This window comes from Vibrio sp. JPW-9-11-11 (genome assembly GCF_013369335.1).
GTDB lineage: Bacteria > Pseudomonadota > Gammaproteobacteria > Enterobacterales > Vibrionaceae > Vibrio.
The window spans coordinates 519,045-576,347 of record NZ_SZQJ01000036.1; the positions used below are offsets into that span (position 1 = coordinate 519,045).

The 57,303-nt window shown below is 47.0% G+C and carries 55 protein-coding genes (2 of these 55 running past the window's edge); 26 read left to right on the forward strand and 29 right to left on the reverse strand.

The genetic code is table 11. The annotated features are described in order from the left end of the window. Window positions 1-175, reverse strand: partial view of a transglutaminase-like cysteine peptidase gene (locus FCU94_RS18160; protein ID WP_441351756.1) — the 5' portion only. Its footprint begins 479 nt before the window's first position; 175 of the gene's 654 nt are visible here — the first part of the coding sequence; it begins with the start codon at window positions 173-175; its stop codon lies off the left edge, out of view. 67 nt (window positions 176-242) lie between these two features. Next, window positions 243-1,634 carry an HlyD family type I secretion periplasmic adaptor subunit gene (locus tag FCU94_RS18165; protein ID WP_176289874.1) on the reverse strand — a complete coding sequence of 464 codons (1,392 nt, stop codon included), beginning with the start codon at window positions 1,632-1,634 and terminating at the stop codon, window positions 243-245. Window positions 1,635-1,846: 212 nt separating this feature from the next. Between FCU94_RS18165 and pdxH the strand changes: the two genes are divergently transcribed. Next, window positions 1,847-2,482 carry a pyridoxamine 5'-phosphate oxidase gene (gene pdxH / locus FCU94_RS18170; RefSeq protein ID WP_176289875.1) on the forward strand — a complete coding sequence of 212 codons (636 nt, stop codon included), beginning with the start codon at window positions 1,847-1,849 and terminating at the stop codon, window positions 2,480-2,482. 20 nt (window positions 2,483-2,502) lie between these two features. Here pdxH and FCU94_RS18175 read toward each other — a convergent pair whose 3' ends face one another. The 3 genes from FCU94_RS18175 to FCU94_RS18185 form a co-directional block, all read right to left on the reverse strand. Beyond that, entirely contained in the window at window positions 2,503-3,216 is a 714-nt protein-coding gene (locus FCU94_RS18175; protein ID WP_176289876.1) for a helix-turn-helix transcriptional regulator, read from the reverse strand. A 324-nt stretch (window positions 3,217-3,540) separates the two neighbouring features. Then, complete coding sequence (locus FCU94_RS18180; RefSeq protein WP_176289877.1) at window positions 3,541-5,367, reverse strand: SUMF1/EgtB/PvdO family nonheme iron enzyme; 1,827 nt, start codon at window positions 5,365-5,367, stop codon at window positions 3,541-3,543. Window positions 5,368-5,507: 140 nt separating this feature from the next. Continuing rightward, entirely contained in the window at window positions 5,508-6,605 is a 1,098-nt protein-coding gene (locus tag FCU94_RS18185) for a PEGA domain-containing protein (RefSeq protein WP_176289878.1), read from the reverse strand. Window positions 6,606-7,098: 493 nt separating this feature from the next. Here FCU94_RS18185 and FCU94_RS18190 point away from each other — a divergent pair, with 493 nt between their 5' ends. From FCU94_RS18190 to FCU94_RS18215, 6 genes are all read left to right on the forward strand, one after another. Next, complete coding sequence (locus FCU94_RS18190; RefSeq protein WP_176289879.1) at window positions 7,099-7,914, forward strand: AraC family transcriptional regulator; 816 nt, start codon at window positions 7,099-7,101, stop codon at window positions 7,912-7,914. Window positions 7,915-8,101: 187 nt separating this feature from the next. Further along, the gene (putA, locus tag FCU94_RS18195; protein ID WP_176289880.1) at window positions 8,102-11,242 is read left to right on the forward strand and encodes a bifunctional proline dehydrogenase/L-glutamate gamma-semialdehyde dehydrogenase PutA; all 3,141 of its coding nucleotides are present in this window, start codon (window positions 8,102-8,104) and stop codon (window positions 11,240-11,242) included. Window positions 11,243-11,244: 2 nt separating this feature from the next. Further along, window positions 11,245-11,943 (forward strand): 1-pyrroline-5-carboxylate dehydrogenase, encoded by a 699-nt coding sequence (locus FCU94_RS18200; protein WP_176289881.1) that lies wholly within the window; start codon window positions 11,245-11,247, stop codon window positions 11,941-11,943. Between the two features lie 71 nt (window positions 11,944-12,014). Then, window positions 12,015-13,502 carry a sodium/proline symporter PutP gene (gene putP / locus FCU94_RS18205; RefSeq protein ID WP_176289882.1) on the forward strand — a complete coding sequence of 496 codons (1,488 nt, stop codon included), beginning with the start codon at window positions 12,015-12,017 and terminating at the stop codon, window positions 13,500-13,502. Window positions 13,503-13,669: 167 nt separating this feature from the next. After that, a complete protein-coding gene (locus FCU94_RS18210; RefSeq protein WP_176289883.1) occupies window positions 13,670-13,903 on the forward strand; it encodes a hypothetical protein in 234 nt (77 codons plus the stop codon). 94 nt (window positions 13,904-13,997) lie between these two features. Then, entirely contained in the window at window positions 13,998-14,474 is a 477-nt protein-coding gene (locus tag FCU94_RS18215; protein ID WP_176289884.1) for an Lrp/AsnC family transcriptional regulator, read from the forward strand. Between the two features lie 50 nt (window positions 14,475-14,524). Here the strand turns inward: FCU94_RS18215 and FCU94_RS18220 are convergent, their stop codons facing one another. The 4 genes from FCU94_RS18220 to FCU94_RS18235 form a co-directional block, all read right to left on the reverse strand. Beyond that, window positions 14,525-15,229, reverse strand: a complete 705-nt coding sequence (locus tag FCU94_RS18220) for a DUF445 domain-containing protein (protein ID WP_176289885.1) — start codon at window positions 15,227-15,229, stop codon at window positions 14,525-14,527. An 81-nt stretch (window positions 15,230-15,310) separates the two neighbouring features. Next, window positions 15,311-15,745 carry an acyl-CoA thioesterase gene (locus FCU94_RS18225; RefSeq protein ID WP_176289886.1) on the reverse strand — a complete coding sequence of 145 codons (435 nt, stop codon included), beginning with the start codon at window positions 15,743-15,745 and terminating at the stop codon, window positions 15,311-15,313. A 138-nt stretch (window positions 15,746-15,883) separates the two neighbouring features. Next, window positions 15,884-17,314: a methyl-accepting chemotaxis protein gene (locus FCU94_RS18230; protein ID WP_176289887.1), complete on the reverse strand. Its 1,431-nt coding sequence runs from the start codon at window positions 17,312-17,314 to the stop codon at window positions 15,884-15,886. A gap of 277 nt (window positions 17,315-17,591) precedes the next feature. Continuing rightward, window positions 17,592-18,512, reverse strand: coding sequence for a DMT family transporter (locus FCU94_RS18235; protein WP_176289888.1), 921 nt, complete (start codon window positions 18,510-18,512; stop codon window positions 17,592-17,594). Window positions 18,513-18,712: 200 nt separating this feature from the next. Between FCU94_RS18235 and FCU94_RS18240 the strand changes: the two genes are divergently transcribed. Continuing rightward, window positions 18,713-19,069, forward strand: coding sequence for an acyl-CoA synthetase (locus tag FCU94_RS18240; protein WP_176289889.1), 357 nt, complete (start codon window positions 18,713-18,715; stop codon window positions 19,067-19,069). Window positions 19,070-19,125: 56 nt separating this feature from the next. On the opposite strand, the gene FCU94_RS18245 is transcribed toward FCU94_RS18240, so the two are convergent. Beyond that, the gene (locus tag FCU94_RS18245) at window positions 19,126-20,256 is read right to left on the reverse strand and encodes an HlyD family secretion protein (protein ID WP_176289890.1); all 1,131 of its coding nucleotides are present in this window, start codon (window positions 20,254-20,256) and stop codon (window positions 19,126-19,128) included. Next, window positions 20,256-20,642 carry a DUF3302 domain-containing protein gene (locus tag FCU94_RS18250; RefSeq protein WP_176289891.1) on the reverse strand — a complete coding sequence of 129 codons (387 nt, stop codon included), beginning with the start codon at window positions 20,640-20,642 and terminating at the stop codon, window positions 20,256-20,258. The genes FCU94_RS18245 and FCU94_RS18250 overlap by 1 nt, the downstream gene beginning before the upstream one ends. 139 nt (window positions 20,643-20,781) lie before the next feature. Here FCU94_RS18250 and FCU94_RS18255 point away from each other — a divergent pair, with 139 nt between their 5' ends. Further along, window positions 20,782-21,666, forward strand: a complete 885-nt coding sequence (locus FCU94_RS18255) for a DMT family transporter (protein ID WP_176289892.1) — start codon at window positions 20,782-20,784, stop codon at window positions 21,664-21,666. 10 nt (window positions 21,667-21,676) lie between these two features. On the opposite strand, the gene FCU94_RS18260 is transcribed toward FCU94_RS18255, so the two are convergent. The 4 genes from FCU94_RS18260 to deoD all read right to left on the reverse strand — a co-directional run bounded on the left by FCU94_RS18260 (window position 21,677) and on the right by deoD (window position 27,095). After that, the gene (locus tag FCU94_RS18260) at window positions 21,677-23,260 is read right to left on the reverse strand and encodes a GGDEF domain-containing protein (protein ID WP_176289893.1); all 1,584 of its coding nucleotides are present in this window, start codon (window positions 23,258-23,260) and stop codon (window positions 21,677-21,679) included. Further along, on the reverse strand, window positions 23,232-24,728 hold the full coding sequence (locus FCU94_RS18265; RefSeq protein ID WP_176289894.1) for a hypothetical protein: 1,497 nt from the start codon (window positions 24,726-24,728) through the stop codon (window positions 23,232-23,234). Before FCU94_RS18265 ends, FCU94_RS18260 begins: the two co-directional genes overlap by 29 nt. 126 nt (window positions 24,729-24,854) lie before the next feature. After that, window positions 24,855-26,324 carry an IS1 family transposase gene (locus FCU94_RS18270; protein ID WP_176289895.1) on the reverse strand — a complete coding sequence of 490 codons (1,470 nt, stop codon included), beginning with the start codon at window positions 26,322-26,324 and terminating at the stop codon, window positions 24,855-24,857. A 60-nt stretch (window positions 26,325-26,384) separates the two neighbouring features. Next, window positions 26,385-27,095 (reverse strand): purine-nucleoside phosphorylase, encoded by a 711-nt coding sequence (deoD, locus tag FCU94_RS18275; protein ID WP_176289896.1) that lies wholly within the window; start codon window positions 27,093-27,095, stop codon window positions 26,385-26,387. Between the two features lie 351 nt (window positions 27,096-27,446). Between deoD and FCU94_RS18280 the strand changes: the two genes are divergently transcribed. The 4 genes from FCU94_RS18280 to FCU94_RS18295 are packed head-to-tail and all read left to right on the forward strand — an operon-like array spanning window position 27,447 to window position 31,506. After that, window positions 27,447-28,397: a YbgA family protein gene (locus tag FCU94_RS18280; RefSeq protein WP_176289897.1), complete on the forward strand. Its 951-nt coding sequence runs from the start codon at window positions 27,447-27,449 to the stop codon at window positions 28,395-28,397. Beyond that, on the forward strand, window positions 28,387-29,187 hold the full coding sequence (locus FCU94_RS18285) for a MerR family transcriptional regulator (RefSeq protein WP_176289898.1): 801 nt from the start codon (window positions 28,387-28,389) through the stop codon (window positions 29,185-29,187). Before FCU94_RS18280 ends, FCU94_RS18285 begins: the two co-directional genes overlap by 11 nt. Next, window positions 29,184-30,611 carry a deoxyribodipyrimidine photo-lyase gene (gene phrB / locus FCU94_RS18290; RefSeq protein WP_176289899.1) on the forward strand — a complete coding sequence of 476 codons (1,428 nt, stop codon included), beginning with the start codon at window positions 29,184-29,186 and terminating at the stop codon, window positions 30,609-30,611. The genes FCU94_RS18285 and phrB overlap by 4 nt, the downstream gene beginning before the upstream one ends. Continuing rightward, window positions 30,601-31,506 (forward strand): L,D-transpeptidase family protein, encoded by a 906-nt coding sequence (locus FCU94_RS18295; protein WP_176289900.1) that lies wholly within the window; start codon window positions 30,601-30,603, stop codon window positions 31,504-31,506. Before phrB ends, FCU94_RS18295 begins: the two co-directional genes overlap by 11 nt. A gap of 48 nt (window positions 31,507-31,554) precedes the next feature. Here FCU94_RS18295 and FCU94_RS18300 read toward each other — a convergent pair whose 3' ends face one another. Continuing rightward, a complete protein-coding gene (locus FCU94_RS18300) occupies window positions 31,555-31,803 on the reverse strand; it encodes an Lpp/OprI family alanine-zipper lipoprotein (RefSeq protein WP_176289901.1) in 249 nt (82 codons plus the stop codon). 341 nt (window positions 31,804-32,144) lie between these two features. On the opposite strand from FCU94_RS18300, the gene FCU94_RS18305 reads away from it, so the two are divergent. Continuing rightward, on the forward strand, window positions 32,145-33,488 hold the full coding sequence (locus tag FCU94_RS18305) for a DEAD/DEAH box helicase (RefSeq protein ID WP_176289902.1): 1,344 nt from the start codon (window positions 32,145-32,147) through the stop codon (window positions 33,486-33,488). 51 nt (window positions 33,489-33,539) lie between these two features. Here the strand turns inward: FCU94_RS18305 and FCU94_RS18310 are convergent, their stop codons facing one another. Beyond that, window positions 33,540-35,183, reverse strand: coding sequence for a methyl-accepting chemotaxis protein (locus tag FCU94_RS18310; RefSeq protein ID WP_176289903.1), 1,644 nt, complete (start codon window positions 35,181-35,183; stop codon window positions 33,540-33,542). 357 nt (window positions 35,184-35,540) lie between these two features. Here FCU94_RS18310 and FCU94_RS18315 point away from each other — a divergent pair, with 357 nt between their 5' ends. The 4 genes from FCU94_RS18315 to pstB all read left to right on the forward strand — a co-directional run bounded on the left by FCU94_RS18315 (window position 35,541) and on the right by pstB (window position 39,095). Next, entirely contained in the window at window positions 35,541-36,362 is an 822-nt protein-coding gene (locus FCU94_RS18315; RefSeq protein WP_176289904.1) for a phosphate ABC transporter substrate-binding protein, read from the forward strand. A 104-nt stretch (window positions 36,363-36,466) separates the two neighbouring features. Next, a complete protein-coding gene (gene pstC / locus FCU94_RS18320) occupies window positions 36,467-37,396 on the forward strand; it encodes a phosphate ABC transporter permease subunit PstC (RefSeq protein ID WP_176289905.1) in 930 nt (309 codons plus the stop codon). A 5-nt stretch (window positions 37,397-37,401) separates the two neighbouring features. Beyond that, window positions 37,402-38,295, forward strand: a complete 894-nt coding sequence (gene pstA / locus FCU94_RS18325; protein ID WP_176290089.1) for a phosphate ABC transporter permease PstA — start codon at window positions 37,402-37,404, stop codon at window positions 38,293-38,295. Between the two features lie 50 nt (window positions 38,296-38,345). After that, window positions 38,346-39,095, forward strand: a complete 750-nt coding sequence (pstB, locus tag FCU94_RS18330; RefSeq protein WP_176289906.1) for a phosphate ABC transporter ATP-binding protein PstB — start codon at window positions 38,346-38,348, stop codon at window positions 39,093-39,095. A 76-nt stretch (window positions 39,096-39,171) separates the two neighbouring features. Here pstB and FCU94_RS18335 read toward each other — a convergent pair whose 3' ends face one another. The 3 genes from FCU94_RS18335 to FCU94_RS18345 are packed head-to-tail and all read right to left on the reverse strand — an operon-like array spanning window position 39,172 to window position 41,211. Then, complete coding sequence (locus tag FCU94_RS18335) at window positions 39,172-39,546, reverse strand: hypothetical protein (RefSeq protein ID WP_176289907.1); 375 nt, start codon at window positions 39,544-39,546, stop codon at window positions 39,172-39,174. Window positions 39,547-39,551: 5 nt separating this feature from the next. After that, window positions 39,552-40,523 carry a curlin gene (locus FCU94_RS18340; protein WP_176289908.1) on the reverse strand — a complete coding sequence of 324 codons (972 nt, stop codon included), beginning with the start codon at window positions 40,521-40,523 and terminating at the stop codon, window positions 39,552-39,554. A gap of 52 nt (window positions 40,524-40,575) precedes the next feature. Then, window positions 40,576-41,211 (reverse strand): curlin subunit CsgB, encoded by a 636-nt coding sequence (locus FCU94_RS18345; RefSeq protein WP_369597273.1) that lies wholly within the window; start codon window positions 41,209-41,211, stop codon window positions 40,576-40,578. Window positions 41,212-41,619: 408 nt separating this feature from the next. Here FCU94_RS18345 and FCU94_RS18350 point away from each other — a divergent pair, with 408 nt between their 5' ends. Genes FCU94_RS18350 through FCU94_RS18360 form a run of 3 tightly spaced genes read left to right on the forward strand, consistent with a single transcriptional unit; the run spans window position 41,620 to window position 43,350 of the window. Further along, entirely contained in the window at window positions 41,620-42,078 is a 459-nt protein-coding gene (locus FCU94_RS18350) for a curli production assembly/transport protein CsgE (RefSeq protein WP_176289909.1), read from the forward strand. A gap of 11 nt (window positions 42,079-42,089) precedes the next feature. After that, the gene (locus FCU94_RS18355) at window positions 42,090-42,500 is read left to right on the forward strand and encodes a curli assembly protein CsgF (RefSeq protein WP_176289910.1); all 411 of its coding nucleotides are present in this window, start codon (window positions 42,090-42,092) and stop codon (window positions 42,498-42,500) included. Window positions 42,501-42,513: 13 nt separating this feature from the next. Then, window positions 42,514-43,350, forward strand: coding sequence for a CsgG/HfaB family protein (locus tag FCU94_RS18360; protein ID WP_176289911.1), 837 nt, complete (start codon window positions 42,514-42,516; stop codon window positions 43,348-43,350). Here the strand turns inward: FCU94_RS18360 and FCU94_RS18365 are convergent. The 5 genes from FCU94_RS18365 to FCU94_RS18385 form a co-directional block, all read right to left on the reverse strand. Continuing rightward, entirely contained in the window at window positions 43,347-44,441 is a 1,095-nt protein-coding gene (locus FCU94_RS18365; RefSeq protein WP_369597274.1) for a GGDEF domain-containing protein, read from the reverse strand. The two genes, FCU94_RS18360 and FCU94_RS18365, sit on opposite strands and share 4 nt — an antisense overlap. Further along, window positions 44,434-44,886 carry a hypothetical protein gene (locus FCU94_RS18370; RefSeq protein WP_176290092.1) on the reverse strand — a complete coding sequence of 151 codons (453 nt, stop codon included), beginning with the start codon at window positions 44,884-44,886 and terminating at the stop codon, window positions 44,434-44,436. Before FCU94_RS18370 ends, FCU94_RS18365 begins: the two co-directional genes overlap by 8 nt. Before the next feature lie 181 nt (window positions 44,887-45,067). Further along, window positions 45,068-46,441: a YjiH family protein gene (locus FCU94_RS18375; RefSeq protein ID WP_176289912.1), complete on the reverse strand. Its 1,374-nt coding sequence runs from the start codon at window positions 46,439-46,441 to the stop codon at window positions 45,068-45,070. Between the two features lie 239 nt (window positions 46,442-46,680). Continuing rightward, on the reverse strand, window positions 46,681-47,346 hold the full coding sequence (locus FCU94_RS18380) for a YoaK family protein (protein WP_176289913.1): 666 nt from the start codon (window positions 47,344-47,346) through the stop codon (window positions 46,681-46,683). A gap of 85 nt (window positions 47,347-47,431) precedes the next feature. Beyond that, entirely contained in the window at window positions 47,432-47,839 is a 408-nt protein-coding gene (locus tag FCU94_RS18385; protein ID WP_176289914.1) for a GFA family protein, read from the reverse strand. Between the two features lie 68 nt (window positions 47,840-47,907). Between FCU94_RS18385 and FCU94_RS18390 the strand changes: the two genes are divergently transcribed. The 4 genes from FCU94_RS18390 to ompW all read left to right on the forward strand — a co-directional run bounded on the left by FCU94_RS18390 (window position 47,908) and on the right by ompW (window position 51,259). Beyond that, window positions 47,908-48,519, forward strand: coding sequence for a hypothetical protein (locus FCU94_RS18390; protein WP_176289915.1), 612 nt, complete (start codon window positions 47,908-47,910; stop codon window positions 48,517-48,519). A 102-nt stretch (window positions 48,520-48,621) separates the two neighbouring features. Further along, window positions 48,622-48,921, forward strand: coding sequence for an isoamylase early set domain-containing protein (locus FCU94_RS18395; RefSeq protein WP_176289916.1), 300 nt, complete (start codon window positions 48,622-48,624; stop codon window positions 48,919-48,921). A gap of 204 nt (window positions 48,922-49,125) precedes the next feature. Beyond that, window positions 49,126-50,376 carry a peptidoglycan DD-metalloendopeptidase family protein gene (locus FCU94_RS18400; protein ID WP_176290093.1) on the forward strand — a complete coding sequence of 417 codons (1,251 nt, stop codon included), beginning with the start codon at window positions 49,126-49,128 and terminating at the stop codon, window positions 50,374-50,376. 235 nt (window positions 50,377-50,611) lie between these two features. Beyond that, window positions 50,612-51,259 carry an outer membrane protein OmpW gene (ompW, locus tag FCU94_RS18405; RefSeq protein WP_176289917.1) on the forward strand — a complete coding sequence of 216 codons (648 nt, stop codon included), beginning with the start codon at window positions 50,612-50,614 and terminating at the stop codon, window positions 51,257-51,259. A gap of 57 nt (window positions 51,260-51,316) precedes the next feature. On the opposite strand, the gene ppsA is transcribed toward ompW, so the two are convergent. Beyond that, complete coding sequence (gene ppsA / locus FCU94_RS18410; protein ID WP_176290094.1) at window positions 51,317-53,704, reverse strand: phosphoenolpyruvate synthase; 2,388 nt, start codon at window positions 53,702-53,704, stop codon at window positions 51,317-51,319. Between the two features lie 154 nt (window positions 53,705-53,858). Here ppsA and ppsR point away from each other — a divergent pair, with 154 nt between their 5' ends. After that, complete coding sequence (gene ppsR / locus FCU94_RS18415; protein WP_176289918.1) at window positions 53,859-54,692, forward strand: posphoenolpyruvate synthetase regulatory kinase/phosphorylase PpsR; 834 nt, start codon at window positions 53,859-53,861, stop codon at window positions 54,690-54,692. Here the strand turns inward: ppsR and FCU94_RS18420 are convergent. The 3 genes from FCU94_RS18420 to FCU94_RS18430 form a co-directional block, all read right to left on the reverse strand. Further along, a complete protein-coding gene (locus FCU94_RS18420) occupies window positions 54,689-55,426 on the reverse strand; it encodes a substrate-binding periplasmic protein (RefSeq protein ID WP_176289919.1) in 738 nt (245 codons plus the stop codon). The genes ppsR and FCU94_RS18420 overlap by 4 nt on opposite strands. 61 nt (window positions 55,427-55,487) lie before the next feature. After that, window positions 55,488-56,270, reverse strand: coding sequence for a heme ABC transporter ATP-binding protein (locus tag FCU94_RS18425; protein ID WP_176289920.1), 783 nt, complete (start codon window positions 56,268-56,270; stop codon window positions 55,488-55,490). Then, on the reverse strand, window positions 56,270-57,303 hold the 3' portion of the coding sequence (locus FCU94_RS18430; protein WP_176289921.1) for a FecCD family ABC transporter permease. The gene runs 4 nt beyond the window's last position; the window shows 1,034 of its 1,038 coding nt (coding positions 5-1,038); its start codon lies beyond the right edge, outside the window — the gene reads right to left on this strand; the stop codon is at window positions 56,270-56,272. The genes FCU94_RS18425 and FCU94_RS18430 overlap by 1 nt, the downstream gene beginning before the upstream one ends.

The window sequence follows — 57,303 nt, forward strand, 5'->3', positions numbered from 1 at the left end:
GCTTATCTCGTTCAGATAGCGAAGCGTATTGAGACATTTCTCGACGCCAGGTTTCGACGCGTAGAGCCGCTCGAGAGCCATAGGTTGTTCTCACCGCGTCAACCCATCGCTGCTCTTGAGTGTTAAGAGCAAACGAGGTCGTTGTGGCGAGTAGCAGCAACGTGAAGGCAATCAGCCACTTGGCTAGCGTAGTGACCTTCAAATGTGCGTCCTTGACTGGTGAACGATATGTCTGACCATGGCTACTCCTTCAAGGCATTGTTCTGGGCGCTCAAAATTGGCTTGAGCAGGTATTCTAAAATAGTGCGTTTGCCAGTAATGATGTCAACCGACGCGGTCATGCCAGGAATAATGGGCAAAGAGTTATCTTTGTCCAAACTGGTTTCTTTGGTTCGAATACGAACCAGATAAAAACTATTGCCTTCCTCGTCGGTTGTCGTGTCGGCACTGATATGTTCTAAAGTGCCTTCGAGCCCCCCATATTTGGTGAAGTCATAAGCACTGAACTTAACAATGGTGTGCAGCTCTGGGCGCAAGAAGGCAATATCTTGGGGAGCGATCTTCGCCTCCACCAACAGAGTATCTTCACTTGGGACGATCTCAACGATGTCCATGCCGGGTTGAATGACTCCTCCAACGGTATTGACATTGAGCGTTTTCACCGTGCCTGTCACCGGAGAGGTAACTACGGTTCGGTTCACTCGGTCTTCAAGGCCCACGGTTGACTCGGTCAGCGAGGAGAGCTTGTCCTGTGCTTGATTGAGTTTTTCTTGTTGTTCTGAGCGAAACTTCTGCGCGGCATCAATACGACTGAGCATGGCTTCGCGAATAGCAGACTGCAGCACTGGCACTTTCAGCTCGCTAGACGTCAACTCGCGACGAGTATCGTTCACTTGACGCTGTAGTTTGAGCAACTCGATGCGTGGTACGACCCCCTCTTCGGCCAATGGACGAGTGATTTCGAGCTCTTTATTGGCAAAACGGTAGCTCTCACGTAAGTTTCTTACCCGCGCTTGTATTTCGACGAGATCTTGCTGCTTTTGCTTCACTTGTTGGTCGAGTACCGAGAGTTGGTTACGCAGGTTGTCTAGGTCTTGGCGGTATTCAGCACGTTGACGAGCGACCAAGTTGGGTTGCGACTCGACTAATACAGGGGGGAAGGCGAGCTTATTCGGGTTGATTTGTACTGAGTTTTGCCAGTTGGCATCTTCAAAGTCTTCTTCAACCATCACACTCGTAATGGACGCCGACAGTTGCAGTACGCTCGCGGTCAAGTTAGCGACTTGTTGTTCACGCTCTCGATAATCTGAGCGAAAGCGGGTGTCGTCAATCAGCAATAATTGCTGACCTTTTTCTACTTTTTGTCCTTCACGTACCAATATTTCTTTGACTAATCCACCTTCTAGGTTTTGCACCACTTGAATTTGAGAGGAAGGCACGACCTTACCTTGGCCGACGGTAACTTTGTCTATTTCAGCCCAAGAAGCCCATAAACCGGCAAGGATAAAAAAGATCACCATGACCCACAGCATCACTCGGGCGCTGTTTGGTGTATTCAATAGTAACGCAGCGGTTTTGTCATCGACATAATCCAACTCGTCAGGAGTAAGCTTGTTGTAACTGCTCTTACTCATGGGTGATCCTTGTTCAATAATGGTATTTGATTGATTTTATTACTCATGGCGGCAAAAGTTAAGGATTTGCTATGGGTTTTATCTCTCCGATGATGATTGGCGCTATTTCAATAGGTGGTTTTTATAAAGTGTAGCTATTGTCAGCCGCTTGGGCTTGAGTTCTCTGTATTTAGAGCGCACAATCGATGAAAAAATTTCGTCGAGGATAAGAGATGGAACTTGAAGATATTCGCCGCGAGTATTGTAAAGGCGGACTGCGCCGAAAAGATTTGCTTGCAGACCCTGTCGCACAATTTGATTTATGGCTGCAACAAGTCATCGACGCCAAGCTCACTGACCCGACCGCTATGACTGTAGCGACCGTCGATCAAACGGGGCAGCCTTTTCAAAGAATTGTGTTACTCAAGGATGTTGACCAGCGCGGTTTTGTCTTTTATACCAACTTGGGTAGCCGGAAAGCCCAGCACATAGAGCACAACGCTAAAGTCAGCCTACACTTTCCATGGCACCCCTTAGAGCGCCAAGTGCATATCACGGGAGTTGCAGAAAAATTAAGCGCGGCAGAAAATATCAAGTATTTTTCTTCTCGCCCGAAAGCGAGCCAATTGGCAGCCATCGCAAGCAAACAGAGTAGCCGAATCTCGGCTCGTGGTGTATTAGAAGGCAAGTTCCTTGAGTTGAAGCAGAAGTTTGCTGCGGGAGAAATTCCAGTTCCTAGCTTTTGGGGTGGTTATAGAATCAAGCCGGAAAGTATTGAGTTCTGGCAGGGAGGTGAGCACCGATTGCACGATCGTTTCCTATTTTCCAAGCATGACCAAGCTTGGCAAATTGACCGCTTAGCCCCGTGACCGAATCGACAATACGCCGCTTATGCGGCGTATTCACTATTGAGTGCCACTGAAATTTGAGTTTTCAGTAGCGTCTTGGGTATATGTGACCCAAACCCTTGTTCTAAAGCCATTTCAATCAGTTGCGCTTTTGAGTGCGCACCGAATTTCCTTCTTAACCTCACGACGTAGCTCTCCAATGTTTTGACTGAGATATTCATGATATTGGCGATGTAATGTGGCTTTTTTCCGTATAAGAGTAAAAACAGTGCTTCAGACTCTCGCTCGGTTAATTGGTGAGTGAGTGTGCTGCGTGCCGGGGTATCTGCAGCGATGGTCTGCTCTGAGGACAAACCGGTTGCTCGGCAGATCCAGTGTCCCACTTCCAAGATCGCCGTATCAGACAGCTCTTGGCCATAAAAAATCGTACCTTGTACTTGCCCATCGTCGTTGAACCACGGCGTTTTGGTAAAAATATGTGCGCGCCATGTCCCATCTGGGTAGGGGTGAATATCAAGTACCTTGAGCTGGATCTGGTGCTCAATCACATAGCGATCTTGTTTGACAAAATCCGCTGCACAACGTGTGGTCGGGCTGGGCATTTGATGGTCGGTGAGGCCGATACAGTCGTCAGGTTGGGCAAATCCAATCAGTTGGGCGTAGGCCTGGTTGGCATAGACAAAGGTAGAGTTGAGATCTTTGCATCCCCAATATCCGGGTAGCTGACTAAATAGGGATAAATACTGTGGCTTCACTTGCGCATAGGTAGGCTATTAAACGAGGCGAGTATCATAGCATAGTCGCAATCAATTGTGTGCGTGATTGGAGGGAGATAATGTCTAGTCCGTCGACTTAATTGTATGATTTTAAATAAAAAATGCCAGGCATCCTTGGATGACTGGCAAACACAAGAACCATAAGTTCTTGTCGACGTGTAGAAGAGGTTCTATGTACTCAGTACAAACCACTGAGATATAGACATATCAATAGATATCAAGCTTAAGTGGCTAAGCTCAAGCTCATTGGTAATATTATCTTGTTGAATTAAATAAAAAAGGGGGGAAATCCCCCCTGTGCGGTTAGTGTATGTCTCGTACGATTCGGAAACCTGCGTAATTAGCGGCTTCAGAAGGCGACAAGAACAACTGTTTGTCTGCCGCTGCCATCTCAGGAGAAAAGTTCCACGCGCCTCCCTTTAAGATGCCACGCGGGCTGCTGGTCCATTGCCAAACGTTGCCAATACTGTCGTAGAGACCGAGACGGTTGGGTGGAAATGCGCTGACAGGCGCTGTACTGGTATTCGACCATGGAGTGCCACTCCAACCGGTATTTGCCTCACCAGGTTTAAAACGGTTGCCCCACCAGTATTTCTCTTGGCTACCAGCACGTGCAGCCACTTCCCATTCATCTTCAGTGGGTAAGCGATAGGAGGCGCCAGTTTGCTGGCGTAGCCAATTAGTGTAGGCTTTTGCATCGTTTTGACTGACACACACCACTGGCGAGTTAGGGTACTGTTTAAAGCCTGGATCGCGCCAACTGCTATTGGCGATAGGTGTGACTTCGCCCTCTACCAAGGCGGTACAAGTATTCTTTAGCTCAGCGTCTGTCTGGTATCCTGTTTGTTCGACAAAGCGAGAAAACTGGCTGACGGTGACGGGGGTCGCTCCGATTGCGAAAGCATGATCAAGGTAAACTTGTCTCGAACCTTGTTCTCCAACGAAGAACTTACCAGCTAATAAAGTGATCACTTCGGGTGCTGAGCCTTTATTGGCCATGCCATCAGCGAACTTGGTACCTTCACGTAGAGGGTTTGCTTTTTCAGTCAGCACTGCGCGCAAGGAGGTATCAGATTTAACTGAAACTTGTTGGCTGAATGATTGATATCCCTCTTTCTTAATCAAAACATTATGCGTGCCGGTAGGGAGCATCACTTCGACAGGGGTGCTGCCGTAGGACACGCCATCAATAAATACACTGTCGTTATATTGGTTGGAGCGGAGCGACAAGGTCACCCAAGCAATTTCTTGGTCTACAGGAAGCGGTTTGCTGCTGTCTACGCCGGGCGCAAAACAGTATTGATTATCGACCTCAAGCAACTGACACGCGACGGTCTCTTTGGGACGAGCTTCCAACTCGACATCCATGATGGTTCGATAACGAACGCCATCATAGAATCCGGCTTGTTTCGTCGTGTGGCGCAGGACATGAATATTGAGTGAGGTATCGTTGATATTGCGTTTTACCAGTGTGCTTTCGCTGGTTTGATTGGCGATTTCACCACGGAACTGCTTGACCGCTTTTTGTAGTGCCAGCTCGCGCGTTTGTTGATCACATTGAGACAGCGTCATTGACGGTTGACAGCGGTTGGTGAAACTCACAGAGATGGAGTTAGGTTGTGTGAGTTCGCTTTTGAGCTGCTCGACTCGTGCTCGCACTTTACTCTCACCCAGTCCTGCAATGGCTTGCTCGATAGTGTCGAGTTCGGCTTGTCGCGTAGTGACCACTGCACGTTGTTCTTCGACAGCTTGTTCTGCCGCCAAGCGTGCTTTTTGGTTTTGCTTAACTGCAGACCAAGCGTCTTGGTAGGCTTGTTGTGAAGCCACAATGTCAATGCTAGGGTCATCAATCATACGTTGATAATCAGACTCGAGTTTTTGTTTGGCATCGTTAAACGCCTTATCGAGCGTTTTGGCCTGTTGGTCGAGTGAGGTAAGGTCAGCTTGTTTTTGATCTAGCAGTGCCTGCTGCTCGTCTTTTGCTTGTCGCGCGCTGTTTAATTCGTCATGTTTAGTAAACAGTTGGTCGTCAATTTGGACCAATGACAAAGGAGCGTCATTGGCCAAGACCAGAGACGACATTAAACATGGCGATAATGCTAACAAAAGGGCGGATAAACCTGGACGCATTGTCTTTCTTCTACATCTCATAGTAATTAGTGGACTTATTCTAAACGAAAACGCCACTTTGTCTTAAGTTATCAATGAATAACTTAGGATCAAAATGGCGCTTTAGTTCATCTTTGTGAGTCAGATTGGTAAATCAATCTTTAGCCACTTGGACGAAGTTTAACCCAAACCGTGTCATTCGTATTCACGCTGATGACGCGGTTATAGGTTTCAAAGCCTGTTTTAGATACCGTGACTTGGTGCTCACCACGAGGTAGAACAACTTCGACAGGAGTGCTGCCGTAGTTGATACCGTTGATCACCACTGAGTCATCGTACTGGTCTGAACGTACAGTGACGTTAACCCAGTTTTTGTCTTGTTTGGTGTTACTAGTGGTTTGCTCACCCTTTAAACAGTAGCGAGCAGACACATCAAGCAGTTTACAAGCAGCTGACGCTTCTGGGCGCGCTTGAAGCTGCGAGCGCATCTCAGTGTAATAGCTGTTATTGCCTTCGAAGCCAGAGCGGATCACTTGATTTTCTTGAACGTGAACATTGAGTTGAACGCCCTTGGCATTTTGTTTCGCAATGTTAGATTCAGTTAAGCGGTCCATCAACTGAGCTTTAAAAGTTTTGACTGCTCTTTGCTTGGTTAAGTAGTGGCCTTGGCTGGTACACTCACCCAGAGTCATGGTCGATGAACAGGTCGTTTTGTAACTTGTTTCAAGCACGTCACTCTCACGAAGCTCTGCCGCAAGACGTTTGACTCGCGCTTCTACTTTTTGTTCTTGCAAGTAGGAGAGTTCGCTGTTGAGTCGCGCTTGTTTCTGCTTGATTTGTGAGAGACGCATTTCACTTTCAGTGATGGCCTGCTGGTTTTCAAGAATGGCGTTCTGGTTGTCCTTAACCTCAGCCCACGCGTCTTGATACGCTTTTTGGAATGACACTAAATCAATCTCTGGATCATCGAGAAGACGGTTATACTGTTTGTCCAGAGCCGATTTAGCACGATTTCGCTTAGCGTTGAGCTCCTGCTCTTGGCGCTTAAGCTTACTCTCTTCATTTTGAAGTTGTTGGAGACGTTCAGCTTCAGAGTCAAACTCTGCAGCCATAGTGCCCATTTCAGCTTCTTTAGTTTCTAATTTAATTTCGATTTCAGCAACAGGATCAGCCTGTACACTTTCTTGTGCAAAAATCGAAGTCGAAACCCAAATAGGGCTTAGCGCAAGCAAAAGCGCTGGGATGCGACGTATGATCATAAGTCCCTGCAACAATTAACGTTTAAACAACCAATGTAAAATAATCAAATCAGTGCATATCTACAAAATATGCCACTTACATTAGGAAAAAGACAAACTTTTGACAGTCCATTGCTCAGATGCCTTGCAAAGGTCTATTTCTTCCACTTCTCTCGCTCTATTATCAGAGAGCGTTACCTAAGCTTATCATAATTCGAGATAAACCTATCTAATACATACTCCATTTTGGGCGCATTCAAGAAATATGCAAGCAAAGATTTTTGATCGAGAATGGGGAATGTGGATAGAAGTGACATGAGCCGTAATTTATGTGCGCTTGATCATTCTTCCGGTAGTCTGATTGGTGGTTTTTTCACCACTTAATGAGTTTGGTCAGAACGGCAGCGAATTGAGCGGCTGCAACTTATTTGATAACTCATCAATAGGAATTTCGAGTTGCATCACTTTTGGTATACCATGAAAAAATAGACCATAAAATTTTCTGTGAGCCGCTATGTCTCGTGCTAATAAAACGCAAAGTGACGCTTCGACTGCCAAAGAATTGTCGCCTAGACCTGCGCAACTGATCACTCTCCCATCCTATATGGAATGCCACGATCATCATTACACACAAGTGGTGATTGGTTTAAAGGGTCAGGCTGAGTTTGAGGTGAGTGGCTACGGTAATTTAGTCGGTCCAGGGCAAGGTTGCGTTGTAACATCAGGCACTGATCATGCGTTTGGTGGTGTGGTGGGTCACTCTGATATTTTGGTTCTTAACATGCCGCTTCCTAAGGAAGGGGACCCTTTGATGCTTCAGCGCCTTAACGAACTGAACAATAAAGATACCTATTTCAAACTCGATGGCCAGATTCAAAAGCTGATCCAAATGCTGGTGGCTGAGATGCAAGCGAACCCCGATGATCTGTTGCTTAGTCGAGCTTGCAACGACACTGTAATCGCGCTCATGCAACGTCATATGTCTGCGTTCGAAACGTCACGTAAGGAGTCTCGCTTCGATTTGGAGGCGATTGACCGCTACATCGAGCAGCATCTGAGTCAAAAAATTTCAGTGACTCAGCTTGCAGGCAGCGTCTTCCTGGGTGAAAGCCAGTTCCACTCTCTGTTCAAAGAACAAATGGGTATCACGCCCCATCAATACGTACTTGGTAAGCGTATTGATATGGCAAAACAATTGATTGAACAGGGTCATTTGACATTGGGTCAGGTGGCAGAGTTCACCGGTTTTTCTGGACAAAGTACGTTTACCCACTCATTTACCCGTCTTCAAGGTATGTCACCTTCTCAGTATAAGAAACAATTCGGTTAAGAAAGCTAACGCTTTCGCTATAAAATTTTGCTCATTTGAGTGTGACTCTGTGTTTGTTTTGTTAAAAATCAGAGTTTTTAGCAAAAAGCTCGGAGTTTTTGACAAGTAATCTTCTCAAGCTCAAAATACACTGCTCGCCATTGTAGGAAACCTGAAATGATTTCAGGTCTGAGATTGAGGAAAACGCATGTTTACAGCAACTGATGTGTTAAATGCTGAGTTTGTTGAGCAGCCGCTTGATAAACTTTGGTCATTGATCTCGCCACTATACATGGTGGATGAGTCACAATGGCTAAACCAATTGCTGCCTTTGGCGATGCCAACGGATGCCGAAAAACAACAGATTACCGATAAGACCAGCGATCTGATTAAAGCGATTCGAGAAGATAAAAAATCGATCCAAATGATCGATGCGCTATTGCTCGAATATAGCCTAGATACCCAAGAGGGTATTTTGTTGATGTGTTTGGCTGAAGCCTTGATGCGTATTCCAGATGCCGCGACGGCGGACGCTTTAATTCGCGATAAGCTCACGGTTGCCGATTGGAAATCACACCTAAAAAGCTCAGACTCTGTTTTTGTTAACGCGTCAACGTGGGGCTTGATGCTCACCGGTAAAGTGGTCGGCTTGTCTGAGAGCGAGACACAGAGCCCAGTGAGCGCGGTCAATCGCCTAGTCAACAAAATGTCTGAGCCGGTTATTCGTAAGGCGATGCATCAAGCGATGAAGGTGATGGGACACCAGTTCGTCTTGGGTCGCACCATTGCAGAAGCGCAGAAAAATGGCAAAAGCATGCGCGATAAAGGCTTTACCTACTCTTACGATATGTTGGGTGAAGCGGCGTTAACAACCGCCGATGCGAATAAATATTTCAAAGACTATTTGATGGCGATTGAAGCCGTTGGGCGCGATACCTATGGCCTTGATACCAGTCCTGCGCCTTCTGTTTCTATTAAGCTTTCTGCGCTGCACCCGCGATATGAGGTGGCCAATGAAGCGCGCGTTCTGACTGAACTGTACGACACGCTGCAACAACTTTTGCGTCGAGCGGTTGAACTGGATGTTGCGATCACCATTGACGCGGAAGAAGCGGATCGGCTAGAGCTCTCTTTAAAGTTGTTTGAAAAGGTGTATCGCAGTGACTTAGTCAAAGGCTGGGGGAAGTTCGGCCTTGTGATTCAAGCTTATTCGAAGCGAGCACTTCCTGTTCTTGTTTGGCTCAATGCGTTGGCCAAAGAGCAAGGTGACCTCATTCCACTACGTTTGGTGAAAGGGGCTTACTGGGATAGTGAAATTAAGTGGTCACAGCAAGCGGGTTACACCAACTACCCGGTTTACACTCGTAAAGAAGCTACTGACGTCGCCTACTTAGCTTGCGCTCGTTTCCTTCTCAGTGAGCATGTTCGCGGTAATATCTACCCGCAATTTGCTAGCCACAACGCGCAAACTGTCACTTCGATCGCCGTGATGGCGAGCCATAAAGAATTTGAATTCCAACGCTTACATGGCATGGGTGACTCGCTGTACAACCACGCCATGAGCGCCTACAAGCAATCTGTTCGTATTTACGCACCTGTGGGTAGCCACAAAGATTTGCTGCCTTACTTAGTGCGTCGACTATTGGAGAATGGAGCTAACAGTTCGTTTGTTCACCGCTTAGTTGATGCCCGCTGCCCAATCGAGAGCTTAACACAGCATCCGGTCGACATGTTGTTAGCTTTTGACACGCTGAACAATACCAGCATTCCATTACCAACGGATATTTTCCCTGAGCGCAAAAACTCATTGGGCGTGAATGTTGATGTCGAAAGTGAGGCTAAGCCCTTTGAACATGAAGTAGAGAGCTTTCTAAACCAACAATGGCAAGCTGGCCCCGTGATTAACGGCGAAGCACTAGCCGAAAGCATGATCAAGGAATCGACCAACGTTGAAGTCGTGACGGCACCGTTCGACCGACGTATTGAAGTTGGTAAGGTGGCTTTCGCCAACCTTGATCATGTTTCCGCGGCGATTGAAGGTGCGGCGCGCGCATTCCCTGCATGGCAAACAAGCCCGAAAGCCGAACGCGCTGAAAAGCTCGACACGCTGGCTGACTTACTTGAAGAGCATTTAGCTGAGTTGGTTGCCTTGTGTCATCAAGAGGCGGGTAAAACGATTCACGACAGTATTGATGAAGTGAGAGAGGCGGTCGATTTTTGTCGCTACTACGCCAAACAAGTCGATGCTTTAGGTGAGCTCGCACTGCAAAGTTTCGATGGTCAACGCCGCACTATGACTCGTCAAGGTCGTGGCGTGTTTGTGTGTATCAGTCCATGGAATTTCCCGCTGGCAATTTTCCTCGGCCAAGTGACCGCAGCGTTAGTCGCAGGTAATACGGTGGTGGCAAAACCTGCTGAACAAACCAGTTTGATTGCGGCTCGAGCGGTTGAGCTGATGCATGACGCCGGCTTCCCTGCCGGTACCATTCAGTTACTCACTGGCCGCGGCGCAGAAATTGGTTCAGCGTTAACGTCACACCCGGCGATTGCTGGCGTGGCGTTTACTGGCTCTACCGCGACGGCGCAGCGTATCAATCAAACGCTCGCGGAGCGTGATGCAGCACCAGTGCCGTTCATTGCCGAAACCGGTGGGCAAAATGCGATGATCGTCGATAGTACTGCCCTGCCTGAGCAAGTTGTACGCGATGTGATTCGCTCTGCGTTTGCCTCTGCCGGTCAGCGTTGTAGCGCTTTGCGCGTGTTGTATGTTCAAGAAGATATCGCCGATCGTATCGTTGCTTTGATTCAAGGTGCGATGCAAGAGTTGAGTGTCGGTAAGCCTTATCTACACTCGACCGATGTTGGCCCGGTTATCGATGCGAACGCGAAAAATAAACTCATGGCCCACATTGAGAAGATGAGTGCCAGCGAGAAAAAAGTCGCTCAGCTAGCTTTGTCACAAGAGCATGAGTACGGTGATTTTGTTGCGCCTACGGCGTTTGAAATTGGTGACATCTCAGTGCTCAAAGAGGAGCAGTTTGGCCCGATCCTGCATATCGTACGTTTCAAAGCCAGCGAACTGCACCAAGTGGTTGAAAAAATCAATCACACAGGATTTGGCTTGACGATGGGCATCCATAGTCGAAATGAAACCACCTACCGCTGGATTGAAAAACACGCCCGAGTCGGTAACTGCTACATCAACCGTGATCAAGTGGGTGCGGTTGTTGGTGTTCAGCCATTTGGTGGTCAAGGACTGTCAGGCACTGGCCCGAAAGCGGGTGGTCCTCATTACTTGTACCGCTTTACTCAAACTCAGTTTTCTGAGTTCAAAGGCGAGGAGAAATAATTATGGTTCATCAAGTCACTCGTTTTGCTGACGCTTTTTCAGCTTGGGAAAACTGGAATCTGACCGATTTTGATTCAAAAAGTGAGTGTTTGCTTGCTTTTAAACAGGCTCTACAACAGGTTCAGCCTGAGTTGGCCTCTGTAGTGTCTTACCACATTGAGCAAGCGTCAGCCCTGCTGGCGGAAACGCATCAATTAGTTGGACCCACTGGAGAAACCAACGAACTCTACACCGCAGGGCGCGGTGTGGCGCTTGTCATTCAACACGATACACAAGCGACGGCTAAGCAAGCCGTGGTCGCACAGATGACCGCAGCTTTGATCGCGGGTAATACCGTCATCTTATGCAGTGATGACACCGCGCTTAGCCAAGCCCTAGAGACTGCGTTTTTACAGTCTTCGTTGCCAACGCATTTAGTACAGTTTGTTGCAGTGGATGCTTATCATCAGCTGCTGGAGTCAGATGTACGCAGTATTGGTTATGTTGGCAACGGTGAGGTTGAGCAAACACTCAACCGTCTACTGGCGAAACGTTCTGGCGCGATAGTTAGCCTGACGTCTGAAACGGATCTGGTCAACATTCCTGTTGCCCACGATCCTCACTTAGCGCTCCGTTTTATCACAGAGCGAACCCGAACAATAAATATAACAGCAGTGGGTGGCAACGCGACCTTGCTAGAACTTGGTAACGAAACCCACTAACTCTTCTTTGACCTGCCCTCTGGTTGAGAGGGCAATCATGGAAGGCGATATTATTAGAGAGGACAAATCACATGGAAAATAGCTTTGCTATTACGACCACGTTTATTGCGTATCTGATCATGATGCTCGCAATCGGCGTGTACGCCTATCAACGAACGAAAAGTTCAAGCGATTACTTTCTTGGCGGGCGCTCGCTAGGACCTTGGCCTGCTGCCTTGTCTGCAGGTGCATCAGACATGAGTGGTTGGTTACTACTTGGCTTACCGGGCTACGCCTACGCAGCGGGTATTGAGGCGTTTTGGCTAGCGGGTGGTCTACTCGTCGGAACATGGCTCAACTGGTTAGTCAACGCAAAACGTCTTCGCACGTACAGTATTACGACTGACGCACTGACTTTACCAGAGTTCTTATCACGCCGTTTCAACGATAACTCGAAGATGATTCAGGTTATCTCTGCTTTCTTCATTCTTTTATTCTTCCTTTTCTATACCAGTTCAGGTCTAGTAGCAGGCGGCAAACTGTTTGAAACTGTATTCGGTTTGGATTACACCACCGCGGTAATCATAGGCACCGTTTGTGTCGTTTCTTACACTCTATTTGGTGGTTTCCTAGCCGTCTCTTGGACTGACCTGGTTCAAGGTCTATTGATGGCAGCGGCCCTGTTGATCGTGCCAATTGCGGCATTAGAGGGCGGGTTTGGCCAACTTAGCAGCGATCTTGCGAACATTAACCCAGAACTATTGACCTTATGGCAAGACTCGAAAGGTGAGCCACTGTCAGCGATTGGGATCATCTCTCTCGTTGCCTGGGGTTTAGGTTACTTCGGTCAGCCGCACATCTTGGCTCGTTTTAAAGCGTCTCGTTCAAACAAAGATTTGACTACCGCACGTCGCATTGCAGTGATCTGGACGGCGCTATCTATGGTGGGTGCAATGCTCGTTGGCCTAGTCGGTTTGGTTTACGTGACCAATTCAGGTGTAAGTGTCGACGATGGTGAAAAGATCTTCATGCTATTGGTGAACTCACTGTTCCACCCTGTGATTGCTGGTATTTTGCTTGCGGCTATTCTTGCGGCGGTAATGAGTACGGCCGATTCACAGCTGTTGGTTTCTTCTTCAGCGCTTGCCGAAGATTTTTACAAACAAGTGTTTAAGAAAGATGCCACATCTGAAGAGATCGTTCTTGTTGGTCGTATCGCCGTGATTGGCATTTCAGTCGTTGCGCTGGTTCTAGCGATGACACCAGATAGCTCAGTACTGGGGCTGGTATCGTACGCGTGGGCTGGATTTGGTGCAGCATTTGGCCCAGCTCTCGTGCTCAGCCTTTACTGGGAACGCATGAACCGTAACGGTGCTTTAGTCGGCATTTTGGTCGGTGGTATTACCATTGTGGTCTGGAAGCAATTGTCTGGTGGATGGTTCGATGTTTACGAAATTGTACCGGGAATCATCTTCTCTGTGGTGAGCATTGTTGTTGTGAGCCTCGTGACTGGAGAGCCTGAGCAAAGCGTCAAATCTCAGCATGCCACCTTTAAGAAGCAATTAGTCGAACTCGACTAGATCGACTCGATTTCTTTAATTAAGCCCCGAACTTCGGGGCTTTTCTCGTTATTTGTGCCCAATTATTGAACATATCTCACGTTTTCTAAACTATCGTTTGAACTTAGTGAACTCTCTCTCTCAAAATGTGTCGACTATCAATAACGAGAGTAAAAGGAGAGACGAACATGCCATACATGCACTGCGATTGTTGTCATAAAACAACAGATCATAAAATCGTGATGAAACGCTGCGAAGTTCAACATGATTCGGTGATGAAGAGCATGGCCTGTTTCTTCTCGACACTCTTTCAAGGCGCGCACTATGTCAAAATGGAAAAACAGGCATTTTGTCGCGTGTGCAATAGCCAAACGGAAGTAACACAGGTGGGCAACGCCTTTTCTGATGCAAAAGTCGCTTAAGCTCACAACTTAGTGGTTCACCACTACTATCCACGGTTGACGTTTTTCCTCTAGAATAGAGCCCAATACGCTAGGCTAGCATTTTGGGCTATTCATGACTTTAGATCGTATCGACAAAGAGATCCTTCGCGCGCTCAATCTTAAAGGGCGTCTACCGATTGTTGAGCTCGCCAAACAGGTCAATCTGACCACTTCTCCCTGTTCAGACCGAGTGAAACGACTCGAAAAAGAAGGCTATATTTCGGGTTATCATGCCGAGCTTAATCCTGAAAAATTGGGGCTAGATGTACAGGTATTCATTCATATTCGTCTCGACCAAACGAGCTTTTCTATCTTTGAGAAGTTTGCCGAAGCGGTCGCAGATATGCCGGAAATAGAAGAGTGTTATTCACTCTCCGGTGACTTCGATACCATGATCAAAGTCAGAGTCAAAGATATGAAGGCATATCAGCACTTTATGTCGGCCAAGTTGGGGACGCTGCCAGGCGTTATTCAGACGCGAAGTGAAGTGGTGATTGAAGAGCATAAAACCAGCTTTGGTGTTAACGCAGACCTCATTGCCAAGCTCTAGACCAAAAAAAAGGGAAGCCGCTGCGCTTCCCTGACACAATGGCCACTGTACTAGGCAACGAAAGAAGAAAGGACGCCAATCAGGCCACCAAAGACGCCGCCCCAGACAACCAACCAACCGAGATGCTCTTTGATCATCTGTTGCACCATTTCTTTGACTAACTTCGGGGTCAGCTCGCTCAGGCGTTGATCGATGATGTTTTCAATATTGACCTGAATTTCTTCCATCATGGCTGGCGCTTCAAATTGCTCTTTTAGTGCCTGTTTAACGGATTCACTTTGGCTAATCTCGACAATCGACTCTTGCATTTTCTCGACAAAAGGCTGCTTGAGAGGTTGGAGTGCTTCGGTCCCGCCAAACATGGCGAGCATGTCGCCAAATGAAGAGTTGGCAATCACGTCGACCAGCGAGTCGAAAGTGGGGTTAAAGTCCACCTTTTCTAGCACTGGCTCTAAGTTGAGGGTCGTGCCCCCCGCCATTTCGCTGTTCAAAAATTTATCGATGTTAGCTTGGGTAAAAAATTGCTCCATCATCAAGGTTTTGATTGCCGCTTTAAACTGTTCAAAACGGGCGGGAATGACGCCAGACCCGTACAATCCTGGTACTTTCTCGAACAGCATATGAATAGCCAGCCAGTTGGTGATAGCACCAGAAAAAGCAAACAGACCTGCATAGAAAGCAATTTGGTTTTCGGCTTGATAGCCGCCTGCAAGTAAGGCTAGAGCAATGAGATTCGTCAGTAAACTTTTGTTCATATTCAGCGTGAAGTGGTTGATTTAACGATGACGCGCAGTATATACCAAGTTAAAACGACTGTGACACCTATTCTCTATCTCTTATTGGGCCTTCTCTTCAGCATTGACAATCGCTTGTCTAATACTCTCAGGGAGGGCTGCCTTGGTATTGTTTTTAAAATCAAACATCACACAGGTCGCCCGCCCTTGAGTGGTGACTTTACCTTGGCTTTTGCTGACGATTTGGTACTCCATCGTGAAGCGCTCCTCTTGGAGATCAACGACACGTGAGCCGATGAGTAGGGTATCTGGAAACGTAACCGGTCGAATGTACTTACACTCTGTATGGCCGAGTACTGGGCCAATATGGCTTTCGCGTAAGTTGACCAGCAAATCGATCTGTTTGAAATAATCAAGGCGAGCAGTCTCAAAATAACGAAAATAGACTACGTTATTCACATGTTGCAGTGCGTCCATCTCCCCCCAAGCCACCGGGATTTCGGTGATAACCGGGTAATCGGCTAGTAAGTCTTCCATGATTTTTCTCCTAGTAATGGAGTAATTAGTCTAATGCGTTTGGACTAGGATGCACGCAAATTGTTAACAACTTGTGATCGAAACGGCGGCGGGTATTGGAGAGGCAATAAAAAAGGGCCTGACGGCCCTTTACGATGTTTAAGTACGGTATTGTTTGAGAATATCCGCCAGTGAAACCGATGCACTGGTGAGGTTTGCAACGCCCATTGAAGACTGCTCGGCAACACTGCGTATAGTGTTTGACTGGCTACGTATGTCGCTGAGTTCAGACGCGATATCGTTCGCAACCGCGCTTTGTTCTTCCGCTGATGTCGAAATTTGAATACTCATGTCCATCAGCGATCGTGCCGACTCAGAGATGGATTGCACATCATTGCCGATATCAGCGACTAAGTCGCTACTGGTTTGCGCTTGGCTAACCGTTTGTTCAGTAATCGACGCAATGCTGTGGGTTTCTGATTGAAGCTTTTCTATCATTGCTTGAATCTCGACTGTTGCGGCTTGCGTGCGTCCGGCTAGAGTGCGCACTTCATCGGCGACGACCGCAAATCCACGTCCTTGCTCACCAGCACGTGCCGCCTCGATAGCCGCGTTGAGTGCCAATAAGTTGGTCTGCTCTGAAATCGCGTTGATGGTCGTGATCACTTCGTTAATTTGAGTCGTGTTTTCGGTGAGGGTTGCTACGGATTGCGAAGCTTGAGCAATATAATCGGACAGTTTAGTGATCTCACTGATCGCCGATCTCACGCGTTGATAACTCTGCTCGATATGTTGTGAATCGTTCTCTGTTTGCGCCGTCGCTTGCTGAGAAATATTGGTGACCTCTTTCGCTGAAGCCGTCATCTCTTCCATTGCGGTGGCGACCGAGTCTAACGAAGCGTATTGTTGGCTGATTTGCGACTCACTGGTTTTCATCTCTTGCTCAAATGACGAAGAGGTTTGGCTGAGTGTCGTAGCATTTTCTTTTACCGTGACCACTAGCTCAGTCAGCGTATCCATCGCTTTGTCGAGTGCACAACCAATGGTGCCAAACTCGTCACGACCAGGGTGGAAGCCGAGACGCGACGTTAAATCCCCTTCACCGATACGTTCTGTGGTGGTGTATAGCACCCAAAGTGCGCCGCCGATAAAGGTTGCCACCCAGTAGGTAAAGAGGGCAAATGGGAGAGCCCAAATAAAGCTGAGCGCGAGGCTGGTGATCGCTTCTGATTTAACTTGCTGTGCTTGAGCGCGTTTATCGAGGGTGAGTTGGTAGGCTTTTCCATCTTTGGCCATAGCCGAAACCATCGCCAGTCCTTGGTCATAGCTGGCGGGCATCTTACGACTTACCGGCTGAATTTCTCTCCAAGCTGAAAGGCTTTCCGAGTTACCGACCGCAATGGCGCCTTCCAGCCTTTGTTGTGCCGCATTCAGGGTATTTTGCTCGAACGTACTCATTGTATGTACGTATCTGCCACCGGCTAGCGCGGCCACTGAGATCAAAAACAGTACAAAAATGACCCACATCTTGTCATTGATGGACATTTTGATAAACAGTCGGTCTATCGTTCGAAATTCAACTTCTTTCATATTGGGATTCCTATTCCGTCTATGCCGGAAGGCTAATTGAGATTGGCTAGTAATATATCTGTTAATTTATCGGTCGAAGCGACAGAATTATGAGTGTTAAATCGCAATAATATGCAAGATATGTGAATCTTTGTTTTGTATTTGTGATTCTGATCCTGTTTCTATCGAAAGTCACTCTTCAAGCTTTTTTGAACCTTGCCAAATTTGAGTGTGGCCCTCGCTGGCTGCCACTCAAAGAATATAGAAATGATAGCAGTATTTTATCACTCCGTTTTTACTAAGAAGAGGATTGACTGGGTGAAGACTGGGTGTGATTAGGGCGAGAGCGTCCCAATAATCGATACAGCGAAAATCCTGTGACTAGCATAGTACCGAGTAGTACCAGAGTGGTTCCGAGCAACGTATTGAGCCCTATGGGTTCATCCAAGATAACTGCTCCCCATAAAATACCAAAAACCGGGACGAGAAAAGTGACTGAAAGGGCTGAAGTTGCGCCTTCATCGGCGACTAAACGAAAATAGATTAAGTAAGCCGCTCCTGTGCAAACAACGCCTAGCGCCACAACAGATAGCATTTCAGTATGGGTGGGTTCCGCGCGCATCGGTAAAAATGGGAGTAGTGGAAGGATTAACAAGGTGGCTGCCCACATGTTGCCATGCGCATTATCAAAGGCGGCGATTTTGGGCGCTCCTTTGGTGTAGTTCGTTGCAATGCCATAGCAAAATGCAGCAAGCAAGCTGGCACCTATGGGTAATACAGTTTCGCCTTTCATCGTCAGGGCATCGAAACCAACCAAGGTAGCGACACCAGATAAACCCAGTATCATCCCCAACGCGACTCGAGCGGTGATGCGGGTTTTATACCAAACCGCGGCGATCAGTGCTCCCCAGATGGGGGCTGTTGAATTGAGAATCGACAGAGTAGAGGCATTGAGTGATTGTGCTGCGTAGGCAAAAAGTAAAAATGGCAGCGCCGTGTTGAAGAGCCCAATCGTCATAAAGTGCTTAAAATGCTGTCTAAAGGCGAGTTTGCGTCGCAAATAAAAGGCCACCAGTAATAAACTCAACGCGGCGAAGCCAACCCGAAATTCAATTAAGTAAGCGGGACCAAAGGTACTTGCGGCAATACGCATAAACAGAAATGAGCCACCCCAAATGGCCGCAAGACAGAGTAAGCGAAGAAAACTTGATGTGCTCATAGAAATTCCTAAAAAATGTTAACTTAATGTGAATCAAACGATTCGATTAAGCAATACCTATCTCAACGTCAACACAGTTTCGTCGTGGCGTTTTTAGCATCGATTTTCACCTGATGAGAAAAGTGAGTGATACGTTGGTCGTATTTGAAGCCGTCAAGCCCTAATCTAGGCTAATGTTTGAACAGCAGAGATAGAGAGTGATGAATCTCATCGTCAATATTCATAAGAGCGTGAGAAAGCACGGATTTGAAATGGCGACGCGTCAGGCATGGAAGTGTGGCGTCAAAGCAAACTTAGTGAAACGCGTGATTGGTGTCGCTAAAGGGCAGATTGTCTGTGTGGTAGAGGGAGTAAGGCCTGAACTGTCGACGGAGCTCAATAATCCATTGCATAGCGAGGAGAAGCAAGGCCGTTACGTGTTCGTTGGCGGTGTAGTCTGGCAACCGAACGATCTTTTGGCACCAGGCTTTCCAGACTTCATGTTTATGCACGTTCGTAACTTGGGTAATAAGCACAAGTATATGAGTGATGACGAACTGTTTGTAAACCTTGCGTAGTGGCTGGATTAGGATGAAAAAAAGCCTAGACATGTGTCTAGGCTTTTTGAGCTTGGTTAGTGGTCGAGATAGAGATAGTTTTGCCAACTCTTCATTCGTATCAACACCTTCCGCATTACCGATACATGCGTGAAGTGATCAGAGTAGACCGCGACTTCCACTGCGGTGCCGAGCGGTAGTTGGTACGAGCTCATGTCGTCAGTCACTTTCAGTTTTACCAGTACGCGACCGTTGGTTCGTAGTGCGTCGGTGCCAAGTAGTGCTCCCCGCGCCTGAATCTGACTCTCACCAATGGCAGGAATGACTTCGACAACTTCACCTTTAAAGACTTTTCCTGGTAAAGCTCGGAACAAGAACTCAGCCTCGTAACCAGGTTTGAGACGTTGGAGTGAGTTTTGTCTAAATGCGGCGGTGTAGTAAAGCTCTTCACTATGAACAAAGGTCATCGCTGGTGCCAATGGCAGCGGGACCGCCATCACCCCAGGTCTGAGTGCCAGCTGGGTTGCAAAGCCCTCAGTTGGGGCGCGTACTACGGTTTGCTCTAAATCAAACTCCGCTTGACGTAACTCTTCGAGCAGGCGTGCGACTGTGGTGTTTTCGCCGCCGATTTCAGAGTCTAGTGCGAGTTGGGCCTGCTCAACTTTGGCTGTTGCGACATTAACGGTCGATTCTGCAGCTTTATAGGCTTGACGACGGGTGTCGAGTTGCTGCTCAGTAAAGGCCCCTTTGTCGTAGCCGCGTTGGTAACGGTCAAACTCACGTTTCGCCTTGTCACGTTCAGCGATTGCCTTGGTTTTTTCCGCGATTGCCTCTTGATAAGACGACTCTAGCCCGAGAGCGCCTTGGCTGGCCTCTTTGATTTGAGCGCGTTTTTTGGCGACCTCTGCTTGGTAAGGAATGGGGTCAATAGTAAACAGCACATCACCTTTCTTCAGTGGTGTATTAGGCTCAACAGGAACGTCGATGACTCGGCCGCGAACGCCTGACACGATAGGTGTGGTTGAGTAAACCTGATTGCCGATTTGGGTGAACGGATGGTTGTAATTCATCAGTAGGATTAAGGTACCGATCAAGACGACGCCACCCAAGACGGCGGTGGGTACAGTCCATTTGTTCAAAGGGATTTTGAATACCTTGAAAATAGCAATACAAATGGCGGTATAAGTCAGAATGAGTAGTAAATCCATTATTTGTTCTCCTCATTCGAGAGTGACGATTCGCCCGAGTCGGTGTTGTGCTGATGCTGCTTGAGTTTACTCACTTCTTGTTGCAACTGAGCCACTTGGTCGATAAGGGTATCCACACGGTGGTGAATGTCATGCTGCTCTTCCTCGAGTTTTTGAAATCCCCAGCCGCGTTCTTTGCGCCATAACGTCGCCCAGATCCAGAGAAACGGCCATAAGGCGTGCAGAGTAAAAAGACTCACCCAGCCTGCATAATGTATAGCGTCTTGATGGGGGTGTTCTCGTTCTTTCGCGATCTCATACGGGATGTCGTGGATGACAATAATGCCGTAAAAAATAACCAGAGCGACAAAGATCAATAATCCAAGCGCAAAGTAGTCCAAAAACATGGGCAGGTTCCTTACTTTAAGCGTGAGTTCATCAAAGAGTACGTTTATTCAATTTTAAAGTATAGGAATAAAAACAGTAGATTAGTTACGTTGATGCTATAGTCTTTAGCCATTTGCTAGGTAAATTCTAGGACATAAGATGCCATATCAAGGAGAGATAGCGGCGGTCGGTGCTGCGTTCGTATGGGCAGTAGCAACGTGGCTTTACAGCCAGTTTAGCCATCGCTTTAGCGCATTACAGCTCAATATTGTCAAAGGCGTGGTAGCCTCAGTAATGATGCTACTGCTGTTGCCTTTTTCACCCGCGAGTGAGTTAACGCTTTCGTGGCAACATCTCGCTATTCTGGCCTTTTCTGGTGTGCTCGGTATCGCCGTAGGGGACAGCGCTTATTTCGCTTCATTGAAACGTATCGGTCCGAACAAAACTTTACTTCTTGAGTCATTAGCGCCGCCTTTGTCAGGCGTGTTGGCGTTAGTGATACTCGGCAGTGTATTACCAGCACAAAGCTGGATTGGGGTGGTCGTCACCACGTTAGCGGTCTCTATGGTTGTGTTTCACAACGATGGTCAAGCGGTGAGTGGGGCGGGGGTGAGCTTTGGTTTGCTTGCCAGTGTTTGCCAGGCTAGTGGTGTGGTGATTTCTCACTATGCGCTGGTGGCGGGTGACATTGCGCCGTTATTTGGCGCCCTGATCCGTTTAATTGCAGGTGTGGTGGCTTTGATGATGGTGATTGGTTTTTTTGAGCGAGAGCCATTTACTGTCATGAGGCAGAATCTATGCACTTTGGGTCGTCATAACTTTGGCTGGTTAATGGCCGCGATTTTTGTCGGCACTTTTTTAGCGCTTTGGCTACAGCAGGTTGCCCTCAAGTATGCTAATCCAGCGGTCGCTCAAACGCTTATCGCAACCAGCCCACTGTTTATGTTGGCTATTTATGCGGTCAAAGGCCAACGTGTAACCCGTAGAGCTTTTTTGGGTACGCTATTAGCCCTAGTCGGAATATCACTGTTTTTTATTCGTTAAGCGTAGTCATTCATTGCTCGGTACAAACTTGATTTCGACCATTAGCTTTGGCTCGATAGAGCGCTTTGTCGGCGCGATAAAAGGTTCGTTGAGTATTTTCACCTTCTCTATGCAAGGTAATTCCGATGCTAACGGTGAGCCCTCGTTCTCCCAGTATGCTTTGCCAACCAAAGTTAAAGATACGTTCTCGATACGCTTCTGCGTGCATCGCGGCTTGTTCCAAGTTGGCGCGCTCCAAAATCACCAGAAACTCTTCACCACCGAAGCGTACACAAGAGGCGCCGCGAAACTTAAAATAGGCGTTAAGCTCTGCAGACACATTTACGATGGCTTTATCGCCGACCAAATGGCTAAGCTCATCGTTGATTGACTTAAAGTGATCAATATCTACCACCATTAAGGCGAATGGAACGTCGTGCAGCAGCAAGTCTTTGAGCTTGACGTCTAACCATCGACGGTTGTGCAAGCTGGTAAGTGGATCGGTAAAAACATCTTGTTGCAGCTGCGCCACCGTATGTTTCTGACTTTCCGTGGTCTCTTTCAACTCGCGGTTTTCTTGCTCAGACAAGATCAATTTTAATTGCAGTTCGAAGCGCGACAAACGGCGCAATTGACTGGCTCCGAGCTCACCGATCGGGATCTTTTTCATCAAATCGCTTTCAATGCGGTAGGCTTGCTTCTCATAATTTAGCGCCGCTTGAAAGTGGTTATCTTTTTCACACACCGCGGCGAGCGAGTTATAAAGCTTGAGACTCAGCACCGGCGAGGCATAGAGGCGAATGCGTTTTTTGGTCGATTCGAGCAACCAACGGGCGATGTGAGATTTGTTTTTCGCGCTTAAGCAGTAGGCGAGCTCAAGCCGAATCATGTTAGACAGCCAGTTTGAATGGATGTTTCCAGCGGTGTATTGCACATTACTTAAGCACTGCATGGCTAAATCCACTTGCTGTGTTTGGCGATACAGCTTGGCTTGGTAGAGTAATATCTGGCCGGAAAGGACTTTATCACTGACTAGGATACTGAGCTCTTCACACTCTTTAATTAAATCGTTGGCGGCAGTGGTGCGATTAAGCTCGATATAACAGGCTAGCATGTGGAGCTTGTAACGGAGCCGCAGTGAGCGACTACTAATCGCGTGATCAATGCTGTCTACTTTCTGGTAGTAACGCAGCGCACGGTTGTGATCGCCGTAGGCGTCACACAAGTTGCCCATGCCTAAAATGGCGAGTACGTAAGCATCGATAAAACCATTATCGACCGCGATGGTTGAAGATTTGATGTATTGGTTTAGGGCGCCATGAAAGTCGCCGTTTTCCACCAAGCGTTCGGCAAGGCCATAACGAACCTCCAGTATCAGCTCTGCGTCTTGGGGCAGCGTTAAGTAGGAGAGCGCCTCATTCAGTTCATCAATACTGGTTTGTAACTGTTTAAGCTCTGAGCGAAACTCGGCACTGATGATCAAACACTGCGCTTTTTCCTGCGCTGTGGTGGCGACGTGTTGGTGGACATGATTCCAAAAAATTAATGCTTCTTCACCGCTGACTGAAGTTGCATCTAGGCCGGAGTCAGTAATTTTCTTTAGCAATACTTCCATGTTGTTCTTCCTGTCTCTGGCTTTCTTCGAGTTGATCTAGGGTGAATGGGAAAGAAAGAATGTCGTGATAGACCACCTTAGGTAGATCGCTGGTTAGCCCTTTGCGGTGCCAAGGGTAGAGCTCGATCATTTTCGCTAAGATGTGAAACACGTTGAGGGCTTCATCCCCTTTTTCAGCCAGCAAGATACCTAAGCGGTCGCTACTTAATCGAGAAAGCAAATCTTGTTTGTTACACATGGAATGCGCCAGCTCTGTGCACACTTGAATGTAATTGGCGTCCGGGTGCTGGATGATAATCACAGAGTGATTGGAGAGCTTGAGTTCGGTCTTAAACAGGACTAGCTGTTCCCACCAGTAGGTTTCAGACACCATCTGGCTCAGCTGTTTGTCGGGATCAAATTCGTGTTGCCCGCGAATACGATTGATCAATTTGCGCGCACGTTGTTCAAGTTGGCGTTTAGACGCACGGGCTTTGTCATTGCTCACGCGCGCGGTTTGCTCACGCAGCATATCGGTCGCATGCTTGCGGTATTTACGAAACGCTTTCAGCGCCATTTTATGCTCGCCCGACTCTTCAGCAACACGAGATTGCTGGAAACAGATCTGAGAGAGTAGCTCGCCATTATCAAAGTTGACCGCTGATTGCTCTGCCTTAACCAGAAGTTCTGCCGCTTTTTCCGGCTGTTTACGCAGCAACTCTACTCGCGCTCGGCTAATGTAGGAGTGGGCTTTCATCCATACTAAGTCGTGACGCATGGCTAAGTCGTGAGCTTTTTGCGTCGCTTCTTCAGCGTCTTTGATGCGTTCTAATCCCAGTAACGCCAGGCCACGAAAGTCCCATACTTCGGCTTGCCAGGTTTTATCATGATGATCTTTGAGTGCTTCGGCAGCTCCATCCAAAACCGACAACATTTCGACATAGTTTTTAAGCAGGTAGTGGTCCCAAGCAAGTAAAATACGCGCTTTGCCTTCCAGCCAACCAATACGGGCGCTGTTGGCGACGGTGACCGCGAGTTCATGGGTAGTTCTGGCTAAGTCATACTCATGAGTGATGCGCCATACATTGCCTAAGCCGATAAGAGATTCGAGCTGGACTTCTTCTTCATCAACTAGGGCGGACTGCTCAAGGGCGTTGATCCAGTATTGTTGCGCGGAGTAATATTTTGCTTGGCCCCAATAGTGAAGCGCATGGATATGCAGGATTTCGGGTAAGAGATCATCGGTATCGAGGGTGTTGAGCTTGCTATGGGCCTCTTTGATGTATTTGAGTCCCTTGCGATACTCCATCAAACACCAAGCACAACGAGACATGATGACAAGAGACTGAATTTCGCCTTCGGGATAGAGGATTTGTGCAGAACGCGACGCACACTGCTCGGCGATCGTCCAGACTTTTTCAGGGTCGGATTCAATCCTTCCTTTGATTTGCTCTATTTCAACTTCTAATAGTCGTTGGCTTTTATCCAATGAATCAGTCCTTTACTGCCTAGTGCCTCGCTATTCTGTATTCATTATATGAATAGCTCGAGAATCAACTCTACAAAAAGTCGTAAAACAGGTACGGTTTAACGGCACTCGTCACACTACTAATGATTATGAAAGCAGCTCACTCAGTGTCAAAGGTGATTGGGTCAGCTCTAATACCTGCGCAGCTGTTTTGCCTTCTTTATTCTGATAGCACAAATTATGCCAGGCCCTAAATATGTCTAGCATTGGGAGCAAACCACCTGGGCGTAGTTTACGTCTAGGTTCGTTGATAAAGCTCTCAAACAGCGTTTCAAAACGATTCTGATAAAAAGCGGTTTGGCGAATAGATGCAGTTCTAAGCCATTGTTTTGGCTGGCTGTTAGTCCCAGCAAGATAGCAGATACCTTTGGCGGCCTTATTATGAGTGGTGATTGCCCAGCGATCTCGCCACCAGCCCATATGAACAATGTCAATTTTCTCAATAGCATAGTCTGGTTGCCAAGCCTCATCTTCTTCAACGTACAAAAGGTCGACATTTTGACGTTGAATCCGCGCTAAACAGACACTCAGTGCCGCCGAACGCAATACCGGGTCTTGTGGCATATAAATAGAAACCTGACGGTCGTTTTGGCACATATCTAGTACATGTAAAAAGTGCGCATAGGAGGTGTAGGGAGGGCGGATCAACGCGCCTTTCGATGGATAGTTGAACACGGTTAAGTTGCCCATAGGATCTTCAACATTACCGCGCGCGAGTATGGTCTGATACTGTTGGTCGATACGCTCGCGCAACAGTGGCGAGGGGCTAGGTGTCGGCATGTTGGCTTCCGACGAGTGGTCGCGAGACACAAAACGTGCTGGAAACTTATAGGGGTCGTGGTCAATTTCACCAGTAGGTTCTTCTTGAGCGGAATAGTTGACATGCTGGCATAGAATGTAACCACTGTGCGCTTCCCCGGTCGCTATCCAAAGTACACCATTGTTACTTTTTGGTTGCAACGAGATGTAATGCGACGCCAACTCATAGCTGGCCGCGTGGTTGACCCATCGGGCATCAAACATGGCCAGCTTGCGTCGACAACGGCTCGCGATGTGATCGAGGTGGTCGTAGAACGTCTTTGGATTGATCTCTAGCTTGCGGCATATTTCGCGCACCGAATAGCCCATAAAGAGCAAACCAAGGAGGTTTTCTTGAAACTGTAGTTTTTTGTTGGCACCAGACCACTTATCAACAAACGTTGACTGGCAGGCTTTACAGCGATAGCGCTGGCGGTCGCCGCTGTAGCCAAAAGCGTGGTAAAGGTGTTTGTGGGTGTGGACCGATAGGCCAAAGTTCTCACACTCGTCATTACGACAAGCCGGCAGGCCATCACTGTGAAGGTGACGTAAACGATGTAACTCGTTTAACACCTCTTGGTTGTTAAGTAAGGGGGGGAAAGCACCGCACTCCCGACAAACCATCGCAGGTCGTTTAGGGTTCGCATGCTGCACAACGTAACGATGTGCATCACTCAATCCAAAGTTGTTACACGCCAATGTTTTACAAAAGTTGAGCTGTAACCCGTCTGCTTCCTTTGGCAGTTTGCCAGTCGTCACTATCTCCCCCTCGGGATTATTCTGGCCACCACAAGATCTCTGGTGGCAAGTTGGAACTCATTAGATGTTGATCGCTGTTTCTAGTGCGACTTTCATCATGTCGTTGAATGACTTCTGGCGCTCTTCAGAGCTCAGTTTCTCGCCACGGATAATGTGGTCTGAAACGGTCAGAATGGTGAGCGCTTTTGCGCCTAAGTCTGCTGCTACGCCGTAAATGCCTGCAGCTTCCATATCGACGCCTAGAATGCCTAGTTTTTCCATTTTCTCGAAAATGTCAGCTTCTGGAGTGTAGAAAAGGTCCGCTGAGAATACGTTACCAACTTTAACCGGTACTTCTTGAGCGCGCGCTTGGTTTACCGCTTCCTCAAGTAGGCCGTAATCTGCAATCGCTGCGAAGTCATGGTTATTGAAACGGATACGGTTGACTTTCGAATCTGTCGAAGCACCCATGCCGATGACAACGTCCATTAGGTTGACATCGTCGCGTACCGCACCACAGCTACCCACACGAATCACATTTTTTACGCCGTATTCAGCGATCAGCTCGTGCACGTAAATACAGCATGAAGGAATGCCCATACCGTGACCCATGACCGATACTTTTTTGCCTTTGTAAGTGCCTGTGAAGCCAAACATGTTACGAACATCACAAACTTGCTGTACATCTTCAAGAAACGTTTCAGCAATGTACTTAGCACGAAGCGGGTCGCCTGGCATGAGAACCGTTTCAGCGAAATCACCTGGGTTTGCATTAATATGTGGGGTTGCCATAGTCAATACTCCAATTTTATTAGTAACTCATGGTTCTAATTACTAATTATGTTGATTTTGAAAAATCTGTTGAGGCAATACTAGCGGCATCTAGGTTCTTCCCGTGAGATGTGAGTCACAGAAACCAGCGGAAAGTGAGTGTGAATGTTGGTATATAACTAAATCTGTTGGAACTGATTGGGCAATCGATTCGTAAAATCGTTTGCTTTGTGATGTGAACCAAAATCGTTTTAAGGTCGTAACTGATACACAAAATTGTACAAATATTTTTTTTGTACACCCATCAAAAGTTGTGCTAAAAGTTATACAAGATAAGAAGTTGTATAATACAGCAATGTCAAGGAGCCAGTCATGGACCAGCAAATAAAAATCGGCATCAGCTCTTGTGTACTTGGTGAGAAGGTACGTTTCGACTCTGGACACAAAATCAGTAAGTTTGTGACCAAAGAGCTCGCGCCCTACTTTGAGTTTGTTCCGGTCTGCCCGGAAGTAGGGGCTGGCATGCCCGTGCCACGTCCAACGATTCGATTAATCTCCGACCAAGAGCGGATTGCATTGGTGGAAACGAAGGACCCAAGCAAAGACCATACTGACACTATGATTCACTACTCTAAAAACAAAGTTGCTGAACTTGAGTCGGAGAAGCTGTGTGGATATATCGTCTGTGCAAAATCGCCAACTTGTGGCATGGAACGCGTGAAGATTTACAGTAAAAACAACTCTGAAGCGATCGGCGTCGGCCTTTATACTAACGAGTTGATGAAGGCGATGCCTTGGTTACCAGTAGAAGAGGACGGTCGTCTCAATGACCCAGTGCTCAAAGAAAACTTTATTACTCGCATTTACTCGCTGAATGACTTCTACCAGTCGATGGGTGATGAGCCAACGCGTGGCAAAATTGTTGCCTTCCATTCGCGTTATAAGCTGACGCTAATGGCACATCATCCGGCTTCGTACAAGGAGTTGGGAAGCTTAGTCGCTAATATTAAAGACTACGACATCGATGAGTTTTACCAGCTCTATCGTTTGGGCCTGATGAATGCGATGTCACATCGTGCAAGCCGCAAGAACAACACCAATGTTTTGATGCATATTCAAGGCTATTTCAAGCGTCATCTAGACAAAGAGCAGAAGCAAGAACTGCGTCGAGTCATTGATGAATACCGTGAAGGGCTGCTGCCACTATTGGCACCGTTAACACTACTTAAGCATTATCTATCGACACACCCTGACGAGTATTTGGCTGATCAGGCGTTCCTTCAACCTCATCCACAGGAGCTGCGTTTACGTTATGGATTGTGAGAAAAAGCTGTACGCAATTCGAGAAGTTTCAGAGATCACTGGCGTTAAACCCGTTACATTGCGCGCATGGCAAAGGCGCTACAGCTTGGTACAGCCTCAACGCACGGAAAAAGGGCATCGTTTATACACCGACCAACATATCGCGTTGATTGGTGAGATCCAAAGCTGGCTAAGTAAAGGTGTGCCGATAGGCAAAGTTAAAGCGATTCTCGGATCGAATACCGACAGTGGCGCAGAAACGCTCACCACAAGGTTTCAACTTGAAGAGGTGGCAACATTTCTGCAAGCGCTGGCTGATTTAAATAAAGGTAAAGCGGACTCTATCGTCAGTACCGTGTTAAAGGAGTACCCTCTCGATGTGGTTGAAAGCCAATTCCTTCAACCCGCAGAAAAAGCCTTGTCTTTGGTACGTTTTGGCTTGCGATCGATTCAAAAGGGCATGATGGACGCTATTTTGTTTGCTCGTTTGAGTTCGATTATCGAGGCAGAGAACAAAGCCGCCAGAGCAGGACGTTGCTTGTTTATCAGCTATGATTCAGTCAATGATATTGGCTCACGATTGTGGGCGATGAAGTTGTCTGAACTAGGCATGAGCATAGTGATCATTGATGGCGTAGACGACCTATCTGGGCTGATAGAACATCACGGCTTAAACAGTTATCACGCTCTAGCGCTATATAGTTCGCGACCATTGAACGCCGCACAAGGGGCGATTGTTGAGCGTATTCAAGAGTGCTTTACAGGTAAGGTGCTGCTCTCTGAACTGATAGAAAACGAGAGGGTAGAATGAAACTAGTTTGGTTGCGCAGGGATTTACGCGTTGAGGACAACAGCGCTCTGTATCACGCCTGCACGAGTGGTGAGCCGGTTGTCGCGATCTACGTTGCTACGCCAGGGACTTGGCAACAACATCACATGGCGCCGATACAAGCGGACTTGATCTACCGCCGTTTATTCGAACTGCAAAAAGATCTTAATCAGCACAATATTCCGCTTATCTACACTCAGGTTGAAACTTTTACCGAATCAGCGCAGCTCGTTGCCAAGCTTGCGCTGGAGCACTCGGTCACGGGTGTTTACTTCAATAAAGAGTACGAGCTGAACGAAGTACAGCGGGATGGCCAGCTTGTCGACTTGCTCGCAGAAAGTGAGGTGGAATGGCACACTTTTGATGATAAGTGCCTACTGCCACCAGGCAGTGTAAAAAACAAACAGGGTGACTATTTTAAAGTATTTACACCGTTTAAACGCGCTTATTTGACCACCATGTACCAGTCTCCTTGGCGGGTGACAAAGATTCGCCCCGTCGCTAACCCAGCGATTTGGAACGATAGTACCGTCAGTGAGTTATCGCTGCAGTCTCGTTTTGACTATCCTCGCCAAACCAGTGAGGGGTACGTGGTCGACACAGAGAGTATTATCGAGCAGTTGCGCGAGTTTGAGCGTAATAGTGCCGAAGTTTATGATAAGCAAAGGGACTTTCCATCCATCTCTGGTACCAGCAAGCTTTCGCCTTACTTGGCCATCGGTGCCTTGTCGGTTCGTCAGTGCATGGCAAGGTTAACCTACCAACAGCCTTTACCTCTAACCGGAGGGCGTGAGATTTGGCAAAGTGAATTGATTTGGCGAGAGTTTTACCAACATCTGATTTACTTTGAAGACAAGCTCAGCAAAGGGCGCAGTTTTACACCGTGGGGCGATGCTTTGCTCTGGAAGAATAATCCAGCTCTTATCGAAGCATGGAAAACTGGTAATACGGGCTATCCGATCGTTGATGCGGCTATGCGTCAGCTCAACAATACAGGCTGGATGCACAATAGATTGAGAATGATCGTCGCCAGCTTCTTAGTTAAAGATCTCCATGTAGATTGGCGAATCGGCGAAGCGTACTTTATGTCTAAACTGGTGGATGGCGATTACGCCGCCAACAATGGTGGATGGCAATGGTGCGCATCGACCGGTTGTGATGGTCAGCCTTACTTTCGTATTTTCAACCCCGTGACGCAAGGGGAGCGCTTTGATCCTGAAGGCCACTTTGTGTGTACTTGGATTCCTGAGCTGGCTAAGTTGCCGAAAAAGTGTATTCACCAACCTTGGAAAGCCCCCAATGCTAAAGCTCTGTCATATCCGGCACCAATAGTTGATCATAAGACCGAAAGGGAGATAACCTTAGCTCTCTACAAAGAAGCCAAGGATAATGGGAATGGTGCGTAAATTCATCGCATGGTGCTGTTTGATAAGCTCGCCGCTGTTTGCAGCGACCTATGATTTGCCGATTGAAGGCAGCAGTATTGTTGGTCGAACCCAGTTTCATAAAGTTGAAGCGGGTGAAACACTGGCGAATATTGCCAAACAGTACGATGTTGGCTTCCTCTCGTTGATGGCGGCGAATAAAGGGGTCGACCCGTTTCTGCCCAAAGAGGACTACGTACTGACCATTCCCACTCAAATCATTCTACCCAATGTTGAGCGTCAGGGTATTGTGATCAACTTAGCCGAGTTACGTCTTTACTACTTTGAACCTGAAATTAACAAGGTACACATTTTTCCTGTGGGTATTGGTCGCATTGGTCGAGACACCCCTGAGATGGAAACGCGTATCAGCCAAAAGCGTCCAAACCCAACTTGGACACCGCCAGTCTCGATTCGCAAAGAGTATTTGGCCAAGGGGATTGAACTACCGGCAGTGGTTCCTGCGGGCCCAGACAACCCACTGGGTGAGTATGCCTTGAGGCTAGCGCATGGCGTCGGCGATTATCTTATCCACGGCACTAATAAAGATTTTGGTATCGGTTTACGCGTGAGCTCTGGGTGTATTCGTATGGAGCCCAAAGACATTGAGTGGCTGTTTGCCCAAGTGGAGCTCGGAGAAAAGGTTCGAGTGATTAATGAACCGATTAAAATCGCACTGGAGCCGGATAGAAGTGTATTTCTTGAAGCACATGAGCCGTTGACTCGCAGTGATGGTGTGAAAAAAGATCTCGAAGTCCCGATGGAGTTGAGTTGGTGGCTAGAGGAATTTGACCACTCTGATGTTAAAGCCCGTGCGGCCATACTGGCGCAAAATGGTGTGCCTGTAGAAATCGTCGCTTCATCATTGCTTAATTAGATAGAAAAAAAGAGGGTCAGCATGCTGACCCTCTTTTTTGAAGACTTATTACTTAGTGTAAGACTGAGCAATGTTGTCGATACGCTCGTTAGCGCGTGCTGCTTCTTCTTGAGCTGCCATTGCTGAGTCGTTCGATTTACGTACTTCTGATTGTAGAGCTTGAACGTCTTGGCTTAGTTGGCTTACTTGATTGCTTAGCTCATCCATTTTTGCTGTTGTTGCTTGGTCTGGACCAGCAGCACAACCGGCTAGTAATAGAACAGAAGACGTTGCAGCTGCGATCAACATTTTGTTCATAGAGAACTCCTTGCATGTATAAGTATCAATAAACGCCCTATAACTTCTGAATCTTATAGTGACGTAATCAGTGTAGCTCTAATTATAGGCATGCTGAAGCATGACAAAGTCAAAAAAACCCAAGATTTTAAGCAATTATCGAATTAGTTGATCAATGTCTCATTGGCGAGAGCAATCATTGCAAGGCTATCTATGGGGCGATTTGAGCGCCGATTTTCCCCGCAAGTTTATTTTCTGTGATCTCTATCCTCTTTCATTGAATACAGTTATCATAGCCTGTTTTCATTATATTCGTGTTTATTCGGCACCATTTGACGTCGTGCCAACAACACATAGTTCAATTGGAGAATACTTTGCAGTTTAAAGATTTAGGCTTAGACAATCGCTTACTTAAAAACTTGAAACATTACGATTTTAAGCAAGCAACAGAGATACAGCAGCGTGCCATTCCTGTGGCGATCGCCGGTAAAGATCTGTTGGCTTCTTCAAAAACAGGTTCAGGTAAGACGCTGGCATTTGTTCTACCTATGTTACACAAGTCTTTAAAAAACAAAGCCTTTTCTGCTAAAGATCCTCGCGGTTTGATCTTGGCACCTACTCGAGAGTTGGCAAAACAGGTGTACGGCGAACTGCGCTCAATGCTGGGCGGCTTGTCGTACGATGCTACCTTGGTGGTTGGTGGAGAAAACTTTAACGATCAAGTTAAGGCGTTGCGCCGTTTTCCTAAATTTATTGTTGCAACGCCAGGGCGTCTTGCCGACCATCTCGAGCATCGTTCTCTGTTTCTCGATGGATTAGAAACCCTAGTGCTGGATGAAGCGGATCGTATGCTGGATCTCGGTTTTGCCCCTGAGTTACGTCGAATTCACAAAGCCGCAAAACATCGCCGTCGTCAGACATTGATGTTCTCAGCCACATTGGATCATACCGACGTCAATGAGATTGCCAGCGAGATGCTCGATGCCCCGAAACGTATTGCGATTGGCACCGGCAGTGAAGAGCACAAAGATATTACTCAGAAGTTTTACTTGTGCGATCACCTTGACCACAAAGAAGCGATTCTTGAACGCGTGTTGAACGAAGCCGAGTACAAGCAGGTGATCATCTTTACTGCGACTCGAGCGGATACAGAGCGTCTTACAGAGAAACTTAATGAGAAGAAACTCAAAGCGATCGCTTTGAGTGGGGGCCTAACCCAAACCCAGCGCAACACCATCATGAGCCAGTTTGAACGTGCCGTTTTTAAGATTCTGGTGACCACGGATATTGCATCGCGAGGCTTGGACATCGCCAACGTCACTCATGTGATTAACTTCGATATGCCTAAACACAGCGAAGAGTACGTACACCGTGTGGGCCGTACCGGACGTGCGGGGAACAAAGGTGATGCCGTTTCGCTGGTGGGGCCAAAAGATTGGGACAGTTTTAAGCGTGTCGAAACTTTCTTGCAGCAAGATCTCGAGTTCTCTGAACTCGAAGGTTTAAAAGGCAAATTTAAAGGCATTAAACCCCGTAAACCCGATTTCCGCGCTAAAGGTAAAGCGGTGAAAAAAACCAAGCCTCAAGCGAAGAAAGCGGCCAAAAAGCCAGTTAAACGCGATAAGAGCTTCCACCAAAATATCGCGGTGGGAGACAGTGTATTTATTCCGAAAAAAAAGGTCGCACCTAAGAGTGACGACGAATAGCGAACAATAAAAAGGGTTGCCATACGGCAACCCTTTTTGTTTTGGTGGCGTTTAAACTTTAAAAAAGCCTAATTGCTGCTTTTGATTTTCAGCCAGTGTCGATAGCTCTTGGCTCGCTGCCGCGGCTTGAGTAATGCCAGTGACATTTTGACTGACGAGTTCATAGATGTTGCCTAGGTTTTGGTTCACGTCTGAGGTGACTTGCCCTTGCTCTTCCGAAGCCACCGCGACCTGTGCATTCAGCGAGGTCAGCTCTGAAATCGAGTCACTGATGTCTTTCAATGCTTGGCTAACCTGAGTCGCTTGTTGTTGGTTTTGCTCTAGCATGCTCAAACTAGACGTCATGCTATCATTGGCACTACCAGATTGATGTTGCAGCTCTTCAATAATGGTTTGAATTTCTTTGGTCGACTCTTGAGTGCGTGCCGCAAGCATACGAACTTCGTCGGCGACCACGGCAAATCCGCGTCCACTTTCACCGGCACGAGCAGCTTCAATCGCGGCATTGAGCGCCAGTAAGTTGGTTTGCTCTGAAATCCCCTCAATCACTTCAATCACTTTGCCTATCTGCTCTGACTGCTCTTTTAGGCTGTTGACGACATTCGCCGCTTGCGTCATCTGTTCTGCCATCTTGGCGCTTTCACGTATATTTTGCTCGAAGATAGCCAAACTCTGTTTAGCCATTGTGTTTGCATTGCTCGATGCCGCATCAGCGAGATTTGCGTTTTGGGTGACTTCGCTGGCTGTGCTTTCCATCTGATTGATGGCGGAAGCGACCTGTTCGACTTCGTTCTTCTCTTGATCTGAGTTGGCGCTTGATTGGGTCATCACGGCGGCAAGTTCGGTAGAAGCGGACGCAACGTCAACACTGATACGTACCAAAGAGTCGACGGTTCCTTTGAGCTGAGCAATGGTGACGTTGAAATCACGTGATAGTGCGGTGATCTCGTTATTGCCTTGTTCCGCGACTGTGACGCTCAGGTCGCCTTGTGCCAGTTGTGTCATGGCATATTGAAGCTGTTTGATCGGTTTAACAATAATGCCAGCGAGTAACCAGCTAATGACACAAGCTGCGAGGAGCACCAGTATCAGGCCTACGATTGAACTGGTCATCACATTTGAGTGGATGGCTTCATTGTGGCTGACCTCTTGAAGCGCCAGTTTATTGAGTTGTTGTGACAGGGTATCGATAGCCTCAACCATGGCACGACCTTTATCGCGATAGACAGAAGAGGCTTGGTCATATTGGCGTTGAATGTCACTAGAGATGTCTGCTTGGCCGTGAATGACGGTAAGCAGAGGGATCATCGTGTTGATGGAATAGTTGACGTAGTTGTCAATTGCCACTTCCATTTGTTCGGTTTGCTTTTGTAAGCCGTCAACTTGGTTGAGTGAGTCTAACAACCTTAAGTTATCACGCTGCTTGGCTTGCAGAGTCGCGGTCAGTTGGGCCACATCCTCTGCGCGAAACAAACTATAAATCGCCTTAATGCGCATCGCGTATGTATTGTCGATGATTTTAGTTAGTTGGTCTTTTTGGTTGATGACGGCTTCTGTTGAAACGGTCACCTGTTTAAATGCGTGCTTTAACGAGCTGGTGCTGTAGCTGATGCCTGCTATTAGCAAGAGCAGGGTAAACAGTACGGGCACCACGACCTGTACTTTAATCGATAAGCCACTAAGTAACTGGCGCATTAAGAATCCTCTTCGATAAATAAATTGAGTCTATTGTTATTAGTATGAGAATGATTCTAATTTCTTATCGTTATATTTCAACCTAGAAATTAAATCGATGAAATAAAATTTGAACAGACGTTATGCAACTTGATTTTTCTTTCTAATCAACAGGTTGTTTTGTGTTCAATTGGAAGGTTTGTCAGGCTTTTACAAGATGGTGCTCAGTTTGCTGAGCCAGCATTGCGCGAGTTAAAGCGCAAGTATCGCTGTCATAGAGGCTTCAACGAAGTGAAACACAACTGTCATATTTGAGTCCTAAAGTGGTCAGCGTTCAAGTGAAACACAACGGCAATTCAGCCACTAAAGGAAATTGTGATGAAAAAGACAGTAATCGGTGCAATCGCACTTCTAGGCGCAATGGCAGTGACTTCAGTTTCTGCTAAAGAAACGATCTCTGCAGTGGGTTCTAGCAGCGTAACTCCACTGATGGAAGTTTTCTCTGAAACATACATGAAGTCTAACTCTAACGTATTTATCGAAGTTCAGGGCCCAGGCTCTTCTGCTGGTGTTAAAGCAGCGAAAAACGGTAGCGCTGACTTGGGTATGTCTTCACGCAACTTGAAAGCGTCTGAAAAAGAGCCTGAGCTCAAGGAAGAAGTCATTGCACGTGACGGTATCGCAGTGGTCGTTAACCCAAACAACAAATTGTCAGGTCTAACGGCTGAGCAAGTGACCGCTATCTACAAAGGCGATATCACTAACTGGAAAGACGTGGGTGGCGCAGACAAACCAATCGTAGCGATCACTCGTGATACTGCATCAGGTACTCGTGGTGCATTCGAAGACATCATGAAGCTGAAGAAGAAAATCTCAGGTAAAAAAGTGTCTGCCATTTCGCAGCGCGCTCAGGTAGCGAACGGTAACGGTGCGCTAAAAACGATGGTAGCGTCAAACCCATACGCGATTGGCTACATTTCACTAGGTACAGTTGACAACACAGTCAACGCTCTGGCTATTGACGGTACACCGGCTTCTGTAGACAACGTGAAAAACGGTTCTTACAAGGTAGCACGTCCATTCCTAGTGCTATACAAAGAAGGCAAACCATCTGCTGAAACTCAGAAGTTCCTAGACTGGATGCTAACACCTGAAGCTCAAGAGCTTGTTGAGAAAAAAGGTTACATCGCAGTTAACTAATTTCTTCAAACCTCATTTCATTTGCTCAGCCCAACTTTTCGGGCTGAGCGTTTTCAATCCAATTCGTTGTTGCTTCGGCAGCTCTCGGACTGTGAGATTTAAAAATGACCATCGCAAATAGTGAAAAGCTTATGAGTACTGAAGCGACTTCCTACACTAAGCCAGGTTTACGCCGCCAAAAACGTATTGACTGGAAAGAGCGCATCTTTCATGGCCTGTTTTTAACCAGCGCTGCTATCGGTATTGTTTCCCTAGCAGTGATCGCTTACTTCATTATTAAAGAGAGTATTCCTGCGTTTCAGGAAGCGGGCGTGTCAGGCATCGTGCTTGGGCAGGATTGGCTACCGCCAGCGTTATATGGCGTAGCGACGATGATCGTTGCATCGGTTGTCTCAACCTTAGGGGCAGTGGTCGTCGGTGTGCCAATCGGTGTGCTTACGGCGATCTTTATTGCCGAAATAGCGCCAAAGCGAGTGGCGGATGTGATTCGCCCTGCGGTTGAGCTGTTGGCTGGTATTCCCTCTGTAGTGTACGGCTTCTTTGGCCTCGTTATCATTGTTCCTCTTATCCAACAGATCTTTGATGTGCCCGCAGGTAATACCATTTTGGCCGGTATTATCGTGTTGGGGGTAATGATCTTACCGACCGTGATCACGGTTTCTGAAACCTCGATTCGCGCGGTACCACGAACCTATAAAGAGGGCTCACTCGCGTTAGGCGCTTCAAAGGTTTACACCATCTTTAAATTGCTCGTTCCAGCGGCACGTAGCGGTATTATGACAGGGGTTATTCTCGGTATTGGTCGTGCGCTGGGTGAAACCATGGCGATCATCATGGTCATGGGCAACGCACCAGCGATGCCACAAGGGATCCTGGATTCGGCACGGACATTAACCGCTAATATTGCGATTGAAATGTCGTATGCGAGTGGTATCCATGCCAATGCACTGTATGCGACAGGTGTGGTGCTCTTGGTGTTTATCATGTCTCTAAATGCAGTATTGCTTTACTTGAACCGTGAGAAGGCGAGGTAATGACGATGTCGACAACGAACAGTACAGCTAACGCTCAGAACAGAGCGAAGTTAAAAAAATCTCGCCAGACCAAAGACAACATATTGAATGCGTTCGTGTGGGCTTCAGCGGCGCTCACCGTCGGGTTTTTGTTCTGGATTATCTGGTACATCTTGTCCAACGGTTTGCAACACGTTGATTGGAACTTTGTGACGGACAATTACACCGCGACAGGGGAAGAGAAAGGCATCTTCCCAATGATTGTCTCGACCATCTACATGGTTATCGCGTCTATAGCCGTTGCCGCGCCACTTGGGATCATGACCGCGATTTACCTCACAGAGTACGCCAAAGTAGGCAGCCGACTGGTCAAAGTGATACGCTTTTGTACCGAATCACTGGCCGGTATCCCATCGATCATTTTTGGTTTATTCGGTATGACCTTCTTTGTAGCGATTCTTGGGCTCGGTTTTTCTATCCTTTCGGGGGCATTAACGCTGAGTATTCTCATTCTACCTGTGATTATTCGCACCACAGAAGAGGCACTAATGGCAGTGCCACAAACTTATCGTGAGGGCTCCTATGCGCTTGGCTCTTCAAAGATCTACACGATATGGCGTTTAATTCTACCCAGTGCGACCCCGGGTATCTTAACCTCGGTGATTCTAAGTATTGGTCGTGTCATTGGTGAATCTGCACCTGTCTTTTTGACGGCAGGTATGGTGGCTCGAGTGCCAGACTCATTGCTCGACTCAGGGCGCACCCTCACCGTTCACCTTTATAAGCTGACGACAGAGCTGTTCACTATCGAAGAGTGGAATCAAGCCTACGGGACAGCGACAGTGCTGATAGTTGTGGTCTTATTGATCAACATGACAACTAAACTCATCGCGAGCCGCTTCAACAAAGCCACGTATTAATCGCACTCAGCACACGGCAAGAATGTAAAAGAATTTGAGAGATCAACAAAATGAACAAGTTTGATATTGAAAACCTAGACCTATTTTACGGCGAGAACCAGGCGCTGAAATCGATTAATCTGCCAGTCCCAGAGCGCCAAGTTACCGCGTTGATTGGCCCGTCTGGTTGTGGCAAATCCACTTTACTACGCTGTTTAAACCGTATGAACGACCTCATTGAAGGGGTCAAGATTACCGGGCGATTAGACATGGATGGTAACGACATCTATGGCAATATTGATGTTGCTGATTTGCGTATCAAAGTTGGCATGGTTTTCCAGAAACCCAACCCATTCCCAATGAGCATTTACGAAAATGTGGCTTATGGCTTGCGCGCACAAGGTATCAAAGATAAAAAGCACATTGATGAAGTAGTGGAAAGTTCACTGCGTGGCGCAGCGCTGTGGGATGAAGTGAAAGATCGCCTAAAATCCCATGCCTTCGGTTTGTCTGGTGGACAGCAGCAGCGCTTATGTATCGCACGTACGATTGCAATGCAACCCGATGTTATCCTCATGGATGAACCCACATCAGCGCTTGATCCGATAGCGACGCACAAAATTGAAGAGCTAATGGAAGAGCTGAAAAAGAACTACACCATTGTCATTGTCACTCACTCAATGCAGCAGGCGCGTCGTATCTCCGACCGTACCGCTTTCTTCCTGATGGGAGAGTTGGTTGAACACAATGATACCCAAGTCATTTTTAGCCAGCCGCAAGACGACCGCACACGCGGTTATGTCAATGGTGACTTCGGTTAAACGGTTTACTGGTAAGATAAATTATAACTATAAGCGATGGTACTTTGCCCCTCTTGATGAGGGGCTTTTTTATGGTTCATGGTATTGGTTCGCTTGGTTTTCTCTCTAGCCGGCAATGGTGGTCAAGTGTATAGATTAAGGTGTTTGTTCCATGAGTTAAGGCGAGTTGAATAGGAAACGCTGAGCCTGTTAGGGATAGGCCTAAGCGAGAGTTTGGGGTTAGAGAGCTACTCATTGAACTGGTCGCCGTGATGGTTATTTTGCTACCTTGTGGCGTAGTTTGTTGAGTCGTAATCACCAGTTCAATAGATCCCGTGCGCACTTCACACGCCATATGCGCGTGGTCTGACAATTGGAGGTTATTGATGCCTTCTAGGCTAAAAGAGCCAACCGACAAAAATAATAAAGCGGCGCCAAATAGCGCCGCTTTTGATTGAGAGAACATCTTCATGAGAGTTAGTTCTGAATGATAGTCACAGCATTGTTGTTTGAAGCGTAACCTGTCACCATCGCTGAATCATTCGAATTCTGCCATACCGAAATGTTGTTATCGCTAGATTGAGACAATTTTACTGTTGTGTCTGAGTAGTAAGCCGTTTGCGTAATGCCGATCTCATTACCATCACTAAAGCCGCTGACGGTTACGTTTGCGTCGTTGTCAAAATGTTGATCGATGGTGATCTCATTACCGTCACTGCCCCAGTAAACACTTACATTCGCCTCGTTGAAGAAGTCTTGTCCTACCTTCACTGAGTTGCGATCAGAGAAAGCAGAAACAGTGACATTCGCGTCGTTGTCATATGTTTGCAAGACTTTGACTTTGTTTCGATCAGAATAACCAGTGACGTTAACATCAGCTTCGTTTTCACGAGACTGACCGATTTTTACCTTGTTACGGTCAGAATAACCGGTGACGTTGACGTCAGCTTCGTTGTGCTCCGTTTGAGCGATATTAACTGTATTGCGGTCTGAGTAACCACTGACTTCTACCGCTGCTATATTGCGGTCACTTTGACTCACATCAACAGTATTCAAGCTGCTCGATGTTACGTAGATCTCTGCTCTGTTGACGTCGCCAGACTGAGCAATGTCTAAATCGTTGCGTTTGTTCAAGTCTCCTTGGGTCAAAATGCGACCTTTGTTTTCATCGCCGATTTGGCGAATGTCAAACTCAGATCGTTGAGCATTGGTCGCATTCACTCTGGCTAAGTTATTGTTACCTGTTTGGTAGACATCGGTAGAGTTTTTGAGAGTCTCAGTCATATAGACAAACGCGTCGTTACCTTTATCTGGCGAGGCGTGTGATGTGTGCTGCTCAATCGTTACCGTATCACCGACAGCGTACTGCAATTGAGTTGTCGCTTCATTACCCGCATAGGCGGTGCCTGAAGCTAAAATAACTGAGATTGTAATAGCTAGCTTTTTCATGAATAGATCCTTTATTTGTCCATTTTTTTGATTTAATCCTTTATGTTAGGCATCACTGCTTAACATAAATACCGCGATTCATATTGTTAAAGATGACGATGGCGTCGCCGCCGTCTTGAGTGATACCGTAGTGAGAGTTTCCTCTGTCTACGATTAATGCAAAGTTATCGTTGTTTTCTTGAACAATACTGATATCGCTACCTTTGCTCGTATTGGAGCAAGCGAGGCCACGACATTGTCTTAAATAGGCCAGGTTGTTGCTGCCACTTTGGCTGATATAGCTATTGTGGCCAAACCCAGCTTGCTCAATCTTTGCGTAATTATCTTGTCCTTCAGATTGCTCAATCACAGCGAGGTTACCCGCCCCCGATTGAGATATCGCCGCCTTGTTTCCACTTACGTTACTCTGTACGACCTTGGCCTTGTTGGTTGCACCACCATGATTGTATTGAGTAATAAGCACTTCGGAATCAAAGGCGTTGTCTAATACGACCTCTGCGTGGTTATTGGTCGCCAGATTCATTTCAGCCAGTTCTGAATACACGACAGAACCTTGAGTATTAAATTCACCAAATTCTGTCGACATTTCATCTGAGTAGCCGAACTCATCGTGATCTGCATAGACAGTTGTCGCTAAAAAGAAAGATAAGACAACAAAACCGATTTTATTCCATATTTGATTTTGCACCTTAACCTCCGAGCAGAGTTGGAATGATTGCCGAACTCGGATTAATTATGGATTTAAGCGTGTGTTTCGCAATCAACTTAAAACTGAAAAATTAGCGACTTAATTTTGTTTTAGGATTAGCCTGATATCATATTTGACACAAATTAGTTTATTTACTTACACGAAAGAAATGGAACTAAAGTTTATTTACATATCTTAAGTGCATAATTTTCAATGATTTAATGTATTTGTAATTTCTGGGTTTATTAATGGATGTGTCTGTTTTAATGTGTGAATTGTGAGATTTCTTATGTATTAAAAATGAGATTATTTAATTTGACCTTTATTAGCCATTTTATTTTTATTGTTACTTGCTATAAATTACACACTGAATATTAAAATGACATAGCAGTGAGTAAATGCATTGAAATGAAATCATTTGAATTTAAATTAGCTGCGTTTATTTTAGCGAATATGCTTTGTCCTATATTAGTGGCAGGAGAGAGTCCTCTCGAAAAACAACCGCCAGTAGAACATAGGCAAGAGTCGCACTTTCTCGAAAATGAAGTCGATGGCCTTATCATCGATCGAACGATTACTCGTCTGGGTGATGACTTCTACTTCTTTTTCGCCCAGTTTCTTAATGAACGCCATGGTTCATTAAAGGAAAACCTAACGGTGAAGGAACGGCCTACTGCGTTGTCAGGCAGTATTATTACCGTACTGCATCGAGATAAGGTCATTTATCGCACTGCATTATCGCCAGGCCGAAAGCAGGCCGAGGATAAAGCTAAACAAGCCATGAATGCCGTGACGTCATATCTGATTCGCTGGAAAGCACGAGTGACGTATCAAGATACATTCGACTTGGAACGAGACGAGTTTTAAAAGGATTGATTATGAAGCTAAAGCGATTTGTGGTGGGCACGGCCGTTTCCTACCTATTTACCTGTTCTACACTAGCGACAGAGCTCGTTTATACTCCCATCAATCCTAGCTTTGGCGGAAATGCGCTCAACAGCTCTCATTTGTTTGGTGTCGCGAATGCCATCAATGACTACCAAGCGCCGTTAGATGAATCTGGTTTCGAGAGTGAGTCATCGCTTGAGCGACTTGCCAATAGTCTCGAGTCACGTTTGATCAGCCAGTTATTGGCCGATGTAGGGAATGGCAATACCGGTCAGCTCGAAACCGATGATTTCTTTCTTAATATTGTTGACGATAACGGGTCTTTGGTTGTTCAAATCGTTGACAAAGTGTCTGGTGAATCCACTGAAATCAAAGTTGCTGGTTTGAATCCAGATCAGTAGAGCGAGAGAAACAATGAAAACAATACTAGCAGCATTGATGATAGTTGGTTTAGTCGGTTGTTCAAATTCGATGACGATTCCAGATGCCGACCAAGCGCCGACGTTGATGCCGAGAGGGGCAAGTTATCAAGACTTAGTACAACTGCCTCAGCCGAAAGGCAAGATTCTCGTTTCCGTTTACGACTTTCGTGACCAGACTGGGCAGTATAAGCCACAACCAAACAGTAATTTCTCAACGGCCGTGCCGCAAGGAGGAACCGCACTACTGACCGCCTCATTGCTCGATTCTAATTGGTTTATCCCGTTAGAGCGTGAAGGTCTGCAAAACCTGTTAACAGAGAGAAAAATTATTCGTGCGGCGCAAAAAAAAGGCCAGGCAGGGATTAACCATGGTGATGACTTGGCGGCATTGAGTTCTGCCAATGTTGTGATTGAAGGGGGGATCGTCGCCTACGATTCGAACATCAAAACAGGTGGAGTCGGGGCGCGATATTTGGGCATCGGCTCATCAGGTAAGTACCGTACCGATCAGGTAACGGTCAATTTGAGAGCCGTAAACGTGACAAGCGGTCAGATCTTACTGAGTGTGACGACGAGCAAGACGATTTACTCGCACGAACTGACGGCAGGTGCCTTTCGCTTTATCGACTATAAAGATCTGCTCGAGGTTGAGATGGGGTATACCAATAATGAGCCAGTTAATGTTGCGGTCATGTCTGCGATTGACTCGGCGGTGATTCACCTTATTGTTCGCGGTATTGGAAAAGGGTTGTGGAGCCCAGAGAACCGTGATGACCTGCAAAACCCGCTAATTCAGAAGTACGCACGTCAGACCCACCAAATTCTCTAACTGACGTTGAGATCCGCTTTTTTTGCGTGCTTCTGTGAGTACATTTTGCTGTCAGCGATAAAAATTAACTCGTTGGCGCTGATAGCATCTTGTGGATAACACGCTTTACCAATACTTGTCGTGACAGCGGCCCGAATCCCAGAGTCTATTGTGACTGCGCTCTCTACGAGTTGATGGATTTGAACAATGAGTTGGTGCAAGTCGTTTTCATTGCCCGCATCGATAACCATGGCAAACTCATCTCCACCAATCCGGTAGCTGTCAGCGTCTAAGGTCGTCAGCCTAGAGGCAATGGTTTTTAATACTCTGTCCCCCGCTTGGTGTCCGTAGCGATCATTAATCGGTTTAAAGCTGTTGAGGTCAAGCAGTAAGAAGCTAAAAGGGTTTTGGCGGTCAATACGAGCCGAGAGGTCTTCAAATAACGCCAAACGGTTACCGATACCGGTTAGGGTATCGGTTAACGACTGCTGGCGGTGAATTTGCGATTCTTTATGGAAGATATAGGTTACTAACAACACCCCGAGGATCAGCAACAGTAAGGTGGTGAGTAGCATGCCATTGAGTTGTTTTGCTTGCGCGAGTTGGTTGAGATAGCTAGGACTTTGGACTTTAAAGTGCGTGTTCACATACTCAATCATACTCAAGTAGAGAGCATTGAGGTCATGACTTAGCATTGAGGCATAGTCAGGTTGGTTGATAAGCTCAAGCTGTGATTCAAGTTGTTTATATTGATTGAACAGGTCTGTGAAAAACACCTCGGTGCTTGGTTGCCTGATAAAGGACTGTGCTTCTTGGCTGGTGAGTAGAATGTCAAAGCGGCTCCAAGTCAGTTCATACTTCAGTTGCGCTTTTTGATAAACGGTGGGGTCAAGAGGCGCGTAGGGCACAATAGCATTGAGCTCAGAAAACTCTTTATTTAACTGAAATAGGAACCATGTTGCTTGACTTTGTCGTTCAGTAAAGGACTTCACATGCTCGCTTGTCGCAGACACTACGTAAAGATTAGCAAAGATCATCGCACCGCTAAGCAGCAATAGAAGATACTTAGCGCGTTTTAGGACGAATAGCTGTTTGTGCCTACTTTTATTCACTCTGCTCACTTTTGTGTATCAATATTTCATCGATTTGCCATACCATTTGCGAATGGTAGGTGGCGTTATCAATACTCGGATACCTATCCAGATTAAAGACCAGCCAGTAAGGGCCTTTATGTCGAACTCTAATATTTTTGTGGTCCATCTGATAGGCCACTATTGGTTGATAGCGTTGAACATCTTCTATGATTGTAGTCGCACCATAGTCATTCAGCGCGATAAAAGAGACGGCGCTGACATTATCAATGTCGAGGTAATCAAGTAATTCGCTGACTTTGAAGCCGCTAAAGTGGTGTGAGCGATCAAACCAAGGCAATTGAGTGGTGAACTCTGTGGCAGAAAATTGTTCGACAATGCTTTGATGCGTTAGCGTGATAGGTGGTTGTTGGTCAATCCGAATGACCAAATCCTGGCTATAGACTCGAAAAGCGATAACGAACATCACTAAGATAGTGGCGAATCTCACAGGTCCCTCCTTAAGCCTCTTTAATAACACCTTTGTTAATAAGTATATGTTGAACTGAGGTCAAAGAGAACGATTATATTGTTGGAGCGAACACGCGTGGAGTTCAAAAAAGAGCGTAGAAAACAAAAAAGCCCCGTTGTTACGGGGCTTTGAGTGATTAAAAAATGAGGTGCGCGACTCCGGCGATCACTGGCAAAGTAATCAAGGTACGCAGAATAAAAATCGTGAATAGCTCAATCAGATTGACGGGAATTCGACTGCCCAATAGCAGTGCCCCCACTTCCGACATGTAGATTAACTGAGTGACAGACATCGCCGCTATCACGAAACGCGTCATTTCGTTGTCGATAGAGGCGGCCAGAATTGCCGGAATGAACATGTCTGCGAAGCCGACCACAATAGTTTCAGACGCCGCGACGGCTTCAGGCACGCCAAGTAGCTCCAAAAACGGAATGAATGGTTGGCCAAGAAGACTAAATACCGATGTGTACTCGGCAATGACCAGTGCGATGGTTCCTAAGCCCATCACCACAGGCAAAACACCAAACACCATATCGATTGCGTTGCGTATGCCTTCAGAGAACACACTGCGAATCGACTTGACTTGAGCGGCTTTGTTCAGCGCTAAGTGCATGCCCCAAGAGAAGCTTGTATGCCCATCCGGGATAGCGTCAGCGTCGTTATCAGGCTTAGTGCCGTCGATAAAAGTGTCGCGCTTTAGGCTCAAAGGCGGCAGGCGAGGGATAATGATCGCGGCAACGAAACCCGCTAGGCAGATTGCGCCGTAAAAAGGTAGGAACAGATGCTCCAACTCAACTTGAGCAATCACTACCAAACTAAAAGTGATCGAAACGGCAGAGAAAGTTGTACCGACGACGGCAGCTTCACGTTGGGTGTAGAACTTCTCTTCGTACTGTTTACTGGTCAGCAAAATACCCACAGAGCCATCACCGAGCCATGAAGCCATACAGTCGATAGCACTGCGGCCTGGTAAGTTAAACAGTGGACGCATGACCTTACTTAGTAAAGTACCAAACAGTTCTAGAAGGCCAAAATTTAGTAGTAGAGGAAGGAGTAGGCCTGCAAAAATGAACACTGAGAAAAGGGTGGGTAGCAGTCCTTCTAAAACGAGCCCACCAGTGTTTTCTTCCCAAATGGCTTTAGGACCCAGTTGGTAGAATGTCATGATAACCGCAGCGCCACCGATCAATCGCACCGCAAGCCATAATGGGCTTGGGTTAAATAGGCCATTAAGAAACGCATTTTTACTGATAAAAGCAGGCGTTTTAATACGGCATAGCGCGGATGCAACCGCCATAAAGGCGATGACTGCGGTAATAATATTGACCAGGAAATCACCAAACAGTGCTTGAATAGATTTCGCCAGTACCGCGACAGGTATGGTGATATCGCCTTGATAGCTGATCGGTGCCATAAAGAGGAACAAGCCGATCAATGATGGGATTAGGAACATCCAAAAAGTGCCTTTGCTGCCTTTGGTTTGTTCTATAGATTGAGCGCTATTTTGCATATACTTCTCGAGTTACAACTAGTTAATATCTCAGCCACTCCGTGTGGCATAGTTATTCACTAAACATCCATATTTTATCAAACTGGCGCAAGAGTAATCGCTTTTGACTTTGCTTGCAATACTATTCAATAAATATCGCTAAATATTCATGATAATACGTTGAATATTTGGTCATACTTAGTTTAATGTATCGCAAATGTTAAATTGTTTGAATTTGTGTTTCAAGTAAGGTGTGTTAATTAGTGATGAGTCTGTCGGTTGGCGATGAACAACCAGTAGGTTATCGCCAGCGCCAATGCTAACCCGACGGGAGCAAGTAGCGCGCTGATGGCGTAATGAGCATAAAGGTTGGCGCCAACCATTCCGCCAATTAAAAAACCACTGAAGATGAACAAAAACAGCTTCGCTTTACGATAGTCGAAGCTTTCTCCCCTCAGTTTGGCGCCAATCATAATGCCGAGATCGGTAATGATTCCTGTCATATGAGTGGTACGGACAATGGCGCCGCTGAATGTCGTGAGCATGGCGTTTTGCAGACCGCAAGCTGCGGAAGCAAAATATTGTCCGCTTTGGAAGTCCTCTTTGAGGAGAGAGTAAGCCGTGGCGAGCAACACACTTTCTGCGCACAAAGCCACGCCATAGCGACGACCGAGTTTAAGCGCAGTCCCTTCGATAAAGGTGCCGCTCAGCGTCGCTCCAAACAAGAAACTGACCACTATCAGAAAGAGATGAGTCGTTTGTTGGTTAAACTCAGCAATTGAGGTGCCTAATAAGGTCACTGTACCTGAAAGGTGTGATACGGCCTGATGCTGAAAGCCCAGCAGTCCAATAGCGTTGACAATGCCGGCAAGTAGGGCGAGTAGAAAAGCTCCGTACTCTACCCAGCGTGGAAGTTTAGAAATCACAATGCGCTCCTATAACTGAGGGGCGCAATTATAGTCCTCCTTAGCGTCAACGAATAGGGTAAGCGGTCAAAAACCACGTATTAGATTAAGGGTACTGCTCAAGCTGACAATCAAACTTGACCCAACCACTTTTACGTTGTTCGTAAACAGAGATACCCGGAGAAGGAAACGCTTTTTCGTTAAACACGCCAACAGGGACAACGATTGAATCTGGTGCCGCTTGCAGCCGCAGTAACATAGTGGTGCTACAGCGGGGACAAAATGAGTAGGTGACACAATTTCCCGAGTCACTTAAGCGAGTGTAATCGACCATTTCGCCGCTGTAGGAAACGTGTTGTTTAAGAAAACGAGCTTGCACGCCGAACACACTGCCGGTTCGTTTCTGACACTCGAAACAGTGACAGACTGCAGTGCGAATCGGCTCGCCTCGACAGACTAAATTGACTTGGCCGCAACTGCAATCGGCCATTCTTACTCTCTGCTGCTGTGCCATTGTATCTCCTTAAGTTAGCCTCTAACATACTCAACTAACGTATCCTTGCTCAAGAAAACAAAGTTCAGATGAAAAAACGTTTGTTACCCATTCCACTGATTTTACTCATTCCGATTCTACTGCTCGTGGTTGTCACAATTGCGGGTATCTACCGATTTAGCTTATCCGATGAAGAAATAATAGCCAAGTTTCCCAATCAGACACCACGCGTTGATTCAGTGATGCGTGAGGTGTTTGGCCGAGAAACCGTTCATCCTTGGACGGTCAAAGTGCCCGAGAGTGAAGCGTTTACTTTTGTCAGTGACCAAGTTGAATTAGGGGTATATCGAGGGAGTTACCAAGAAGGAGCCGAACGTGGTGAGTTAGTGATAGATACCCAGCATCTCACTCAAGTCGCTGACGACCTATATCTCCATCCGATAGTGGTTAGCAACCAAGGCTCCGGGCGCTTTAGTTATCTCGCACTGAGCCAATACGACAGCTTTCGGCAACGTATGATGAGCCGCAGTGCCGAGTTTCTCGGGGATCGTATTAGTATCGAAGGCATTGAGCTGGAAGGAAATTTGGTGAAGGTCACCATTCAAGAACGTGAAGCCCATCAATCTATGGCAGAGGAACCGCGCCAAATAACCACTATACTGTTCAAGTTGACCGAACAAGATAGTTTGGCAAAGCAATAGTTATGCACTTGGCCCGCAGTATTGAGTATGTGTGATGGATTGCTTATTATTTAACCTAACGAGTTATGAGATGGACCTTAATTGTCGCGAATGGAGTTAAAGATGATCAATAAACGTTTTTTCAAAACTAAAGATGAGGTCGAAGTGACCTTTGAACTTGATGCTGAGCAGGTGAATCAATCAGTGGCAATAGTGGCTGACTTTCTCGATTGGCAGCCAACGGAGATGAAACGAGTTGCCAAATCAAAAAGTTACAAGTTTAAGACTCGTTTGCCCAAAGATCAGTACTTCGAGTTTCGGTACTTGGTTGATAAAGAAAAGTGGGTAAATGATCCTCAGGCAGACCAATACCGTCCGAATGGCTTTGGTGAAGACAACGCTATGGTGTCAACCTATCAGTGATAGTTATTGTTTTGACCGTTATGGTTAAATCCTGTCAATAAAGGCGCGTTTTGCGCCTTTTTTAATGTAAATTTGACCGTTGTCAGGTGACAACGTACAGAGAAATTCGTACCCTTAGGCCTTTGGTTATTTCAATTATTGGGTCAAATTGTGCAGTCTAGAAGTTTGAAGTCTCGCTTCCAAGCCCTATCGCGGCCAAAGAAAATGATGGTGCTGAGCTTACCTATGCTTGCTGCGGTGGCCCTCTCGTTACCAGAGAACGGCCGAAATCAACGCACCATTGATCTGTCTCTCCCTGAGTCGAACCTAGTGTACGACATCCTACATGACAACGACGTGGTTACGGATGTACCGAACTATGAGTATGTCATTCAAGCTGGCGATAACCTCAGTAGTATTTTTCAACAGTTGGGCTTTGGTTACAGCGAGCTGATGAAAATCATGGAAACGGATCTTAACTTTCTTGCGTTGGATACCTTGAAGCCGGGAAATACGCTGCGTTTTTGGCGAGATGAAGAAACACAAGCTTTGGCGAAAATGGAGCTTGAGTTCAGTTTGGTTGAGCGAGCGGTTTATACACGCATGGATGACGGCAATTACGAGTTTAGTGATGTCAAAATACCGGGTGTGTGGAAATCTTTTGCTATGGTCGGTGCGATTAACGGGAGTTTTTCGCAGTCAGTGAATGCCCTCGGACTTGGTAAAAGCGAGATTGAACAGGTGGTTAGCCTGCTCAAGGATAAGATTAATTTTTCACGTGACTTGCGAGCAGGTGACCGTTTTGAAGTTGTTCAGTCGCGCCAATTTGTGGGTGAGCAGTTAACAGGTAATCGAGAAATTCAAGCGGTCAAGATTTATAATCGTGGTCGAGTGTTGTCAGCGTATTTGCATAGCGATGGTCAGTACTACGATGCGAAAGGTGACAGCCTGCAACGTGCATTCCAACGCAAACCGGTTAACAGTGGGTATCGCCTTAGTTCGCACTTTAACCCAAATCGGAAGCATCCTGTAACAGGGCGAGTCGCACCGCATAACGGGACGGATTGGGCAACGCCAACAGGGACACCGATAGTGTCAACCGGTGATGGGGTAGTGGTCATGACACGTAAACACCCATACGCAGGTAACTACGTTGTGATTCAACACGGCAGTCGCTACAAAACTCGTTACTTGCACTTAAGCAAAATCTTGGTCCGCAAAGGGCAAAAGGTGTCGCGTGGGCAACGAATCGGACTTTCGGGGGCAACCGGCCGAGTTACTGGACCTCATATTCACTATGAGCTGATCGATCGTGGTCGTCCGGTGAACGCAATGAAGGCCAACATTCCGATGGCAAACTCGGTGCCGAAACAGCAGATGGCGGCGTTTAGAACCAAACGTGATGAAATGGACAAGATGTTGAAGCAACGAGAAATAGAAGTTGCGCAACAGAGCAAGTCTCAAACCACCAGTTAATAAAAGCTCCTCCGGGAGCTTTTTTTGTTCGTGATGAACGTATAAGTTGCACTACATAAATGTCATCAATGTTGCAGTTTTTAGTGATCATTGCGATGAAAAAGTAACCGAATAGTCAATAAATTTCACAAATTGATTTCCCTCAAGTTTGTATGGTTTTTATGTGCTACTTTGCGGCGCAAATTACAATGATTCCTTCAATCAATAAAACAAAACCCTACAAAAGGAAATCAAAATGAAAAAAACACTTTTAAGCCTAACCGTTCTTACCACTCTAGCTTCAGCCAATGCTTTTGCGCATCAAGAAGGGGAGTTTATTGTACGTGGTGGCTTAGCAGCGGTGGTACCCAACGAAAGCAGTGGTGATGTTTTGGACAGTCCAGGTTCAAAGTTTTCGCTCGATTCTAACATCCAGCTTGGGTTAACAGTTGGCTACATGCTAACTGATAACGTCAGCTTTGAAGTACTAGCGGCAACACCATTTAAACATGAAATCTCGACCAACTATGGTGGCTTAGGCGATATCGCTGAAACGAAGCATTTACCACCAACCTTTATGGTTCAGTACTATTTCGGTGAGTCAGCTAGTGACTTGCGTCCATATATTGGTGCGGGTATCAACTACACGGTTTTCTTTGATGAGGATCTAAATAGTACCGCGACGTCCAACGGCTTAAGTAACTTATCTCTCGACGATTCATGGGGGCTTGCCGCGAACGTGGGCCTGGACTACATGGTTAATGAAGATTGGTTTATCAATGCTTCGGTATGGTATGCAGACATCGATACGACTGCAAAGTACACAGCTGGCGGGCAAGAGTATTCAACTAAGGTTGACATTGATCCTTGGGTATTCATGATTGGCGGCGGTTACAAGTTTTAAGCCAGTCTAGAGCAAGCATTAAAAAGGCTTCCAACAGGAAGCCTTTTTTTGTGCGGGTTACTTACCCACTTGACCAAGCTGCAGCCAAGTGTCGATCACCGTATCAGGGTTGAGTGACACAGAACTGATGCCTTGCTCCATTAGCCATTCGGCGAGATCTTCGTGATCTGATGGGCCTTGACCACAAATACCCACGTATTTACCAGCTTTAGTCGCTGCATCAATCGCCATTTTGAGCATCGCCTTAACGGCTGGATTACGTTCGTCAAATAGGTGGGCCACGTCACCAGAGTCTCGGTCGAGGCCGAGAGTGAGTTGAGTCATATCGTTTGAGCCAATAGAGAAACCATCAAAGTACTTGAGGAATTCGTCGGCCAACACGGCATTGGATGGCAGCTCACACATCATAATGACCTTGAGCCCTTGAACGCCACGGCGAAGGTCGAACTTAGCCAATAGATCAATCACTGATGCCGCCTCGCTCGGTGTGCGCACGAATGGGATCATAATTTCGACATTTTTCAATCCCATTTCATTGCGAACGCGTTTAATCGCTTGGGTTTCGAGTTCGAAGCAGTCTTCAAATACAGGCGAAATATAACGAGAGGCGCCACGGAAACCGAGCATTGGGTTCTCTTCATGCGGTTCGTAATCCTGGCCGCCGACCAGATTGCTGTACTCGTTTGACTTAAAGTCCGACATACGCACAATGACACGTTTTGGCCAAAAGGCCGCAGCAATAGTCGCGATCCCTTCAGTCAGTTTGCTTACATAAAAGTCGATCGGGTCTTGGTAGCCGCGAATACGTTGAGTGATCTCAGCCTTGAGTTCATCGCTTTGCGCGTCAAAATTAAGCAGCGCTTTCGGGTGAATACCAATCATCTTATTGATAATGAACTCAAGTCGAGCAAGGCCAACGCCTTCATTTGGAATTTGAGCAAAGTCGAAAGCGCGGTCTGGGTTGCCGACGTTCATCATCACTTTGGTCGGAAGCATTGGCAGTTCATCCACCGCAGAGCGTTTGATTTCAAAATCTAACTCGCCCTGATACACGTAGCCCGTTTCACCTTCCGCACAAGAGACAGTGACGGTCATACCATCGGTGAGTTGTGTGGTCGCATGGCCACAGCCAACGATGGCAGGAATGCCCAGTTCACGCGCAATGATTGCCGCATGACACGTTCGTCCGCCTCGATTTGTAACGATGGCAGAGGCTTTTTTCATGACCGGCTCCCAATCTGGGTCGGTCATGTCGGTAACCAGCACATCGCCATCTTGAACCAGCGACATTTGATCGAGTGAATCTACCAAGCGTACTGTTCCTGCACCGATGCGCTGACCAATCGCTCGTCCTTCGACCAATATTTCTGCTTTGTTGTGCAGTTCATAGCGCTCAATGACGTTTTGCTCGGTTTGTGAGCAAACAGTTTCTGGGCGGGCTTGGACGATGTACAGTTTGCCATCGATACCATCTTTGGCCCATTCAATATCCATTGGACGCTGATAGTGCTGCTCAATGATCATGGCCTGCTTCGCGAGCTGTTTAATTTCTTCATCGCTGAGTGAGAAGCTCTGACGTTCTTGTTCGTTGGTATCAATGATATCGACTTGTTTGCCAATTTCTTGGTTGGTTGAGTAGATCATCTTGATAAGCTTAGAACCAAAGGTTTTCTTCACGATTGGCTGGTGGCCAGCCTCTAGTAGCGGCTTGTGCACATAAAATTCATCGGGATTGACCGCACCTTGAACCACCATTTCGCCAAGGCCCCAAGAGGAGGTGATGAACACCACTTGATCGAACCCTGATTCAGTGTCTAGGGTGAACATTACGCCGGAAGACGCTTTGTCCGAGCGCACCATACGTTGTATCCCCGCCGAGAGCGAGATACCTCGATGGTCGAAGCCTTGGTGAACACGATAGGAAATCGCACGGTCGTTAAAAAGAGAAGCGTAAACATGCTTGGTCGCTTCTAATACGGCGTCAATACCTTTGACATTAAGGAAGGTCTCTTGTTGACCAGCAAATGACGCATCGGGTAAATCTTCCGCCGTGGCAGACGATCGCACCGCGACAGATAGCTCGTCGTTACCTTCGATAAGTGTTGTGTAGTTATCACGGATATCTTGCTCGAGATCCGCAGGGAATGGGGCGTCTAATACCCATTGACGTATTGTCGCGCCTGTCTTGCGCAGAGCGTCTACATCGTCAACGTCCAGTTCATCTAACAATTGGTGAATACGGTCGTCCAGTCCTTCGTAATCTAGAAACTGGTTAAACGCATAAGACGTGGTCGCAAAGCCGTTCGGCACAGAAACGCCAGCATTGGCAAGGTTAGAAACCATTTCACCAAGTGAAGCATTTTTACCGCCGACTTTGTCGACATCTTCCATCGATAGACCATCGAACCAGAGGGTGTTTTTTTGCATGTCTTTCTCCAGAAACATTGCAGCGTAGGGATTAAGGCAAACGATTACGTGTGAGCTCAAAAAAATTCACAACGAATTTCTAAAGCTGTGGGGGACGTAACAGCCAGCCAGGTTTTGTTATCGATATTATGGCTATTATCCTACTCAAAATAATTTGAAAGTTTAAAATAAAATGCAAACTGAAAGTCAAAGTCGTGATGTGTTCTATGTTTCTGACGGAACCGCGATAACATGCGAGACTCTGGGACATGTCGTTTTAGGCCAATTCCCTTTTCAAGCCAATGAGAAAACCTTTCCATTTGTCGAAAGTGAGGACAAGTTGGCGGACCTGGTAAAAGAGATTGAAGTGTCTTACCAAAAACATGGCATCAAGCCACTGGTGTTTTTTTCTCTGGTGTTGCCTGAGTTACGTGACAAGCTATTGGCGTCAAACTGCTATGGCTACGACGTACTCGAAAGCATAGTGCAGCGGGTACAAGATGATATTCAAATGGAACCTAAGCCTAAGTTGCAGCGTTCACGCAGTGTTGGGCGTGATACGGACAAGTATTTCGACCGCATCGCGGCGATAGAATATACCTTGGCTCATGATGATGGGATAACGTTAAAGGGGCTTGAGCAAGCGGATATCATCTTGCTTGGGGTGTCACGTAGCGGCAAAACCCCGACCAGTCTCTATATGGCGATGCAGTTTGGTCTGCGAGTGGTGAATTATCCGTTTATCGATGACGACCTAGCGCGGATGAAGCTATTGCCCGAGTTTGAGATTTATCGACATAAGCTGTTTGGATTAACCATAAATCCCGAGCGTTTGACTGAAATACGTGAAAACCGCTTGGCAGGCAGTGACTACGCGAGTAATGAACAGTGCCGTCATGAGTTACAAACGGTTGAAGCGCTGTTTCGCCGTGAGGCGATTCCGTATATCAACACTTCTTCGTTGTCCGTCGAAGAGATTTCGACCCGAATTTTGGAAAAGACCGGCTTAAGACGCCAACTGCTCTAGTGGCTTTCGCGGAGTTTGCGAAACTGCTCATCGAGCAAGTTTTTCAGTGTGTCCGCACTGTCTAGTTGCCTCGAAATCAGCATATAAAACTTGTGCGGTGCCATATTTGGTACCGCCATCGACATGATCTCATCGCCAATTAAAGAGTCACCACGCGGATCTTTATTGCCCGTCAGGATTTCAGCCCAGCTAAGGTATACGTCGCACTCCCCAGTTTCGAGTTGGTCCAAGGACTGTTGAATGGTATGGGCAGAGGCATCGATATGATTTAATCCAAAATCGGCGTAGTTATAATTGTGGTTGCCACACACTTTGTAGTTTTCTAGGTCGCTGCTTTCGGTGATAGCCAAGCCATCGGGGAAGTGCCGAGTAGAGAAAAGGTAGTAAGGGGTGATGGTGTAATACCACTCAGTATACAGGTAATCTTGCTCGCGATTTTCGCTGTAGGAGGCACTCACCGAGAGGTCATAATTGCCGTTTTTGGTTCCTTTTAGGCAGCGCGACCAAGAGGTCATGACGAACTCGTAGCTGATCCCGTGGAGTCCCAGTACTCGTTCCAGCACTTCAACGTCAAACCCTTTTGCTTGCTCATCTTCTAGGTAGGTGTACGGGCGCCAGTCGATGATGTCACCGCACACTTTAAGGTGCGGAATGTCATCGAAAGTGTGGCTCGATGCGCCAGCACTAATGACCAACGCCAGCAACAAGATGAGTTTGTGAATAAAGCAAGGCATGACGATTACCTCTGTTGCATACATTATCCACAGTATAGTTAAGGATTTTAGCCGTTACCCATCAGTTGGCAGGTTGAACCAGCGGAAAGTGTAACGTCGGATGAGTTGTGACAAGCGCGTCGTAGTTGTAAACCTGCTTGAGCAACTCAGGCGTTAAGGCCTGTTTTGGCGCCGCATCACACACAATTTTACCTTGATGCAGCATCACCATGCGGTCAGCAAACTGAGCCGCTAGGTTCAAATCGTGCAACACCACTACCACGGCTGCGTTAGAGTGTTGTGCGAGCTGACGGGCAATTCTCAGCGTATTTTGTTGGTGCGCAAGGTCGAGCGCTGAGGTGGGTTCGTCGAGCATCAAAATGGTTTCCTCACCTGAGTGGGCCAGTTGAACTAACACTCTGGCCAAATGCAGCCGCTGTTTCTCCCCACCGGAAAGCGCGGGGTATGGGCGTGTGGCGAGGTGTGATACGTCAGTCACCTTCATCTTCTCTTGCGCCAGTGCCGCGACAACTTTTTGCGGCTGCTCTAGCGGTATCGCGCCAAGCTCGACGACTTCATGAGCTAAAAAGGGAAAGCTCAGCGTACTGTGTTGAGGCAACATGCCTAAATGCTTAGCGAGTTTGTTTAAGGACCATTGCTGGCGCGGGATGCCAAAATAGCGAATATCATTGTCTGACGGAATTTCGCCGCTAAGCAGTTTGAGTAGGGTACTTTTCCCCGCTCCATTTGGTCCAAGCAAGGCGGTCACTTCACCGCGGTGGATATCGATATTGATGTCATCGAGCACCACTCGGTGACCAAAACGCAGTGATAGGTGGCGACCAGATAACGCGATAGTGCTCATTAGAGAATTCTTCCTCGTTGCTTGAACAATAGATAGATAAAAAAGGGCGCGCCAATCAACGCGGTGACAATACCCACTGGAAGTTCTGCGGGGGCGACAGCGACTCGAGCAAACATGTCTGCGCTGGTCAGCAGCAGCGCACCGAGTAACGCAGAAAGGGGAATCAATGATTGGTGGTTTGGCCCTGAGATCATTCTACCCAGGTGAGGAATCACCAATCCGATAAAACCTATCATGCCAGCAACACTGACAGTCACCCCAACACCAACGGCCGTAAGAAGGATCAATTGACGCTTAAGTGCTTGAACTTGGATACCAAGATGGCGTGCCTCAGCTTCACCCAACAATAACGCATTGAGAGCGGTGGCTTTACTGAGAAAAATTCCCATAAGCGCTATGAGTGTTAAGGAGCAAAGGATCAGGCTAGTGGTATTCGCGCCAGCAAGTGATCCCATAGACCAGAGCGATAGGTCTCGTAGCATCTGATCATCGGCGACAAAATTGAGGTAGCCAATCCCCGCCCCCGAAAGCGCACTAATTGCGACGCCTGCGAGTAACATAATGGTCACCGATGTTCCCATTTTACTGGTCCCGAGTTTATAGACCAATATGGTTGTTAACGCGCCGCCAATAAAAGCAAATAGGGGCAATGCGGCCACATTCATAAACAGTGGGTAGCGCTCAGAAATCGAAGCAAATAAAACGATGGCGAGTGCCGCGCCGAGAGAAGCCCCCGCAGATACCCCAATAATGCCGGGCTCGGCTAGTGGATTGCGAAACAGGCCTTGCATCACAGTGCCGCACAACGCCAGGATCGCACCGACCAACATGCACAATAGAGTGCGTGGCAAACGGATGTCGTGAACCACCAAATTGATATGAGGGGCCAACTGATCCGAGCGAAACACCAGGCTTTGCAAGCTTTGAGCAAAACTGATAGGCATCGGGCCCACCGTAATTGAACTGATGGCTGTGATCACCAGAGCACTGGAGATAAACAAAAGCAGGTAGCGTAGCGGAGGACGACGTAACA

Bases quoted from the DNA above. Each gene is read 5' to 3' on its own strand.
- ppsA (WP_176290094.1), bottom strand. From the start codon at position 53,704: ATGTTTCTGGAGAAAGACATGCAAAAAAACACCCTCTGGTTCGATGGT.
- FCU94_RS18240 (WP_176289889.1), top strand. From the start codon at position 18,713: ATGAATCTCATCGTCAATATTCATAAGAGCGTGAGAAAGCACGGATTT.
- FCU94_RS18340 (WP_176289908.1), bottom strand. From the start codon at position 40,523: ATGAAAAAGCTAGCTATTACAATCTCAGTTATTTTAGCTTCAGGCACC.
- FCU94_RS18285 (WP_176289898.1), top strand. From the start codon at position 28,387: ATGGATTGTGAGAAAAAGCTGTACGCAATTCGAGAAGTTTCAGAGATC.
- ompW (WP_176289917.1), top strand. From the start codon at position 50,612: ATGAAAAAAACACTTTTAAGCCTAACCGTTCTTACCACTCTAGCTTCA.
- FCU94_RS18185 (WP_176289878.1), bottom strand. From the start codon at position 6,605: ATGATCATACGTCGCATCCCAGCGCTTTTGCTTGCGCTAAGCCCTATT.
- FCU94_RS18400 (WP_176290093.1), top strand. From the start codon at position 49,126: ATGATGGTGCTGAGCTTACCTATGCTTGCTGCGGTGGCCCTCTCGTTA.
- pstB (WP_176289906.1), top strand. From the start codon at position 38,346: ATGAACAAGTTTGATATTGAAAACCTAGACCTATTTTACGGCGAGAAC.
- FCU94_RS18335 (WP_176289907.1), bottom strand. From the start codon at position 39,546: ATGAAGATGTTCTCTCAATCAAAAGCGGCGCTATTTGGCGCCGCTTTA.
- ppsR (WP_176289918.1), top strand. From the start codon at position 53,859: ATGCAAACTGAAAGTCAAAGTCGTGATGTGTTCTATGTTTCTGACGGA.
- FCU94_RS18395 (WP_176289916.1), top strand. From the start codon at position 48,622: ATGATCAATAAACGTTTTTTCAAAACTAAAGATGAGGTCGAAGTGACC.
- FCU94_RS18310 (WP_176289903.1), bottom strand. From the start codon at position 35,183: ATGCGCCAGTTACTTAGTGGCTTATCGATTAAAGTACAGGTCGTGGTG.
- pdxH (WP_176289875.1), top strand. From the start codon at position 1,847: ATGGAACTTGAAGATATTCGCCGCGAGTATTGTAAAGGCGGACTGCGC.
- FCU94_RS18355 (WP_176289910.1), top strand. From the start codon at position 42,090: ATGAAGCTAAAGCGATTTGTGGTGGGCACGGCCGTTTCCTACCTATTT.
- putP (WP_176289882.1), top strand. From the start codon at position 12,015: ATGGAAAATAGCTTTGCTATTACGACCACGTTTATTGCGTATCTGATC.
- FCU94_RS18180 (WP_176289877.1), bottom strand. From the start codon at position 5,367: ATGCGTCCAGGTTTATCCGCCCTTTTGTTAGCATTATCGCCATGTTTA.
- putA (WP_176289880.1), top strand. From the start codon at position 8,102: ATGTTTACAGCAACTGATGTGTTAAATGCTGAGTTTGTTGAGCAGCCG.
- phrB (WP_176289899.1), top strand. From the start codon at position 29,184: ATGAAACTAGTTTGGTTGCGCAGGGATTTACGCGTTGAGGACAACAGC.
- FCU94_RS18200 (WP_176289881.1), top strand. From the start codon at position 11,245: ATGGTTCATCAAGTCACTCGTTTTGCTGACGCTTTTTCAGCTTGGGAA.
- FCU94_RS18375 (WP_176289912.1), bottom strand. From the start codon at position 46,441: ATGCAAAATAGCGCTCAATCTATAGAACAAACCAAAGGCAGCAAAGGC.
- deoD (WP_176289896.1), bottom strand. From the start codon at position 27,095: ATGGCAACCCCACATATTAATGCAAACCCAGGTGATTTCGCTGAAACG.
- FCU94_RS18390 (WP_176289915.1), top strand. From the start codon at position 47,908: ATGAAAAAACGTTTGTTACCCATTCCACTGATTTTACTCATTCCGATT.
- FCU94_RS18190 (WP_176289879.1), top strand. From the start codon at position 7,099: ATGTCTCGTGCTAATAAAACGCAAAGTGACGCTTCGACTGCCAAAGAA.
- pstA (WP_176290089.1), top strand. From the start codon at position 37,402: ATGTCGACAACGAACAGTACAGCTAACGCTCAGAACAGAGCGAAGTTA.
- FCU94_RS18215 (WP_176289884.1), top strand. From the start codon at position 13,998: ATGACTTTAGATCGTATCGACAAAGAGATCCTTCGCGCGCTCAATCTT.
- FCU94_RS18260 (WP_176289893.1), bottom strand. From the start codon at position 23,260: ATGGAAGTATTGCTAAAGAAAATTACTGACTCCGGCCTAGATGCAACT.
- FCU94_RS18235 (WP_176289888.1), bottom strand. From the start codon at position 18,512: ATGAGCACATCAAGTTTTCTTCGCTTACTCTGTCTTGCGGCCATTTGG.
- FCU94_RS18370 (WP_176290092.1), bottom strand. From the start codon at position 44,886: ATGTTCGTTATCGCTTTTCGAGTCTATAGCCAGGATTTGGTCATTCGG.
- pstC (WP_176289905.1), top strand. From the start codon at position 36,467: ATGACCATCGCAAATAGTGAAAAGCTTATGAGTACTGAAGCGACTTCC.
- FCU94_RS18250 (WP_176289891.1), bottom strand. From the start codon at position 20,642: ATGTTTTTGGACTACTTTGCGCTTGGATTATTGATCTTTGTCGCTCTG.
- FCU94_RS18165 (WP_176289874.1), bottom strand. From the start codon at position 1,634: ATGAGTAAGAGCAGTTACAACAAGCTTACTCCTGACGAGTTGGATTAT.
- FCU94_RS18210 (WP_176289883.1), top strand. From the start codon at position 13,670: ATGCCATACATGCACTGCGATTGTTGTCATAAAACAACAGATCATAAA.
- FCU94_RS18230 (WP_176289887.1), bottom strand. From the start codon at position 17,314: ATGAAAGAAGTTGAATTTCGAACGATAGACCGACTGTTTATCAAAATG.
- FCU94_RS18385 (WP_176289914.1), bottom strand. From the start codon at position 47,839: ATGGCACAGCAGCAGAGAGTAAGAATGGCCGATTGCAGTTGCGGCCAA.
- FCU94_RS18350 (WP_176289909.1), top strand. From the start codon at position 41,620: ATGAAATCATTTGAATTTAAATTAGCTGCGTTTATTTTAGCGAATATG.
- FCU94_RS18315 (WP_176289904.1), top strand. From the start codon at position 35,541: ATGAAAAAGACAGTAATCGGTGCAATCGCACTTCTAGGCGCAATGGCA.
- FCU94_RS18245 (WP_176289890.1), bottom strand. From the start codon at position 20,256: ATGGATTTACTACTCATTCTGACTTATACCGCCATTTGTATTGCTATT.
- FCU94_RS18280 (WP_176289897.1), top strand. From the start codon at position 27,447: ATGGACCAGCAAATAAAAATCGGCATCAGCTCTTGTGTACTTGGTGAG.
- FCU94_RS18220 (WP_176289885.1), bottom strand. From the start codon at position 15,229: ATGAACAAAAGTTTACTGACGAATCTCATTGCTCTAGCCTTACTTGCA.
- FCU94_RS18425 (WP_176289920.1), bottom strand. From the start codon at position 56,270: ATGAGCACTATCGCGTTATCTGGTCGCCACCTATCACTGCGTTTTGGT.
- FCU94_RS18225 (WP_176289886.1), bottom strand. From the start codon at position 15,745: ATGGAAGACTTACTAGCCGATTACCCGGTTATCACCGAAATCCCGGTG.
- FCU94_RS18255 (WP_176289892.1), top strand. From the start codon at position 20,782: ATGCCATATCAAGGAGAGATAGCGGCGGTCGGTGCTGCGTTCGTATGG.
- FCU94_RS18360 (WP_176289911.1), top strand. From the start codon at position 42,514: ATGAAAACAATACTAGCAGCATTGATGATAGTTGGTTTAGTCGGTTGT.
- FCU94_RS18300 (WP_176289901.1), bottom strand. From the start codon at position 31,803: ATGAACAAAATGTTGATCGCAGCTGCAACGTCTTCTGTTCTATTACTA.
- FCU94_RS18420 (WP_176289919.1), bottom strand. From the start codon at position 55,426: ATGCCTTGCTTTATTCACAAACTCATCTTGTTGCTGGCGTTGGTCATT.
- FCU94_RS18295 (WP_176289900.1), top strand. From the start codon at position 30,601: ATGGTGCGTAAATTCATCGCATGGTGCTGTTTGATAAGCTCGCCGCTG.